46 protein-coding genes, 4 tRNA genes and 3 rRNA genes (2 of these 53 cut by a window edge) are annotated in these 57,671 nt (G+C 59.3%); 19 read left to right on the forward strand and 34 right to left on the reverse strand.

What is annotated here, in order from left to right:
- Both D1820_RS10945 and D1820_RS10950 read right to left on the reverse strand, forming a co-directional pair.
- Positions 1-450, reverse strand: partial view of a glycine betaine/L-proline ABC transporter ATP-binding protein gene (locus D1820_RS10945; protein WP_118069019.1) — the beginning only. 603 nt of this gene lie to the left of the window's left edge; only the first 450 of its 1,053 coding nucleotides appear in the window; its start codon is at positions 448-450; the stop codon falls past the left edge of the window.
- A 114-nt stretch (positions 451-564) separates the two neighbouring features.
- A complete protein-coding gene (locus D1820_RS10950) occupies positions 565-1,506 on the reverse strand; it encodes a glycine betaine ABC transporter substrate-binding protein (RefSeq protein ID WP_096873223.1) in 942 nt (313 codons plus the stop codon).
- Positions 1,507-1,700: 194 nt separating this feature from the next.
- Here D1820_RS10950 and D1820_RS10955 point away from each other — a divergent pair, with 194 nt between their 5' ends.
- Entirely contained in the window at positions 1,701-2,621 is a 921-nt protein-coding gene (locus D1820_RS10955; protein ID WP_118069020.1) for a LysR family transcriptional regulator, read from the forward strand.
- A 159-nt stretch (positions 2,622-2,780) separates the two neighbouring features.
- On the opposite strand, the gene D1820_RS10960 is transcribed toward D1820_RS10955, so the two are convergent.
- The 9 genes from D1820_RS10960 to D1820_RS11000 all read right to left on the reverse strand — a co-directional run bounded on the left by D1820_RS10960 (position 2,781) and on the right by D1820_RS11000 (position 12,179).
- Positions 2,781-2,857: transfer RNA gene (locus tag D1820_RS10960), tRNA-Met, on the reverse strand.
- A 146-nt stretch (positions 2,858-3,003) separates the two neighbouring features.
- Positions 3,004-3,118 (reverse strand): 5S ribosomal RNA (gene rrf / locus D1820_RS10965).
- A gap of 118 nt (positions 3,119-3,236) precedes the next feature.
- A 23S ribosomal RNA gene (locus D1820_RS10970) occupies positions 3,237-6,064 on the reverse strand.
- Between the two features lie 421 nt (positions 6,065-6,485).
- Positions 6,486-6,562, reverse strand: a tRNA-Ile gene (locus tag D1820_RS10975).
- 25 nt (positions 6,563-6,587) lie between these two features.
- Positions 6,588-6,663 (reverse strand) — tRNA-Ala (locus D1820_RS10980).
- Positions 6,664-6,813: 150 nt separating this feature from the next.
- Positions 6,814-8,277, reverse strand: a 16S ribosomal RNA gene (locus D1820_RS10985).
- The 16S, 23S and 5S rRNA genes sit together here with 3 tRNA genes alongside, the layout of an rRNA operon.
- Positions 8,278-9,098: 821 nt before the next feature.
- A complete protein-coding gene (gene msrQ / locus D1820_RS10990; RefSeq protein ID WP_102897904.1) occupies positions 9,099-9,695 on the reverse strand; it encodes a protein-methionine-sulfoxide reductase heme-binding subunit MsrQ in 597 nt (198 codons plus the stop codon).
- Positions 9,696-10,616: a protein-methionine-sulfoxide reductase catalytic subunit MsrP gene (gene msrP, locus D1820_RS10995; RefSeq protein ID WP_118069022.1), complete on the reverse strand. Its 921-nt coding sequence runs from the start codon at positions 10,614-10,616 to the stop codon at positions 9,696-9,698. It lies immediately after the preceding gene.
- A gap of 69 nt (positions 10,617-10,685) precedes the next feature.
- Complete coding sequence (locus D1820_RS11000) at positions 10,686-12,179, reverse strand: FMN-binding glutamate synthase family protein (protein WP_118069024.1); 1,494 nt, start codon at positions 12,177-12,179, stop codon at positions 10,686-10,688.
- A gap of 111 nt (positions 12,180-12,290) precedes the next feature.
- Here D1820_RS11000 and D1820_RS11005 point away from each other — a divergent pair, with 111 nt between their 5' ends.
- Entirely contained in the window at positions 12,291-12,797 is a 507-nt protein-coding gene (locus D1820_RS11005; RefSeq protein ID WP_118069025.1) for a DUF302 domain-containing protein, read from the forward strand.
- Between the two features lie 87 nt (positions 12,798-12,884).
- On the forward strand, positions 12,885-13,442 hold the full coding sequence (locus D1820_RS11010; protein ID WP_118069027.1) for a hypothetical protein: 558 nt from the start codon (positions 12,885-12,887) through the stop codon (positions 13,440-13,442).
- An 82-nt stretch (positions 13,443-13,524) separates the two neighbouring features.
- Here the strand turns inward: D1820_RS11010 and clpB are convergent, their stop codons facing one another.
- Entirely contained in the window at positions 13,525-16,143 is a 2,619-nt protein-coding gene (gene clpB / locus D1820_RS11015) for an ATP-dependent chaperone ClpB (protein ID WP_118069028.1), read from the reverse strand.
- A 326-nt stretch (positions 16,144-16,469) separates the two neighbouring features.
- Between clpB and pyrF the strand changes: the two genes are divergently transcribed.
- Positions 16,470-17,201, forward strand: coding sequence for an orotidine-5'-phosphate decarboxylase (gene pyrF, locus D1820_RS11020; RefSeq protein WP_118069030.1), 732 nt, complete (start codon positions 16,470-16,472; stop codon positions 17,199-17,201).
- A gap of 495 nt (positions 17,202-17,696) precedes the next feature.
- Here the strand turns inward: pyrF and D1820_RS11025 are convergent, their stop codons facing one another.
- Positions 17,697-18,113, reverse strand: coding sequence for an NUDIX hydrolase (locus tag D1820_RS11025; RefSeq protein WP_118069031.1), 417 nt, complete (start codon positions 18,111-18,113; stop codon positions 17,697-17,699).
- A 183-nt stretch (positions 18,114-18,296) separates the two neighbouring features.
- Here D1820_RS11025 and D1820_RS11030 point away from each other — a divergent pair, with 183 nt between their 5' ends.
- The gene (locus D1820_RS11030) at positions 18,297-19,577 is read left to right on the forward strand and encodes a DNA polymerase IV (protein WP_371311715.1); all 1,281 of its coding nucleotides are present in this window, start codon (positions 18,297-18,299) and stop codon (positions 19,575-19,577) included.
- A gap of 12 nt (positions 19,578-19,589) precedes the next feature.
- Here D1820_RS11030 and D1820_RS11035 read toward each other — a convergent pair whose 3' ends face one another.
- A complete protein-coding gene (locus tag D1820_RS11035; RefSeq protein ID WP_118069033.1) occupies positions 19,590-20,450 on the reverse strand; it encodes an N-formylglutamate amidohydrolase in 861 nt (286 codons plus the stop codon).
- 160 nt (positions 20,451-20,610) lie between these two features.
- Between D1820_RS11035 and D1820_RS11040 the strand changes: the two genes are divergently transcribed.
- From D1820_RS11040 to D1820_RS11050, 3 genes are all read left to right on the forward strand, one after another.
- A tRNA-Val gene (locus D1820_RS11040) sits at positions 20,611-20,685 on the forward strand.
- Between the two features lie 78 nt (positions 20,686-20,763).
- Positions 20,764-20,889: a type B 50S ribosomal protein L36 gene (gene ykgO / locus D1820_RS11045; RefSeq protein WP_008562923.1), complete on the forward strand. Its 126-nt coding sequence runs from the start codon at positions 20,764-20,766 to the stop codon at positions 20,887-20,889.
- A gap of 230 nt (positions 20,890-21,119) precedes the next feature.
- A complete protein-coding gene (locus tag D1820_RS11050; RefSeq protein ID WP_040170233.1) occupies positions 21,120-22,136 on the forward strand; it encodes a Fe(3+) ABC transporter substrate-binding protein in 1,017 nt (338 codons plus the stop codon).
- A 104-nt stretch (positions 22,137-22,240) separates the two neighbouring features.
- On the opposite strand, the gene D1820_RS11055 is transcribed toward D1820_RS11050, so the two are convergent.
- The gene (locus tag D1820_RS11055) at positions 22,241-22,783 is read right to left on the reverse strand and encodes a DUF2938 domain-containing protein (RefSeq protein WP_118070150.1); all 543 of its coding nucleotides are present in this window, start codon (positions 22,781-22,783) and stop codon (positions 22,241-22,243) included.
- Positions 22,784-23,079: 296 nt separating this feature from the next.
- On the opposite strand from D1820_RS11055, the gene D1820_RS11060 reads away from it, so the two are divergent.
- A complete protein-coding gene (locus D1820_RS11060) occupies positions 23,080-23,946 on the forward strand; it encodes a GTP-binding protein (protein ID WP_118069035.1) in 867 nt (288 codons plus the stop codon).
- 20 nt (positions 23,947-23,966) lie between these two features.
- On the opposite strand, the gene D1820_RS11065 is transcribed toward D1820_RS11060, so the two are convergent.
- The 6 genes from D1820_RS11065 to D1820_RS11090 all read right to left on the reverse strand — a co-directional run bounded on the left by D1820_RS11065 (position 23,967) and on the right by D1820_RS11090 (position 30,835).
- Complete coding sequence (locus D1820_RS11065) at positions 23,967-25,700, reverse strand: iron ABC transporter permease (protein ID WP_118069036.1); 1,734 nt, start codon at positions 25,698-25,700, stop codon at positions 23,967-23,969.
- A gap of 197 nt (positions 25,701-25,897) precedes the next feature.
- A complete protein-coding gene (locus D1820_RS11070) occupies positions 25,898-27,115 on the reverse strand; it encodes a phenylacetate--CoA ligase family protein (RefSeq protein WP_118069038.1) in 1,218 nt (405 codons plus the stop codon).
- A 14-nt stretch (positions 27,116-27,129) separates the two neighbouring features.
- Complete coding sequence (locus D1820_RS11075) at positions 27,130-27,966, reverse strand: ABC transporter ATP-binding protein (protein WP_014876149.1); 837 nt, start codon at positions 27,964-27,966, stop codon at positions 27,130-27,132.
- A 157-nt stretch (positions 27,967-28,123) separates the two neighbouring features.
- Complete coding sequence (locus D1820_RS11080; protein WP_040170225.1) at positions 28,124-29,407, reverse strand: ABC transporter substrate-binding protein; 1,284 nt, start codon at positions 29,405-29,407, stop codon at positions 28,124-28,126.
- Positions 29,408-29,497: 90 nt separating this feature from the next.
- Positions 29,498-30,574: a branched-chain amino acid ABC transporter permease gene (locus D1820_RS11085; protein WP_014876151.1), complete on the reverse strand. Its 1,077-nt coding sequence runs from the start codon at positions 30,572-30,574 to the stop codon at positions 29,498-29,500.
- Between the two features lie 3 nt (positions 30,575-30,577).
- Positions 30,578-30,835, reverse strand: coding sequence for a hypothetical protein (locus D1820_RS11090; RefSeq protein WP_014876152.1), 258 nt, complete (start codon positions 30,833-30,835; stop codon positions 30,578-30,580).
- A 102-nt stretch (positions 30,836-30,937) separates the two neighbouring features.
- On the opposite strand from D1820_RS11090, the gene D1820_RS11095 reads away from it, so the two are divergent.
- The gene (locus D1820_RS11095) at positions 30,938-31,282 is read left to right on the forward strand and encodes an SHOCT domain-containing protein (protein WP_118069040.1); all 345 of its coding nucleotides are present in this window, start codon (positions 30,938-30,940) and stop codon (positions 31,280-31,282) included.
- Between the two features lie 57 nt (positions 31,283-31,339).
- On the opposite strand, the gene D1820_RS11100 is transcribed toward D1820_RS11095, so the two are convergent.
- From D1820_RS11100 to D1820_RS11110, 3 genes are all read right to left on the reverse strand, one after another.
- A complete protein-coding gene (locus D1820_RS11100; RefSeq protein WP_102897915.1) occupies positions 31,340-32,326 on the reverse strand; it encodes a branched-chain amino acid ABC transporter permease in 987 nt (328 codons plus the stop codon).
- Between the two features lie 74 nt (positions 32,327-32,400).
- A complete protein-coding gene (locus tag D1820_RS11105; RefSeq protein ID WP_096790007.1) occupies positions 32,401-33,210 on the reverse strand; it encodes an ABC transporter ATP-binding protein in 810 nt (269 codons plus the stop codon).
- Positions 33,211-33,307: 97 nt separating this feature from the next.
- On the reverse strand, positions 33,308-35,251 hold the full coding sequence (locus D1820_RS11110) for an AMP-binding protein (protein ID WP_096873226.1): 1,944 nt from the start codon (positions 35,249-35,251) through the stop codon (positions 33,308-33,310).
- A gap of 271 nt (positions 35,252-35,522) precedes the next feature.
- Between D1820_RS11110 and D1820_RS11115 the strand changes: the two genes are divergently transcribed.
- From D1820_RS11115 to D1820_RS11145, 7 genes are all read left to right on the forward strand, one after another.
- Positions 35,523-37,424 (forward strand): PAS-domain containing protein, encoded by a 1,902-nt coding sequence (locus tag D1820_RS11115; RefSeq protein WP_040170214.1) that lies wholly within the window; start codon positions 35,523-35,525, stop codon positions 37,422-37,424.
- Complete coding sequence (locus D1820_RS11120) at positions 37,421-38,125, forward strand: response regulator transcription factor (RefSeq protein WP_014876158.1); 705 nt, start codon at positions 37,421-37,423, stop codon at positions 38,123-38,125. The genes D1820_RS11115 and D1820_RS11120 overlap by 4 nt, the downstream gene beginning before the upstream one ends.
- 80 nt (positions 38,126-38,205) lie before the next feature.
- Positions 38,206-38,433, forward strand: a complete 228-nt coding sequence (locus D1820_RS11125) for a WGR domain-containing protein (protein WP_096872784.1) — start codon at positions 38,206-38,208, stop codon at positions 38,431-38,433.
- A 312-nt stretch (positions 38,434-38,745) separates the two neighbouring features.
- Positions 38,746-39,396, forward strand: coding sequence for a histidine phosphatase family protein (locus D1820_RS11130; protein WP_118069042.1), 651 nt, complete (start codon positions 38,746-38,748; stop codon positions 39,394-39,396).
- A gap of 48 nt (positions 39,397-39,444) precedes the next feature.
- Complete coding sequence (locus D1820_RS11135; RefSeq protein ID WP_118069043.1) at positions 39,445-40,059, forward strand: glutathione S-transferase family protein; 615 nt, start codon at positions 39,445-39,447, stop codon at positions 40,057-40,059.
- Between the two features lie 10 nt (positions 40,060-40,069).
- Positions 40,070-41,122: a saccharopine dehydrogenase gene (locus D1820_RS11140; protein ID WP_118069044.1), complete on the forward strand. Its 1,053-nt coding sequence runs from the start codon at positions 40,070-40,072 to the stop codon at positions 41,120-41,122.
- 33 nt (positions 41,123-41,155) lie between these two features.
- A complete protein-coding gene (locus D1820_RS11145; RefSeq protein WP_118069046.1) occupies positions 41,156-42,298 on the forward strand; it encodes a saccharopine dehydrogenase family protein in 1,143 nt (380 codons plus the stop codon).
- A gap of 122 nt (positions 42,299-42,420) precedes the next feature.
- On the opposite strand, the gene D1820_RS11150 is transcribed toward D1820_RS11145, so the two are convergent.
- The 8 genes from D1820_RS11150 to D1820_RS11185 form a co-directional block, all read right to left on the reverse strand.
- A complete protein-coding gene (locus tag D1820_RS11150) occupies positions 42,421-42,744 on the reverse strand; it encodes a DUF3775 domain-containing protein (protein ID WP_096872789.1) in 324 nt (107 codons plus the stop codon).
- 99 nt (positions 42,745-42,843) lie between these two features.
- A complete protein-coding gene (locus D1820_RS11155; protein ID WP_118069047.1) occupies positions 42,844-44,145 on the reverse strand; it encodes an adenylate/guanylate cyclase domain-containing protein in 1,302 nt (433 codons plus the stop codon).
- The gene (locus D1820_RS11160; protein ID WP_118069049.1) at positions 44,145-45,374 is read right to left on the reverse strand and encodes a DNA recombination protein RmuC; all 1,230 of its coding nucleotides are present in this window, start codon (positions 45,372-45,374) and stop codon (positions 44,145-44,147) included. Before D1820_RS11160 ends, D1820_RS11155 begins: the two co-directional genes overlap by 1 nt.
- Complete coding sequence (mutL, locus tag D1820_RS11165; protein WP_118069051.1) at positions 45,374-47,326, reverse strand: DNA mismatch repair endonuclease MutL; 1,953 nt, start codon at positions 47,324-47,326, stop codon at positions 45,374-45,376. Before mutL ends, D1820_RS11160 begins: the two co-directional genes overlap by 1 nt.
- A gap of 79 nt (positions 47,327-47,405) precedes the next feature.
- Positions 47,406-48,335 (reverse strand): metal ABC transporter permease, encoded by a 930-nt coding sequence (locus D1820_RS11170; protein ID WP_040170191.1) that lies wholly within the window; start codon positions 48,333-48,335, stop codon positions 47,406-47,408.
- Entirely contained in the window at positions 48,332-49,537 is a 1,206-nt protein-coding gene (locus D1820_RS11175; protein WP_118069052.1) for a metal ABC transporter permease, read from the reverse strand. Before D1820_RS11175 ends, D1820_RS11170 begins: the two co-directional genes overlap by 4 nt.
- A complete protein-coding gene (locus D1820_RS11180; RefSeq protein WP_096869584.1) occupies positions 49,537-50,385 on the reverse strand; it encodes a metal ABC transporter ATP-binding protein in 849 nt (282 codons plus the stop codon). The genes D1820_RS11175 and D1820_RS11180 overlap by 1 nt, the downstream gene beginning before the upstream one ends.
- A gap of 14 nt (positions 50,386-50,399) precedes the next feature.
- Positions 50,400-51,410: a metal ABC transporter solute-binding protein, Zn/Mn family gene (locus D1820_RS11185; protein ID WP_118069054.1), complete on the reverse strand. Its 1,011-nt coding sequence runs from the start codon at positions 51,408-51,410 to the stop codon at positions 50,400-50,402.
- A 220-nt stretch (positions 51,411-51,630) separates the two neighbouring features.
- On the opposite strand from D1820_RS11185, the gene deoC reads away from it, so the two are divergent.
- Positions 51,631-52,620, forward strand: coding sequence for a deoxyribose-phosphate aldolase (gene deoC / locus D1820_RS11190; protein ID WP_040170182.1), 990 nt, complete (start codon positions 51,631-51,633; stop codon positions 52,618-52,620).
- Between the two features lie 86 nt (positions 52,621-52,706).
- A complete protein-coding gene (locus tag D1820_RS11195) occupies positions 52,707-55,043 on the forward strand; it encodes an aldehyde dehydrogenase family protein (RefSeq protein ID WP_118069056.1) in 2,337 nt (778 codons plus the stop codon).
- A 100-nt stretch (positions 55,044-55,143) separates the two neighbouring features.
- On the opposite strand, the gene D1820_RS11200 is transcribed toward D1820_RS11195, so the two are convergent.
- Together D1820_RS11200 and D1820_RS11205 are read right to left on the reverse strand one after the other, a co-directional pair.
- Positions 55,144-56,463, reverse strand: coding sequence for a pitrilysin family protein (locus tag D1820_RS11200; protein WP_118069057.1), 1,320 nt, complete (start codon positions 56,461-56,463; stop codon positions 55,144-55,146).
- Positions 56,460-57,671 carry the 3' portion of a pitrilysin family protein gene (locus D1820_RS11205; RefSeq protein WP_118069059.1) on the reverse strand. It continues 213 nt past the right edge of the window, so only the last 1,212 of its 1,425 coding nucleotides appear in the window; its start codon lies beyond the right edge, outside the window; the stop codon is at positions 56,460-56,462. Before D1820_RS11205 ends, D1820_RS11200 begins: the two co-directional genes overlap by 4 nt.

The following is a 57,671-nucleotide window of genomic DNA, read 5'->3' on the forward strand; positions in this document are numbered from 1 at the left end:
GCGCTGTGATACCTCCCAGCGACGAGATTTGGATTCTCCTCGGATCTGCAAGGGGAAGGCCACATTGTCACGCACCGTGCGATGCGGCAGCAGCGCCATATGCTGAAAAACCATCCCCAAATTGACCGCGCGCATCTCGCGCAGTTCTTCGGCGTTGAGTGCCAGTACATCCCGGCCCAGAACCTGAATATCGCCCGTAGTGGGTTCAATCAGCCGATTGATGTGTCGCACCATGGTTGACTTGCCAGAACCTGACAGCCCCATGACACAGAAAATCTCGCCCTTCTGCACCTCAAAGGAGCAATCTGCGATGCCGATCACGCACCCAAATTCACCCAGCACTTCGGCCTTGCTCAGATTTCGGTGTTGGATCGCCTCCATTGCTTCCTCGGCGCGCTCGCCAAAAACTTTCCATACTCCGTCCAGACGTATGACTGCGTCATCGTTCATAGATATCAACCTGTTGGATATATTGAACTATGCAGAGCATGATGAGCACCGCACAGAGAAACACCCCCACCCGTCAAAGATCCGCGCGGGGGCGCAAGCGACAAAGAACAGAAATCAGTTCAGCCAGCTGTCCACTTGGTCCGCGTTCTCTTCAACCCATTTGCGGGCAAACACCTCCGCATCCATTTCGTCAACGATCAAGGCATAGACCATCGCTGACACTTGATCGGAGGTCAGGTTAACTTTGGACAGAACTGCCGCCGCGCTTTCGTCCATGGCAGCCTGATAGTGGATATGCAGGTAAGCCTTGTCCCAGGCCATCGCCGCTGAGGAATTCTCCAGCCAATTCGGATCATCAGTGGGCTGCGCGACATTCCACTGTGCAGGATCATGCGGCGGTTCTTCCAACTGGACCAGATCATACAGCTGGAACATGTGATGCGGCGTATAGCAGAAGAACACCACATTGGTATTTTGGTCGGTCGCGGCATCAACCTCAGCGAGTGCTAAGGTCTCATCCATTTCCTTAAGCGTCATTGTCTGATCGTACCCGTAGGATTTGGCACGGATTTTCTCGACATTGGTTGACGCCCAACCTGCGGCACCAATCCAGATTTCTCCCATACCATCGCCATCGCTGTCGAAATTGGCCGCCATATCGGGATCACTCAGCTCAGACAGCGCCTTGATGCCGGTGCGTTCAGCTGTGCCTTTGGTGACACACATGGCCTGATCTGCCGGTATGCCATTCGGGTTCATGGCAACAGTGCCCTTTTCCTTCACGAATGTGTTGTGAAGATTAGCCTGGTTGGGCAACCAGACTTCTGGATGGACCTGCATGGCCCCGGAGTCCATAGCTTCAAAGACGATCGGATTGCTGCCGTTTTGCAGTTCAACATCAAGGCCAAGATTATCCTCAAGCACGATCTTGAGGACATTTGCCGTTACACGAACCGATGGCCAGTTTGGCACACCAATGACCACATCGGCGGCTAAAGCACCTGTTCCAAGCGTAGCCAACACCGCGCTCGTCGTCCAAGTCGCTAGTCTCTTCATTTCACTCTCCAAGTTGTCGTTGTTCTTATTGTTGATACCTTCCATCAGAGTTGATCCGCCTTGTCTTCACAGGCAGGACCTCTCCAAAGGTTAATGTGCCTGCTTTCCAAATGCATTAAATTACAATAATCGGGATTGAACTTGCACAATATTACAAACAAGATGGCCTCAATGACGCAGTCATTGGAGTAGCTATGGTTGCAAGGCAGGTTTCAAAGGTCGATATTCATCTGTTACGGGTGTTCTGCGTCGTTGTAGATGCCGAAGGTTTTTCCAATGCCCAAGTCGTACTCAACGTGGCAACCTCTACGATCTCCAGGCAGATATCGGAGTTGGAAACCAGGCTTGGGATGCGCCTGTGCGACCGGGGCAGAACCGGTTTTCGCGTTACCGAAAAGGGAGACACGGTCTACCAAGCAGCGCAGAAATTGTTCGGCGCACTCGGGGAATTTCAGGAGACCGTTGACGGATCGCGCGGACGTCTTTTCGGTCATCTCGCATTGGGTGTCATCGAAAACTGGGCTTCAAATAACTCGGCTCCAATCGTGCGCTCGCTGTCAAAGTTCACGGCGATGGCACCGGATGTAAAGATTGAACTACACTCTCTCGCCCCAAATGACATTGAATTCGCGGTGCTTGACGGCAAAGTTCCAATCGGAATCGGCCCTTTCCATTCCCCGAAACCTGGATTGGTCTACAACGATATCTGCAAAGAGACCGTTTGCCTCTATTGCGGTTCCGGGCACCCGCTGTTTGCCATAGACTGCCCGGAAGAGCAGGAAAAACAGCTACGCCAGTCACTGTTTGCCAAGCGGGCCTATCTGAATGAGGATACCGTCGCTCCTAAAACCCGCCATCTACCCTCAAACGCAATCGGCCATCAAATGGAAGCGATCGCGCTGCTGATACTGACAGACCGATACGTCGGCTATCTACCATCATACTTCGCCAAGGACTGGGTTGCCGGTGGACGAATGAAGAATATTGCAAATGGTGGGTTTGACCGCCCCGTAACAGTTCAAACCGCTGTTCGCAGGGGCGCCAAGCTGAACCGCGTCGGACGAACTTTTCTCGAGATACTTTCAGAAGAAGCAGGTGCAGAGCAACCTAGATGATCATAACTGCCGGTTTTCTGGACGCGCTGCGGGTTGGTGTTGGTGCAGCATAGGACCTCTCTTGGCTCTGTTTACATCCTTGTGCTTTCAGCGGGCTTGTCCCAAACGCAGGAAGCCGCCCGGAGGCGGCTGTAAGTATGTGTTATGTTTTGGTAATATTGGTTGCGGGAGTAGGATTTGAACCTACGACCTTCAGGTTATGAGCCTGACGAGCTACCGGGCTGCTCCATCCCGCGACAGTATAGTTTTGCCTCATTGCGTTTTGTTGCCTGAGGCTGCCGCTGCTTGATCACGCGTGTTGTGACTGAGCGTTTTTGTCTTCAGATGTTTGTGTCTGAAGGTATATTTTATTGGTATCGTTTGTGTTTATGGATTTTTCTAGGTTTGGCGGTGACCTACTCTCCCACGCCTTAAGACGCAGTACCATCGGCGCAACAGTGCTTAACTTCCGGGTTCGGGATGGGACCGGGTGTTTCACTTGCGCTATGACCACCAAACCGAGGAAAATCCATATTCGCGACGTTTCGGTTTTGAGACGTCGCGGAGATACAATCGACATGAAGTCCAAGTTTTGTGTTTTGCTTTTGGTTCTTGTGTCACTGACTGTTACTGGAACAGATCAAGCCTATCGGGCGATTAGTACCGGTCAACTGAATGCATTGCTGCACTTACATCTCCGGCCTATTGACGAGGTGGTCTACCTCGGCCCTCAGGGATACCTTGTTTTGAGGGGGGCTTCCCGCTTAGATGCCTTCAGCGGTTATCCTGTCCGATCATAGCTACCCTGCACTGCTGCTGGCGCAACAACAGGTCCACCAGTGGATCGTTCACCCCGGTCCTCTCGTACTAGGGGCAACTCCTCTCAAGTATCCTACACCCACGGCAGATAGGGACCGAACTGTCTCACGACGTTCTAAACCCAGCTCACGTACCTCTTTAAACGGCGAACAGCCGTACCCTTGGGACCTGCTCCAGCCCCAGGATGAGATGAGCCGACATCGAGGTGCCAAACACTGCCGTCGATATGGACTCTTGGGCAGTATCAGCCTGTTATCCCCGGCGTACCTTTTATCCGTTGAGCGATGGCCCTCCCACTTGGGACCACCGGATCACTATGGCCGACTTTCGTCTCTGCTCGACTTGTCAGTCTCGCAGTCAGGCTGGCTTCTGCCATTGCACTCAACGAGCGATTTCCGACCGCTCTGAGCCAACCTTCGCGCGCCTCCGTTACGCTTTAGGAGGCGACCGCCCCAGTCAAACTACCCGCCACGCAGGGTCCCGGATCCGGATAACGGACCGCGGTTAGACATCAAGAGTGCGAAGGGTGGTATCTCAAGGGAGGCTCCACCGGAACTAGCGTTCCGGTTTCGATGCCTACCACCTATCCTGCACATCACAATCCTGATGCCAGTGCGAAGCTGTAGTAAAGGTGCACGGGGTCTTTCCGTCTAACCGCGGGAAGCCTGCATCTTGACAGGCAATTCAATTTCGCTGAGTCGATGTTGGAGACAGCGGGGAAGTCGTTACGCCATTCGTGCAGGTCGGAACTTACCCGACAAGGAATTTCGCTACCTTAGGACCGTTATAGTTACGGCCGCCGTTTACCTGGGCTTCAATTCGGAGCTCTCACCCCTCCTTTTAACCTTCAGGCACCGGGCAGGCGTCAGACCCTATACGTCGTCTTGCGACTTCGCAGAGCCCTGTGTTTTTAATAAACAGTCGCCACCCCCTGGTTTGTGCCCCCAGCTCCAAGTTGCCTTGGAACCGGGCCTCCTTCTCGCGAACTTACGGAGGTATTTTGCCGAGTTCCTTCAACATCGTTCTCTCAAGCGCCTTGGTATTCTCTACCAGTCCACCTGTGTCGGTTTAGGGTACGGTCTCATGGAGGGCTATTTCCAGGGACTGATCAGCAGCCCATTCAATCCGATAAGGATGAACTACCTTCACAATCCGTCACATCCTCCTGGCCTAGGAATATTAACCTAGTTCCCATCGGCTACGCCTTTCGGCCTCGCCTTAGGGGCCGGCTTACCCTGCTCAGATTAGCTTTAAGCAGGAACCCTTGGACTTTCGGCGAGAGTGTCTCTCACACTCTTTGTCGCTACTCATGTCATCATTCTCGCTAGTGATCTCTCCACGGGATCGCTCACGCGCCCGCTTCATCGAAAGCTTCGTGTCTCCGATGTGTCCGAGGACACTAAGGAGACATGAAGCTATGTCACACTACGCTCTGCTACCATGCACTATGTGCATCCTAAGCTTCGGCTCATGGCTTGAGCCCCGTTACATCTTCGCCGCAGGACGTCTTAATTAGACCAGTGAGCTGTTACGCTATCTTTAAAGGATGGCTGCTTCTAAGCCAACCTCCTGGTTGTTTTGGACATCCCACCTGCTTTCCCACTTAGCCATGAATTAGGGGCCTTAGCTGTAGGTCAGGGTTGTTTCCCTCTCCACTACGGACGTTAGCATCCGCAGTGTGTCTGCCATCTAGTACTCCCGGGTATTCGGAGTTTGGTTAGGATCAGTAAGCCTGTGGGGCCCCATTACCCATCCAGTGCTCTACCCCCCGGGGTATTCGGATGACGCTCTACCTAAATAGATTTCGCAGAGAACCAGCTATCTCCGAGTTTGATTGGCCTTTCACCCCTAGGCACAGCTCATCCCGATCTTTTTCAACAGATGTGGGTTCGGTCCTCCAGTGCATGTTACTGCACCTTCAACCTGGCCATGCCTAGATCACTCGGTTTCGGGTCTGATCCCACGAACTCATGCGCCCTATTAAGACTCGCTTTCGCTGCGCCTACACCTAACGGCTTAAGCTTGCTCGTGAGACCAAGTCGATGACCCATTATACAAAAGGTACGCTGTCAGCCCTCAAGGGGCCTCCAACTGATTGTAGGCGTTCGGTTTCAGGTACTGTTTCACTCCCCTCGTCGGGGTGCTTTTCACCTTTCCCTCACGGTACTGGTTCGCTATCGGTCAGTAAGGAGTACTTAGCCTTCGAAGGTGGTCCTCCGATCTTCAGACAGGATTTCACGTGTCCCGCCCTACTTAATACGTCCTATCATGCTTCATATACGGGGCTATCACCCACTCTGGCTGTGCTTCCCAACACATTCTATTCACACTCAAGGCTCGGCTGGTCCCCGTTCGCTCGCCGCTACTAGGGGAGTATCATATTGATGTCCTTTCCTCCGGGTACTTAGATGTTTCAGTTCCCCGGGTTTGCTCTTAAAACCCTATGTATTCAGGTCTTAAGTACCTGATTAAGCTCATTATTGATAGCAAAGCTAACAATAACAAACTGTCAGGTGGGTTCCCCCATTCGGAAATTCATGGATCAAAGCCTATTCTCAGCTCCCCATGACTTATCGCAGAGTATCACGTCCTTCATCGCCTCTTACTGCCAAGGCATCCACCAAACGCCCTTCTCGCGCTTGATCTGGTCCAGAAAAAGACAGTGAACTGTCACGCCACAGAAGCTGGTAAGAAACTGTGGCCTTATTCTGAACCAAAAGCATACTTTCCCGCTCACTTCATAAGAAGTGAACATTGGTTCATAAACCTTGCGGAATATGAACCGGGTTAGTGTACTTGACTTGGACAACACTGTGGTTTCAATCCGGCAGACCCTCGCGCGCCCGAGGAAAAGGGCGGATGCAAAGGCTCGCATCAGACCACCGAAGCGGTCCTCAGCACCAAACTGAGGTCGATCCCTTACGCGGGTGACCAACAGTGTTGTTGATTGTATCTCTCTAAACGATGTCAATGTGATCAACCTTCCCGAAGGAACATCGATCCGGTCCGATTGGACGATCAAACACTCAAAGCAAGTGCTTGATGATCAAATCATAGTCTGAAGAATGGTGGGTCGAGGAGGACTTGAACCTCCGACCTCACGCTTATCAGGCGTGCGCTCTAACCACCTGAGCTACCGACCCATTCTATGTGGGCCGTTCGCATGAGTGGTGGAGCCTAGGAGGATCGAACTCCTGACCTCCTGAATGCAAATCAGGCGCTCTCCCAGCTGAGCTAAGGCCCCTTGCTAGATCCTGCCCCAGGGCAAGATCATGACAGTTCTGAAGAGATATGAGGACGGCCTGGTCCGGATGTGATCAGTTTTGATTACTGATCTTATGCTAAGTGTATCACGAGACAGAGCAAGCTCTGATCTAGCTAGATACATCCTTAGAAAGGAGGTGATCCAGCCGCAGGTTCCCCTACGGCTACCTTGTTACGACTTCACCCCAGTCGCTGAGCTCACCGTGGTCCGCTGCCCCCTCGAAAGGTTGGCGCACGGCCTTCGGGTAAACCCAACTCCCATGGTGTGACGGGCGGTGTGTACAAGGCCCGGGAACGTATTCACCGCGTCATGCTGTTACGCGATTACTAGCGATTCCGACTTCATGGGGTCGAGTTGCAGACCCCAATCCGAACTGAGACAGTTTTTTGGGATTAACCCATTGTCACTGCCATTGTAGCACGTGTGTAGCCCAACCCGTAAGGGCCATGAGGACTTGACGTCATCCACACCTTCCTCCCGCTTATCACGGGCAGTTTCCCTAGAGTGCCCAGCCGAACTGCTGGCAACTAAGGATGTGGGTTGCGCTCGTTGCCGGACTTAACCGAACATCTCACGACACGAGCTGACGACAGCCATGCAGCACCTGTCACTAGGTCACCGAAGTGAAAGCCAAATCTCTCTGGCGGTCCTAGGATGTCAAGGGTTGGTAAGGTTCTGCGCGTTGCTTCGAATTAAACCACATGCTCCACCGCTTGTGCGGGCCCCCGTCAATTCCTTTGAGTTTTAATCTTGCGACCGTACTCCCCAGGCGGAATGCTTAATCCGTTAGGTGTGTCACCAACAAGCATGCTTGCTGACGACTGGCATTCATCGTTTACGGTGTGGACTACCAGGGTATCTAATCCTGTTTGCTCCCCACACTTTCGCACCTCAGCGTCAGTATCGAGCCAGTGAGCCGCCTTCGCCACTGGTGTTCCTCCGAATATCTACGAATTTCACCTCTACACTCGGAATTCCACTCACCTCTCTCGAACTCAAGACCAGGAGTTTTGGAGGCAGTTCCGGGGTTGAGCCCCGGGATTTCACCCCCAACTTTCTGATCCGCCTACGTGCGCTTTACGCCCAGTAATTCCGAACAACGCTAACCCCCTCCGTATTACCGCGGCTGCTGGCACGGAGTTAGCCGGGGTTTCTTTACCAGATACTGTCATTATCATCTCTGGCGAAAGAGCTTTACGACCCTAAGGCCTTCATCACTCACGCGGCATGGCTGGATCAGGCTTGCGCCCATTGTCCAAGATTCCCCACTGCTGCCTCCCGTAGGAGTCTGGGCCGTGTCTCAGTCCCAGTGTTGCTGATCATCCTCTAAAACCAGCTATAGATCGTAGACTTGGTAGGCCGTTACCCCACCAACTATCTAATCTAACGCGGGCCGATCCTTCTCCGATAAATCTTTCCCCCGAAGGGCGTATAAGGTATTACTCACCGTTTCCAGTGGCTATTCCTTAGAGAAGGGCACGTTCCCACGCGTTACTAACCCGTCCGCCGCTCACTCCGAAGAGTGCGCTCGACTTGCATGTGTTAGGCCTGCCGCCAGCGTTCGTTCTGAGCCAGGATCAAACTCTCAAGTTGAAAAGCACTTACATGCTTATCCTTGACGTTCGAACCTCTGCACATCTTTGAATGTCCTACCGCTAACGCTACTTGAGGACGGGCCTCAAACAGCACGGCTTCGAACCCGGCTAGGAACTCGAAACGAACATCCAACATTCTCTGTTTCTCGTGCTTCAGTACCAAAGGTACAGAAAGCCGACAAACAGTGAAGCTGACACTAGATCATCGGACAAAAGCCCTACTAGCGTTGATATGAAGAGGTTGATCCATCGAATGAACCAAACCGCCCACATATCTCTTCAGATATCATCAATGTCAAAGAGCATACATCCAGAGAAAACAACCAACAGATGCGCCAAATTCCTGACGCGCCCGCCGATCAAAACCCCACAAATGCCACCGTCTTTCCGATGCGTCCGACCGCCTCTCCAGCCCGTCCCAGCGTCTCTCCGCCGCGTTTCCCGTCCATCCCAGCGTCGCCGCCGTCCCGTCCGGTGTGTCTCAGTAGCGCCTCAGCGCCGCCGGTGAAGGGGGTTCTAAGGTGAGTTACACAAAGCCGCAACACCAAAATCAAAGAAAATCAAAGTTTCTGGCGCTTTTCTTATTATACTATATCTTTCAGTAACTTACGATGTACTATTTCCGTACATCTGCGTCTGACCCCGCCGGATCACCGGATATTTCCCGGCCAGATCAAAGCTGCAACCGGTTTCAGACCCGAGTCAGCAGTGTTTGCGCTCACCCTAATCCGAGTCGGGATCCATCAAAGCCCCTCTGGCGAGTCGAATGGAGGGCCTTTGACGCCGACAGGAGCCGCTGCATCAGCTGCTGGCGCGGTTTCACGCCAGCTTCAGCCGCGCGGCCGATGGCAGGCGGAGTGCCAACAGAAGCAGGATCACCCCCATGTAGATCAGCGGTTCCAACTGAAACCCCTTTGCCAGCATCACATAGTGCAGCGCTCCGAGAACGGCAGCCGGATAGGTCAGCCGATGCAGGAGACGCCAGCGCGGGCCCAACCGGCGCACCGAGATCCCATTAGAGGTCAGCGCCAAGGGGAGCATCAGCACGAAACCAGCCATACCGATGGTGATATAAGGCCGCTTCAGGATGTCCGCCAGGATCTGGCCCAGAAGCTGCACATCAAGCAACAGCCACACCAGCAGGTGGCAGCTTACATAGAAAAAGCACAATAGACCGATGGCCCGGCGAAATCGCATAAGGTTCAATCCGAGCAACCGGCGCAGCGGCGTGATCGCCAGGGTTGCCACCAGCAACTGCAGAGCCAATTCGCCATATTCATGTTCCAGTGCCTTGATCGGTTCCGCACCAAGCGCACCAGAGAGACCCTGATAGAACAGGACAGCTGCGGGCAGCACCCCGGCCACATAGACCAGCCAGACCGGAACCGCGCGCAATAGGGTGTTGATCCGCTGCATTTAGAAGTTCTCAGCCAGATCCATACCCTGATAGAGCGCGGCCACATCTGCCTCATAGCCGTTGAACATCAAAGTCGGTTCGCGGCGGGCAAAGAGACCGCCGCCGATGCGCCGCTCACTGGCCTGGCTCCACCGGGGATGGTCTACCTTGGGGTTCACATTACTGTAGAACCCATATTCGCGCGCGTTGGCCATGTTCCAGCTGGTTTGCGGTTGCTGATCCGTGAGCGTGATGCGGACAATCGACTTGATCGATTTGAACCCGTATTTCCATGGCACCACCAAGCGCAGGGGCGCGCCGTTCTGATTGGGGAGCGGTTTGCCGAAAATCCCGGTGGCCATAATTGTCAGCGGGTGTTGCGCCTCATCCAGACGCAGACCCTCCCGGTAGGGCCAGTCCAGCACCTTATAGGCGGTGCCAGGCATTTCCGATGGACGATAGAGGGTTTCAAACGCCACGTATTTGGCGCCGTCCTGCACGCCGGCCAGATTAAGGAGGTCGGCCAGCTCAAACCCCTGCCAGGGCACGACCATTGACCAGGCCTCGACACAGCGGAAGCGATAGATCCGCTCCTCCAGCGTCATCGCCTCCAGAATTTGCGCCATGGAATAACTGCCCGGCCGCTCTACCAGACCGTCAATCTCAACACTCCAGGGCTCCGTCGTCATCTGGCCCGCATAAGCGGCGGGATCCCCCTTACCCGTGCCGAATTCGTAGAAGTTGCAATAGGTGGTGACATCCTCCCAGCTGTTGGGCTCCAGCGCCGCCTCCGTAGCGGCCTGCGCCGCAGTGCCACCCAGCCCCGCCAGACCCAGCCCCGCAGCACCGCCAAGGCCTGCCATGATCTGACGGCGGTTCAGAAATGCCGAATAGGGCGTGACATCAGCGTCGTTCAGATCGTTCGTCCAGCGGTGGGCCATGCGGGGTCTCCTTTATATCCGTTGATAAGGACCTAAGGCAGCTGGCGGCGCAGTCCAAAACATATCCTCTCACGTCTCCGCGATGGCACTGTAACCTGGCATCAACTCATGCATCGGCCGACTGCGCCCATCCTCCTGCATGATCCGAACATGGCGACGACGAAGCTGGCGTGGCTCGCTCACCCCGACGGAATGGGCAATGGTTTCCACCTCGTGGATGATCTCCTTGGCGTAACGGGCAACGCGGGTGGATTTCTCCTCGACCACCAGCCCCTTTTGCAGGCGCTTGTCGTGGGTGGTGATCCCGGTGGGGCAGCTGTTGCGATTGCATTTCAGGGCCTGGATGCAGCCCAGCGAGAACATGAACCCCCGCGCCGAGGTGACAAAGTCAGCTCCCGCCGCCAGCGCCCAGGCGATATCGCCCGGATTGACCAGCTTGCCCGAGGCGATCAGGCGGATACGATCCTTCAACCCGCACTCGTCGCGTAGATTGCAGATAAGGGGCAACGCCTCGCGCACCGACATCCCAACCAGATCAATCAGTGGCATCGGGGCGGCGCCGGTCCCACCCTCGCCGCCATCGACTGTGATGAAATCCGGCGCGCTGTCATCCTTGCGCGCCGCAATATGCAGAAACATCTCGCGCAGGGCGGACTCGGCCCCAACCACCAGCTTGATCCCCACCGGCTTGCCGGTCACCTCCCGGATGTGGGCAATCATATCCAACAGCTGGTCATAGTTGGCGATCTCAGGGTGTCTGTTCGGCGATATGCTGTCCTGACCTTCCGGGATCCCACGGATCTCGGCAATCTGTTGGGTGACCTTGGCCCCCGGCAGAATACCGCCCTTTCCCGGCTTTGCCCCCTGCGCCAGCTTCAGCTCGAACATCCGTACGGCATCATATGAGGCCACCTTGCGCAGGTGATCATCGCTCAGCCCGCCATCGTCATCGCGCACGCCGTATTTTGCTGTGCCGATCTGAAACACGACATCACAGCCGCCTTCCAGATGATAGGGGCTCAACCCGCCTTCACCGGTGTTCATCCAGATACCCGCCTCTTTGGCCCCGTGGCTGAGAGCGCGCACCGCAGGCGCCGACAGTGCCCCATAGCTCATACCGGAGATATTGAAGAAGGACGGCGCCATATAGGGCTGGCGGGCAGTCGGCCCGATCAGGCGCGGCTCACAGCAGGCCTTGTCATCATCCAGCGCCGGAAAGGCGGCATTCACAAAAATAGGCGTGCCGGGCACGTTTAGATTGCGGGTAGAGCCAAAGGCAACCGTGTTGCCCTTCCCCTCCGCTGCACGTCCAACCCATTCCCGTTGCGCACGGTTGAAGGGCATCTCCTCACGGTCCATGGCAAAGAAGTACTGGCGAAAAAACTCACCCAATGTGCTGAACAAACCGCGAAACCTGCCGATCACCGGATAGTTGCGCCGCACCGCGTCCTCGGTCTGGATCCGATCCACCACGAACAGCCCCGCCGCGACCAGTGCCAGCGCGCCCAGCGCAAAGACAAAGACATAGGCGAGGAATTCTATGGCATTTGCCGCGAAACCCATGCAAAAACTCCTATATGATAATGGAACGCGCTGCCCATCGGCCCGCCCCATACCAACTTGGCGTATTCCACAGGGCGGGCAAGTCACCTTTGATCACATTGGGAGAGGACCATGACAAAAATCACCGCAATTCGCACCACAGCTCGCCATATCGGCAGGTATATCTTCACCCTGTCAGGCGCAGCTGCCGTCGTTACAATGACCGGCCTGTCCGCCCTGGCAGAGCAATCAGCAGATACACATATGGTCAGCTACCAGACAAATTTGACCTTTGAGGATGTGACCTTCGGACTGGAGAGCGCCATCACTGACCGTGGTCTGGTGGTCGATCATGTCAGTCACGTCGGAGAGATGCTGGAACGCACCCGCGCAGATGTTGGCTCTGACGTGGTGCTGTTTGAACAAGCCGAGGTTTATTCCTTCTGCTCGGCCAGCCTGTCCCGTGACGTGATGGAAGCCAATCCGATGAACATCACCTTCTGCCCCTATGATATATTCGTCGCGCAACGGCCGGACAGTAACATCACAACAATCGGCTTTCGCGCCTTTCCCGAGGGCGAGATGCAACTGATCCAGACGTTGCTGAATGACATCGTTCTTGAGGCGATTGAGGAATAGAGCCGCCCAAGTCGGATTTCCCCACTGTCTGACGTCATTGCCTTTGATAAGCTAGGGATACCGAAACACTGAGCGAGCAGCCCCTGCATGAAGTCCATCGTTGTTTCCCTGCTGCTGATTGCCACGGCGCTGGTTACAGGCTGCACACCCCACGCCGGTGGCAAAGCAGATGAGGTCAGTCAGCTCCGTCACGCAATCGAAACCCTGACCCCCGATGTAGATCCTGCCGAGGCTGCGCGCGCGGCGCAAATCGCCTATAGCCATGCGACGGCCTTGGCAAAAGAGTATCAGGTCACAACCTCACCCATCCTGCACAACACCCTCGTCAACAGCGGCGTCCGGCAACGGGGCCTATGCTACCACTACGCTGAGGACATGCAGGCCAGGCTGCAACGTGAAGACTTCCAGAGTCTGACAATCCTGCGGGCCATCGCGGAACCACGAAACAGCTTTCGTATTGAACACAGCAGCGCCGTTATCGCCCCTAAAGGCGCAGATATCTACGGTGGCATTGTGTTGGACCCCTGGCGCTATGGCGGCAATCTCTACTGGTCCGCCACATCCAAAGACCCCCGTTATGACTGGGAACCGCGTTTGACAGTTTTACGCCGCAGGGGCGCAACACGCGTGGTCGCCAATAACTGAGAGCGATGCCTTAGCCAGACCGCAGACGAAAAGGCCCGCCAGATCTGGCGGGCCTTTCCTGTTCAATCGTGTCTGCACATGTTTAGTGGACAACGGCGTCGTCAGGGCGCGGGCGATCGCTGGTGCCAATACGATCCCCGATGATCAGGCCCTCAGCGCCAGCACTGACAGGCACCGTGTCCCCGTCGCGTATTTCTCCCGCCAGCAGCATCTCCGCCAATGGGTTCTGCAACACCCTCTGGATAACTCGCTTCAGCGGACGAGCACCGAACACCGGATCATACCCCTCATCTGCGAGCCATGTCTTCGCGCCATCATCCAACTCAAGCGTGATCTTGCGGCCCACAAGGCGTTTCTCCAGCCGCGCCAACTGCAACGTGACGATTCCATCCATATCCTTGCGACCCAGCCGATCAAAAATGATCGTCTCATCCAGCCGGTTCAGGAACTCGGGGCGGAAATGGGCACGCACCGCGTCCATCACGTCCCGCTTGGCGTCGGCGGCATCGGCCCCATCCGGCAGCTGGCTCAGCGCCTGCGCGCCAAGGTTCGACGTCAGGATAATCAGCGTCTGCTTGAAATCCACGGTCCGACCCTGCCCATCGGTGAGCATCCCGTCATCCAAGACCTGCAACAACACGTTGAAGACATCCGGATGCGCCTTTTCCACCTCATCAAAGAGAACCACCTGATAAGGTTTACGCCGCACCGCTTCGGTCAGCACGCCGCCCTCATCATAGCCGACATAGCCCGGAGGTGCGCCGATCAGACGAGCAACCGCGTGTTTCTCCATGAACTCCGACATGTCGACACGCACCATGGCGCTGTCATCGTCAAACAGGAAATCGGCGACGGCTTTGGTCAGCTCAGTCTTACCAACACCGGTTGGGCCGAGGAACAGGAACGACCCAAGGGGGCGGTTTTCATCATTCAGGCCTGCGCGGGCACGGCGCACGGCGTTGGACACCGCGGTCACAGCCGCATCCTGACCAATCACCCGACCGTGCAGGTCGGCCTCCATCCGCAGCAGTTTCTCGCGCTCCCCTTCCAGCATCTTGGAGGTGGGAATACCGGTCCAGCGTTCGACCACGCCCGCGATCTGCTCGGGACGTACGGCCTCTTCGACCATCAGCCCATTACTTTCAGAGGCTTCCGCCTCACTCAGCTGTTTTTCCAACCCGGGGATGACGCCATAGGACAACTCCCCCGCACGGGCAAGGTTGCCCTCCCGCTTGGCTGCATCCAGATCGGCGCGGGCGCGGTCCAGCTGTTCCTTCAACCCACGGGCAGAGGCCAGCTTGTCCCGTTCGGACTGCCACTGCGCGGTCATTTCCGCCGATTTTTCCTGCAACTCCGCCAGTTCTTTCTGCAGCGTCTCCAACCGGTCCTTGGAGGCCGCGTCATCCTCAAGCTTCAGCGCCTCTTCCTCGATCTGCATCTGGAGGATCTGCCGATCGAGCGCATCCAGTTCTTCGGGTTTGCTGTCAACCTGCATCCGAAGGCGTGCAGCGGCCTCGTCCACGAGGTCAATCGCCTTGTCCGGCAGGAACCGATCAGTGATGTAGCGATGGGAAAGCGTCGCCGCAGACACCAGTGCCGCATCCGCGATCCGGACACCGTGGTGCAATTCATACTTTTCCTTGATGCCGCGCAGGATCGAAATGGTGTCTTCAACAGTCGGTTCGGTCACCATCACAGGCTGGAACCGGCGCGCCAAAGCAGCGTCTCTTTCAACATATTTGCGGTATTCGTCCAGCGTCGTGGCGCCAATGCAATGCAGCTCCCCCCGTGCAAGCGCAGGCTTGATCAGGTTCGCCGCATCCATCGCGCCATCCGATTTCCCTGCGCCAACCAGCGTGTGCATCTCATCAATGAACAGGATGATTTCGCCGGCAGCCTCTGTCACCTCGGTCAGAACCGCTTTCAGACGTTCCTCGAACTCACCGCGATATTTGGCGCCGGCAATCAGCGCGCCCATATCGAGCGAGAGCAGCTGCTTGTCACGCAAGGATTCAGGCACATCGCCATTGACGATACGCAGCGCCATACCCTCGGCGATTGCAGTTTTACCAACCCCAGGCTCACCAATAAGAACCGGATTGTTCTTGGTCCGGCGGCTCAGAACCTGCATCGCGCGGCGAATTTCCTCGTCCCGGCCGATGATCGGATCAATCTTACCGTCCCGGACCGCCTCCGTCAGATCGCGGGCGTATTTCTTCAGCGCGTCATAACCGTCCTCAGCGCTCGCACTATCCGCCTTGCGCCCTTTGCGGATATCGTTCACCGCCTCGTTCAGCGCCTGCGCGGTGACATTCCCAGCCGCCAGCGCATCCTTGGCCTTGGATTTGACCATACATAGCGCCATCAGCAGCCGCTCTACCGGCACAAAACTATCACCGGCCTTCTCAGCAATCTTCGCTGCCTCGTCCAGCACCTTGGCGGTCTGACCATCCAGATAGATATCTGCAGAATTGCCCTGAACCTTGGGCAGTTTGGACACTGCCAGCTCCAGCGCCTGAACCACCTGTTCCGGGGTTCCACCCGCGCGGGTGATCAGATTGCTGGCCAGTCCTTGGTCGTCATCCATCAGCGCCTTCAGCAGATGCTCAGGCATCAGCCGTTGGTGATCTTCCCGACGCGCAATCGTCTGGGCCGCCTGCACAAAACCGCGTGCCCGTTCGGTGAACTTGTTCAAGTCCATCTTGCTCTCCTTATATAAGCGCCCCGTTTTGATGGTGACGCCCGCTTTGCGGCACGTCCCGGTCAGGGCCTTCACGTTCAATGTGGGAGATCTTACTGTCTCTTCAAGGTCAGTCTGCGGCAAATATGTCACCAAATCCCTGACCCAGATCAAGAGTTTGCCCCGTCAGCACTCCTGCCCGAACACATATGGATCATGGCCACCCCGCCAGCCCGGCTGTTTTTCCCTTTCCCAACGGCAGCCCCGCCACTAAAAGCAGCGCAATTCCTAGACTGCCTGCACGTCCACACCGCCCGCAAAGGCGCCCCCAAAGACGAGGAACCTCCATGTCCGCATCTTCCACCGCCAAGCCCAGCCCAAAATCCACTGCCGACGACCGCCTGATCGTTGCCATGGACGTTCCCAACGCAATCGCTGGCCTGCAGCTGGCCGACACGCTTGGCGATGCGGTGTCGTTCTACAAGATCGGCCTGGGCATGCTGACCGGAGGCGGGCTGGCCCTTGCCAATGAATTGAAGCAGGAACGCGGCAAGCGCATCTTCCTTGACATGAAACTCTTCGACATCAGCGCAACGGTTGAGGCGGCTGTCCGCGGCCTGGCCCAGTTTGACCTCGATTTCCTGACCGTCCACGGCGACCCCCATGTCGTGCGCGCCGCCAAGGAAGGGGCCGCTGGCACCAACCTCAAGATCCTTGGCGTGACCATCCTCACCTCTCTGGACCGCGCTGATCTGGATGAGGCGCTGATCAAATCCGGTGAAATCTCTGATCTGGTACAGGAGCGCGCAGGCCTTGCGCTCACCGCAGGAGCCGATGGCGTGATTGCCAGCCCGCAGGAGGCCGCCCTGATCCGCGCCCTGCCCGAAGCGTCAGGCAAACTCATCGTCACCCCAGGCGTGCGCCCCGCCGGAGCCGCGTTGGGAGACCAGAAACGCGTGGCCACCCCCGCCAGCGCGCTGGAGTCAGGTGCCGACCATATCGTGGTGGGCCGTCCAATCTGGGCTGCAGAGGCACCACGCAGCGCAGCCGAAGACATTCTGAGCAGCCTGCCACGCTGACGTTCAATCAGGCAGCCAGCCGACCACGATCCAGTTGCACTTATTCAACACCCCAAACCCGCCAGCGCAGATCGCCTAGGCGGGTTTTTCTTTCGCGATGGTCAAATTGACCGATCCCGCATGGTCGCTGTCGTGAAGCGCCTAAACATTAGGCAGAAATAAAACATTTGACTGCACCTTGCATAGGCAGGCCACAACCCGCTTTCGCGCGACATTTACCTTAGGTCAAGTATGGGGATTATAACAGATTTTCACACCACCGCGCCGCCCAATGCGCCTTTTTGTCCTGTGCCCACAAAAGCACACAGGCAGAGGTGGAGTTACATAATCCTGCGCAACAGGCTATGCCGAGAGGCCAAAATGACCGACCCTGTGGAAGAGACACTCCCCTGACGGCCTTGCTCTTCCTGAGGTTCGTCACCTCCCCCGCTACAGCAGCGGGGGTTCTTTCTTTCAGGCTATCGACTGTGAACCGAGCAGCAAACGTGCCCAGGCTCACGCGCTGATGGTACCACGCTGCGATAGATAGGCCTGCAGATAACCGGCGAAATGTGGTACCGCCAGATCATGCGCAATGTACCATTCGGGCGGGACCAAGGCCCAGCTCTGCCCTTCATCCCCCAGTCTGATATCTCGCTCTCTCACGGCAGGGAGATGTGCCGCAAAAAACCAGACCACACCGTTGGGCCGCGTATAGCTTTGCCGCCAGACCAGATCCGCCTCCTGTACGAGCAGCCCGACCTCTTCCTCGGTTTCGCGCAGGGCACAGGTTTCCGGTGTTTCCGCATCTTCACGACCGCCCCCTGGAAAGTCCCAGTGGCCGGGATAGGGGATGTGCGGATAGGCGTCACGCTCAATGACCAACAGCCTGTCACCGATGAAAAGCGCCAGCTTGGCTCCGTTGAATGTCATTCCTGCTCTCACCATGTCAGATCGTCTAAAGACAATTTCCGTGGCAGAGGCTACTCTAAGCCCCCCTGCCGCACCATGAGATTCCCTCATCCAACCTTTCCCGGTTTTTGCCCCATGTCCGACCAGCACCCCACAACGTCTGATCTGACCATATCCGAGGGTCCGGCCGGCGGCGGCCAAAACCTGCAGGTGCTTTGCCGGGAATGCCTGTCCCATGGCGTGCTGAAACCCAAAAATGGCAGAACCCCAAACCCGAAGCGCTGCCCAAGCTGCCAAAGTCCGCGTATCAAAGCGCATTCTGAGCTGTTCTCGCTCTCGATTGCACATATGGATTGTGATGCGTTCTATGCCAGCGTTGAAAAACGCGACAATCCAGATCTCGCCGACAAACCGGTGGTGATCGGTGGTGGGCGGCGGGGTGTGGTCTCCACCGCCTGCTATGTTGCGCGCATTCGGGGTGTCCGCTCCGCGATGCCCATGTTTCAGGCGCTGAAGCTCTGCCCGGATGCGGTGGTGATCAAGCCGCGTATGAACGTCTATGTCGATGTCAGCCGCCAGATCCGTGCCATGATGGATGAGCTGACCCCGGATGTTGAACCCTTGTCGCTGGATGAGGCGTTCATGGATCTGTCGGGCACCCAACGTCTGCATGGCGCGCCGCCTGCGGTGATGCTCGCACGGCTGGTCAAACGCATGAAGGATGAGCTGGGTGTGACCGGATCCATTGGGCTGTCGCACAATAAATTCCTGGCCAAGGTGGCCTCCGATCTGGACAAACCGCGCGGATTTTCGGTGATTGGCGCGGCTGAAACCTCTGAATTTCTGAAGGATAAACCGGTGCGCCTGATCTGGGGCATTGGTCCCGCCGCGCAGGCCTCACTCGACAAGGCCGGGATTCGCAGCTTTTCCGACCTTCTCAGGTGGGAGCGGACCGATTTAAATGCCCGCTTCGGTTCGATGGGAGAGCGGCTATGGCATCTCGCACGTGGTCAGGACCGGCGCCGCGTCTCCTCCAATGCGCCCATCAAATCCATCTCGAATGAGACCACCTTCTTTGAAGATACGGCCAGTCTTGAGGTGCTGGACGGCCATTTGTGGCGGTTGGCAGAGAAGGTTTCCGACCGTGCCAAGGCGCGGCAACTGGCCGGACGCGTGGTGACGCTGAAGCTGAAACGCGCAAATCACAGCAGCCTCACCCGGCGGCAATCCCTGCGCGACGCCACGCAGATCGCCGACACCATTTATCGCACTGCCCGTGCCCTGCTGGATCAGGTTGGCAACGAAGGTCCCTACCGGCTGCTTGGCTGCGGTATTTCCGATCTGGTCCCGGAAACCCAGGCCGATATCACCGGTGATCTGCTCGACCCTCAGGCGGGTCAGCGCGCCAAGGCCGAGCGCGCGACAGATGCCATTCGCGAACGCTTTGGCAAATCCGCCATCCAGAAAGGTCGTGCCCTTCGCTAACAGCGGCCGAACTTACTCCGCGGCGAGAGGCACCGGATCACAATTCAGTCGCGACAGTTCCGCAATCACATCGGTCAGCACCATCTGCAGCGCGGCAAAATCAGCGGTTTTTTCCACGCGCGCCTCATTCATGTAGAGGCTCCGATCAATTTCGACCTGCACTGCATGTTGCGCACGCGATGGGCGACCATAGGTTTGCGTAATATAGGCCCCCGCAAAGGGGGTGTTGCGCGCCACGCGCAGCCCGGCGCCGACAAACGCCGCTTCGACCCGGTCCATAACCTCGGAGGAGGCGGCAGCGCCAAACCTGTCCCCCAGCACAACATCAGGCAACCCAGCCCCCCGTCGCCCGGCAGCAGATATCGCCTCATGCGGCATCGAATGGCAGTCAATCAACACCGCCTGTCCAAACCCGATCCGCGCCTGATCCAGAAGCTGCTGCAACGCAGCGTGATATGGCCGCCAATAGGAGGCGATCCGCTGGCTCGCCTCACTCTGGCTCAGCTTGCCACGGTAGATCGCCCGACCATGGGCCACCACACGCGGTATAACTCCCAGCCCCGAAGCCACCCGCGGGTTCTGCCCGCGTTTGATGACCCCCTCAATCAGCGCCGGGTCCAGCTCTTCTGTGGATCGGTTGAGATCGACATAGGCGCGGGGCGCCCGTGCCATCAGCAGGGGCATTCCGAATCGCGGCGCGGCTGCGAACAGCTGATCAACAAAGGCGTCTTCCGAACTGCGCAGCTGCAAAGGATCAAGAATCGTCTGCGCCAGAAACGCCGCGCTGTAGTCCGATCCGCTGTGCGGCGAGGCAAAAACAACCCCAGACCGCAATTCCTGTGGCATTTCCACCAAATATACTGTGTCAGACATGCAGGCTCCGGCCGATCAGATACAAGAAACAGCATAGACCGGAAATTTCTGCGGTCAAAAGCTCTTGCACCCCTCTCCGACTCATTTTATAGACCCCCTCACCGGCGCGGTCATCCGCGCCCCTTTCAATTTGGGGCCGGCCGAAAGCGTAGGTATTCATGGGCGATTAGCTCAGTGGTAGAGCACTTCGTTGACATCGAAGGGGTCACAAGTTCGAACCTTGTATCGCCCACCATGAATTCATTGCTCTGGTCCAACGATCGGAGCCCCGCAACCCAGGCGCTGGTTCGCGCCGCAGAACAGGAGATAGGCCATGAAGGTCAAGAACTCGCTCCGCTCGCTCAAGAACCGGCACCGTGATTGCCGCGTTGTGCGTCGCAAGGGCCGTGTCTATGTGATCAACAAGACCCAGCGCCGCTTTAAAGCACGCCAGGGCTGATTGCCAGACGCAGCTTAGCTGATTTGAAAACCGCATCTTCGGATGCGGTTTTTTTTATTTTACCCCCTCACATCGCCACAAATAACCCGGTCGCAGAGGCCTGCGTCTTTTTCCGATTCTTTTTGTCGGTTTTTCTTTGCATTTTTGCTGAAACTCTTTATCTGAGCAAATCAGTCGGGTTCGACGCCACTGGCAAGACCCCCGAGTGTTTTGAATAGATGGGATGTACCATGCTGAAATCGACCACCATTCTTGCAGGCGCCTTGGTCGCCGCCGTCGCAACATCTGCCGCTGCCGAGGGTGAGCTGAACCTCTACTCCTCGCGCCATTATGATACCGACGAGCGTCTCTACTCCGATTTTGAAGAGGCCACCGGCATCACCATCAACCGCATCGAAGGCAAAGCCGACGAGCTGATCGCCCGGATGAGCGCAGAGGGTGCGAACTCTCCCGCCGACATTCTGCTGACAGTCGACACCTCTCGCCTTGCCCGCGCCAAGAACGAAGGTCTGCTGCAAGCCATCGACAGCGACACGCTGGAAGCCCGCGTTCCGGGCTACCTGCAGGATGCAGACAACCAATGGTTCGGCTTCTCGCAGCGCGCGCGCATCATCTTCTTTGACAAAGCAGACGTCGCCAACCCGCCAAAAACCTATCTCGATCTCGCCGATCCCGCCTACAAAGGTCAGGTCTGCATCCGGTCGTCGACCAACACCTACAACCAGACCCTGCTGGCCTCGATCGTTACCCATCACGGTGAAGAGGCCGCAACCGACTGGGCAAAAGGCGTCGTTGCCAACATGGCCCGCGCACCTCAGGGTGGTGACACCGACCAGCTGCGCGGCATCGTCTCTGGCGAATGCGAAATCGCAGTCGGCAACAGCTACTACTTCGCCCGCTCCATCCGTAAAGACGTGAAAGGTCTCTCAGCAGATCGCGACATGATCGGTTGGGTCTTCCCCGCGCAGGACGCAGAAGGCGCGCATATGAACCTGTCCGGCGGTGGTGTGGCGGTAAACGCCCCCAACAAAGACAACGCGGTGAAGTTCCTGGAATACCTCGCCTCTGATCAGGCACAGCAGTATTTCTCCGCTGGCAATGACGAATACCCTGCGGTCCCCGGCGTTGCCTTGGCCCCCAGCATCGCGGCACTCGGTCACTTCAAGCCGGATGATGTTCAGCTGTCCGACGTGGCCAAGAACATCCCCACCGCCCAGAAAATCTTCAATCAGGTGGGCTGGGAATAATCCCCCAGTGGCACGACCGGCGCAAATGCGTCATTGATCTAAAGATAAAGGCGCAGGAAATCCTCCTGCGCCTTTGTTGTTCTGGAGGGCGCACCGCAACCGACCTACTCTGCCGGTGAGACCTGATCCCCAGATCCAGACTGACCCTTGGGCACCAGACGGGACAGACCATACGCCACCACATACAGCCCCAAACCGAATGAGAAATGCGACATCAGGCTCTTCAGCCGCGCGGCATCCGGGTTGGGTTTATTTGCCGCCATGATACCCGCGCCCAGTGCCGGCTGCAGGATGAAGAACGGGGCCACCACCGTCACCAGACCAAAGAGAATCGGTGCAACCGGCCCCGGCTGCAGCAGTTGACGCTGCCCACCGACCGCCACGAAGACCGCCGCGAAGATCACGCCAACACTGTAGTGTGCAGTCCAGCCCAGTGCGGCCTCATTCGCCACCGGCGCCGCCTTGCGGATACTGTCGTGGGTGAACACCCCCTCAGGCATATGGCCAAGCCAGCGCCCGACCACCGCAAAATTGCTCTGCGGAACACCAAACAACGCATCGGCGGCAATCGCCCAGAGATCCATGAAGGCCGTCGCCCCCAGCCCCAACAGGACAATGCGAATAATCAATTCATTGCGGTTCAACACGGCTTCCATCCCTTTTTCATGGTTTTGCTGCCCGGCGGACAAAGCCCCTCTCGGGTCCCCGTGATTTTAGGGCGGCCCCGCTGCCTATCGCCAATCGCATTGTCTGAGGTGCCCCCCCAACAAAGCGGATACGCCATAACTCAAACGCGCAAATTGCTGCCAATGCTGGCTTGACCTGACGTCGCGCTGAGGGTGGACGGGCCAGCAAAGACCACCTATAGCTGCAGCCCGAATTCAGTGATGCAGAGCGGGGGACGAGCCATGCGTGACCATATCATTCCATTGGGGCGCACCCGATGAACCGAATCCCCGTCACCATCATCAGCGGCTATCTCGGCGCAGGCAAAACCACCCTGATCAACCGTCTCCTGAGCGAGGATCACGGGCTGCGCCTAACGGTATTGGTCAATGATTTCGGCCGCATCAACATTGATGAAAGCCTTCTTCAGGATGCCAATTCACAGACCATCGCGCTCAGCAACGGCTGCGTCTGCTGCACATTAGGGGAAGATCTGACCGCCGCGTTGCACCGCGTTCTGGCAGAGGAGAGCCACCCGGATCACATCGTGATCGAGGCCAGCGGCCTCTCCGATCCGGTGGCCATCGCCAATACCGTGGTAAACGAAGCTCAATTGTCCTACGGCGGGATCATAACCGTTGTCGACGGTGAAAACCTCTCGGGTCTCCTTGGCGATGATCTCTTGCGTGATCAGGCAAGCCAGCAGATCCGGGCCGCAGATCTGGTGCTGATCAGCAAATGTGACACCCCGTCGAGCGCGGTTATGGAGCAGCTGAGCGCGCTTGGCGCCCGCACGCCAACACTTTTGGCAGACGCGCCTGTTGCCGACCTCCTGTTTGACGTGTTGCCTTTGCCAGTGGGCAGGACTGGTGCGAAATCCGCCCATCATGCCTATGCCACCTGGCATCATCGCAGCACCGACCCCATGGACCGCTGCCGCTTGGGTGACAAACTGGCGAACCGGCCCGATGGCCTTTACCGGATGAAGGGCTTTGTGCTGACCAACGGCGGCGGGTATGAGCTGCATGTGGTTGGCCGACAGGTCTCTGCCAAACGCTGCGAGGCGGAAGAAACCGTGCTTGTTGCCCTTGGCCCCGCGGCCCGGATCTCCCGCGAAGACATTGAGGATTGGTGGCACAGCTGAGCCACCAAAGGAGGCCGCGCTTAGCTGCGCCGCCCCACCTGCCGACAGATTAGGATCACCGGCAACAGGCCAACCAGCATGATCACGAGCGAGGGTACCGCCGCGCCTTCAAGCCGCTCATCCGATGCCAGACGATAGGCCTGAACCGCCAGCGTATCATAGTTGAAAGGACGCATGATCAGCGTCGCAGGCAGTTCCTTCATCACATCGACAAAGACAATCAACAAAGCGGTCATCAGGCTGGGGGTCAGGATCGGCAGATGCACCCGGCGCAGCATGCCCAGCGGGCTTTGCCCCAGCGAACGCGCGGCGGCATCCATATTGGCGTGCACTGTGGATTGTCCCCCCTCATAGGCGCCCAAGGCCGCCGCCAGAAAGCGCACCATATAGGCGGCCACCAGCAGCCAGATCGACCCGGTGATCAGCAGGCCGGTCCGGATCTCGAAGTTCGCCCGCATCCAAGCATCCAATGCGTTGTCAAAGGCTGCAAACGGCACCATGAGCCCAACCGCGATCACCCCGCCCGGCACCGCATAACCCAACCGCGAGACATGCCCTGCCAACGCTGAGGGCCGACCCGGCCGCAGGCGCTGGTAAAACCCAAGGCAAACTGCTGCGACCACCGTCAGGAGGGCCGCCGTCATCGCCAATGTAATCGAGTTCTGCAGGAACCCGAGATAGCGTTTGCTCAGCAGGGTCTGCTCCGACTCCATCCCCATCTGCGCCAGAATCACAACCGGCAACAGGAACCCCAACAGCACCGGCAGGACACAGAGACCAAACGCCAGAACCGCCTTGAAACCGTGCAGATCCACCGGCGGCATCTTGGCCTGCTGCTTGCCTGCGTGGTGATAGCGCGCCCGTCCGCGTGTGGCCCGCTCCGCAACCGCAAGCGTCAAGGCAAAGCCCAGCAGGCACAGCGCCAGCTGCGCCGCACCAGCCCGGTCAGCCAGAGAAAACCAGCTGGTATAAATCCCGGTGGCAAAGGTCTGCACGCCGAAATAACTCACGGTACCGAAATCAGCGATGGTCTCCATGACGGCCAGCAGAACACCGGACGCGATCGCGGGGCGCGCCATGGGCAGGCTGACCCGCCAGAATGCCTGCAGAGAGGTATTGCCAAGCGCACGCGCCGCCAGAAAGGCCCCCGCGCTTTGCTGCAGAAACGCAGCCCGCGCCAGCAGGTAAACATAGGGGTAGAGCACCAGCACCAGCATCACCGCCACCCCTCCGACAGAACGGATCTCAGGGAACCAATAGTCGCGCGGCCCCCAGCCGGTCACCTGTCGCAATGTGGTCTGCACAACGCCGGGGTGATCCAGAACGAAGGTATAGGCATAGGCCAACACATAGGCCGGGAAGGCCAGCGGCAAGATCAGCACGACCTCCATTATTCGTACACCTGGGAAGCGGGTCATCGTCACCAGCCAAGCGGCACCCACACCGACCATTCCGGTTCCTAGCGCCACCAGCAGGACCAGAACCAATGTGGTTCCGGCATACCCCGGCAACACCGTGTCCATCAGGTGCCGGATCGTCTCTGTCCCGCCTGTCAGAGCCGCAAGGCTCACCGCCAGCATTGGCAATAGGCACGCCAGGGCCACCACCCAACCGACAGTGGCGAACAGCGCACCACCGGGTTTCTTTCGCCGTGCCCGACGGCCGCTTGGGCCTTCAACGGATGGCACAGCGCCTGCGGCGGCGGCACGCTCAGCCTCTGCTGTTACGGGTGAAATAGGTGTGATCTTTGGCATGAATGCAGGACTACCTCAGTGCAGCCCTCTATTTCGATCATTTTCGTCGGAAATGCCAGCAACAATGGCAAAGCGCAGCCATTCGCCGCGCCCGCATACGTCACTGTGTTTGGCGAACCCAAAACTGGCGCAACCGGAGGGAGGAACCCGGTTGCGCCAGATATACCCGGATAGGGTGGTCCCCACAGGACAGGGGATCAGTCGTAGCTGCGCTGGTCCTCAATGACCAAACCGTCTTTAGGCAGGGCTCCGGGGGCGACCACTTCCACGCGCCCCTTCAGCTTCAGAACTTCCACAACCGAGCGGGAAAAGGCGATCTCATCCCCGTTCTGTGCTTCGATCTGGACGGTCATCGCATCCATTTCACCATCCCGGCTGGCAATAACCCGCGCCTTCACGATTTCATCGTGTTTGTCGACCAGTGCCGCAACCTGTTCGGGGCGCACAAACATGCCCTTGATCTTGGTGGTCTGATCGGCGCGGCCCATCCAGCCTTTGATCCGCATGTTGGTGCGGCCACAGGGGGATTCACCCGGCAACACAGCGCTGAGATCCCCGGTAGCAAACCGGATGAGCGGATAGTCCGGGTTCAGCGTGGTCACCACAACCTCGCCCACTTCACCCACCGCAACTGGCGTACCAGTGCCAGGGGTGACAATCTCGACTATGACCTGTTCATCGACGATCATCCCCTCCATCGCTGCGCTTTCATAGGCGATATTGCCCAGATCCGCCGTCGCATAGGATTGCAGACAGGTGATTCCACGATCTGCATATTCCTGACGCAGGGATGGGAACAAGGCCCCGCCTCCGACCGCGGCCTTGGTAAAGCCCAGCTGCACACCCATGGCGTCGGCCTTGTCCAGAATCACCTTCAGATAGTCTGGCGTCCCGGCATAGGCCGTGGCCCCGACGTCACGCGCCGCAGTCACCTGAAGCTCGGTCTGGCCAGTGCCCGCGGGCAGCACCGCGGCGCCAACGGCACGCGCCCCATTCTCAAAAATCATGCCTGCCGGCGTCAGATGGTAGCCAAAGCAGTTCTGCACCACGTCACCGGGACCAATACCCGCCGCATGCAGGAACCGCCCCATCCGCCACCAGTCATGATCCACCCCGCCCGGTTCGTAGATCGGGCCTGGCGACTGGAAGATATGGGCAAAACCACTGGCAGGTTTCACGGTGAACCCACCAAACGGTGGATGCGCGGCCTGTGCCTTGCCCAAGTCGGATTTGCGCAGAACCGGCAGAGCCGCCAGATCGGCAACAGAGGTGATGGATGCGGCATCAACATTCCGCAGGCTGTCGCCATAACCGGGCGCGGTCATGGCACGGGCAATCTGCTGTGGCAATTGTTCCGCCAAATCAGAGGCACGGGCCTCTGCACTGCGGGTCTCAAGGCTGTCAAAATTTGTCATGTCAGCACCCCGCCTCAGCTCAACCACCGCTTCCGGCGGCGATAGGATCGCACATCCCGGAAACTCTTGCGTCCGTCGTCGGACATACCGAGGTAGAATTCCTTCACATCCGGGTTCTCGCGCAGTTCAGCGGCGGGGCCATCCATCACCACACGACCGGATTCCAGAATGTAGCCATAATGCGAGTAGCGTAGCGCCACATTGGTGTTCTGTTCGGCCAGAAGGAAAGTCACACCTTCATTTTCATTGATCGACTTCACGATCTCAAAGATCTGTTCCACCAACTGCGGCGCCAGCCCCATTGATGGCTCGTCCAGCAGGATCGTTTCCGGGCGGCTCATCAAAGCGCGGCCCATGGCAACCATCTGCTGCTCACCACCCGAGGTGTAGCCCGCCTGGCTGCGGCGGCGCTCCTTCAGACGTGGAAAGTAGCTATAGACCATCTCCAGATCGCGCTGGATGTTCGCATTGCCATCGCTGCGCGTATAGGCGCCAGTCAGCAGGTTTTCCTCAACGGTCAGATGTTCGAAACAGTGACGGCCTTCCATCACCTGAATAACACCTTTTTTGACCAGTTCGGCAGGATCCCGATCCTGAATGCGCTCCCCGCGATAGCTGATCGACCCTTTGGTGACCTCGCCCCGCTCCGAGTGCAGCAGGTTTGAAACCGCCTTGAGTGTTGTCGTCTTGCCCGCGCCATTGCCGCCCAGCAGCGCGGTGATCCCGCCCTTCGGGACCTTCAGGCTGACGCCCTTCAAAACGAGGATCACGTGGTTGTAGATCACTTCGATGTTGTTGACCTCAAGCAGGGTCTCTGCCTGAACATCGGTGGTTTTGGCTGTATCCAGCATCTTTTGTTGTCCTCACGCGGTCCTGACCCGATCGCCCTGTTCCGGGTCTGTCAGTGGGTGCGGCCCTCGCGCGCCGCACCGGATGATATGCGCGCCAGCTGCGACGCGGTTCGGCAGATCCGCCCCCGACCGAAAGCCGGGGACAGACCAGACTGCGTTACTTGCAGCCCGCCTCGATGTTGTTTTCCTTGGCATAGGCCATGGAATCTTCCTCGATCAGCGGCTGGATCACATCGCGGTCGCTGGGTGCGAAATCGCTGATCAGGTTCCAGGTTTTGGCCGAGGCATCCCACTGGGTCATCCCAACCAGACCGGGGCCACCGTGGTTTTCACAGGAAACGTTGAAGGAGGGACCGAAATACGGCATCCCCAGCGCAGACATGCGCGCTTCGGGCATCTCCAAGGCTTCCATGCCATCGCGCATCATCGCCGGGGTGATGTCGTTGGTGCCATGGATCTCCTGTGCGGTCTTGGCCGCTTCAACAGCCAGCATCGCCGCATACATGCCACGGTTATAGAGCACGTTGCCGATCTGATCGCCGGCACCAGCCGCAAGCCCCTTGTCCACAACATGCGTCTGGATATCCCCGAACACAGGGAAGTCACGACCCACACCGTGGAAGGTCACAGCCTTGTAGCCATTGGCCTTTTCGCCTGCCGCCATCACATCGTGTTCAGCACCGGACCACCAGACGCCGATGAAATTCTCCATCGGATAGCGAATATTGGCGGCTTCCTGAATGGCAACCTGGTTCATCACGCCCCAACCCCACATGATCACGAAATCCGGACGGTCGCGACGGATCTGCAACCACTGGGATTTCTGCTCCTGACCGGGGTGGTCGACGGGCAGTGTCGACAGGGTGAAGCCGTGTTTCTTCGACAGCTCCTCCAGCGTCCGGATCGGCTCCTTGCCATAGGCGGAGTTGTGGAACAGCAGCGAGATTTTCTTACCGTTCAGATCACCGCCGTTTTCTTCCAGCAGATAGTTGATGATCCCCGACGCACCATCCCAGTAGTTGGCAGGATAGTTGAAGACATTGCTGAACACTTCGCCATTTGCCGCCGATGTCCGGCCATAGCCCATGGTGTGCAGCGGAATGCCATCTGCGGTTACTTTCGGGATCAGCTGATAGGTGATGCCGGTGGACAGCGGTTGATAGACCAGCGCGCCTTCGCCCTTGGTCGACTCATAGCATTCCACACCTTTCTCAGTGTTGTAGCCAGTCTCGCATTCGATGACCTTTGCCTTCACGCCATTGATGCCGCCGTCGCGCTCATTGACCAGCGTAAAGTAATCCGCATAGCCATCCGCAAAGGGGATACCGCCAGCCGCATAGGGGCCGGTGCGATAACTCAGCGACGGAAACACCAGGTCCGCCATGGCAGGGCCAGCGGCCATCACGGCGCCCAGCGCCAGAGTTGTCAGTTTCATTTTCATCGGGTCTCATCCTCCCTTGAATTGTCCGATGTGGGTCACAGCGGGGGTTGATCTTGTTATTGCCCCGCGGTCTTGCTTGGCCGGTCCCGCTTAGTGCGGGAAAGGCCAGAGTCTCAGTTTTTCCTTGGCCACGCGCCACAGCTGGGCGATGCCATGCGGCTCCGCGATCAGGAAGATCACGATCAGCGCACCAACAATTACCAGCTGGATATGGGCCACGATATCCGTGGGCCAGCCCAGCACATCCACGCCCACGACCTTCAGCACGACCGGCAGCAGCACCAGGAACGCCGCCCCTGCAAAGGAACCAAAGATCGAACCCAGACCGCCGATGATCACCATGAACAGCACCAGAAATGATTTGTTGATGCCAAAGGCTTCACCAACTTCGACGGCGCCAAGATAGACCGAAAAGAACAGCGCGCCGGAAACCCCGATGAAGAAGCCCGACACCCCAAAGGCCGAGAGCTTGGCCTTTAGCGGGTTCACCCCGATGATCTCCGCCGCAATGTCCATGTCACGGATCGCCATCCAGCTGCGGCCTACGGTCCCGCGGGTCAGGTTGCGGGCAACCAATGCGCAGAAGGCCAGAAAAATCAGGCTGAACATATAGGTGGCCCAGGCCGGTGCATTGGGGCCAGTGATGATGATGCCGAACACATCCCGTTCAGGCGCACTGATCTGACCCGAGGCGGAGTAGTTGTAGAACCACGGCACCCGGTTGAAGAGCCAGACCAGAAAAAACTGCGCCGCCAGCGTCGCCACGGCAAGGTAGAACCCCTTGATCCTCAGCGATGGCAGACCAAACCCGATGCACACCAGCGCTGTGATACCACCGGCAAGCAACACATGAATGAACATGCTCATTTCCGGGAACGCCGTCATCAGCTTGTAGCAGGCATAGGCGCCCACAGCCATGAAACCACCAGTCCCGAGGGACACCTGACCGCAGTATCCGACCAGAATATTCAGGCCAATTGCGGCGATTGAGTAGATCAGGAACGGCAGCAGGATCGCATTGGCCCAGTAGTCATTTACTACAAAAGGCACCACCAGGAACGCCAGTGCCAGCACCACGTAGTAGCGGATCCGGTCAAACTTGATCGGGAAGGTCTGACTGTCATCTTGGTAGGAGGTTTTGAAATCTCCGGCTTCACGATAGAACATGACTCAGATGCTCCCTTCTTGCTGCGCGCGGTTTCTCTGACCCGCGTCGAGTTGATTTGTCTTGCTTGCGTAGCCACTTAGCTCGGCCACACGGGCCAGTCGCAAATAGGCAAGGATACCGGTGATCAGCCCCGCCGCCGCCAGCAGCGATGCCGTGACCATCTGCGCCTCCGAAAACCCCTCGGCAGTCAGCGCCAGGTAGCCAAAGGCCCAGAACCCGGCCCATGCAATCACATTGACGATGGCAATCAGCTTGGTCATCTGACCCCTCCGGCGTTAACCATTTCTTCGGATTTCCGGCTTTCGCCACATTTCGCCCAATTCTCTGTGCCATCTTCTGCGTGGGAAAAGTGAGTGGGAACGATGAGTGCAATTTTGCAGGAAATCCGGCAGCTAGAGGCTGCCCGGGACAGGGGAGACATATCCCCCGAGGACTTTACAAAGGCGAAGAACCGGCTGTTGAGCACAGTCGAAGACGCGAAAGTGTTACCGCAGGCCAATCGCCAGCCGCCCCCGCGCGCCACAGCGCGGCAATCGGGGACCGCGGCCTCTACGGCCTGGGGCATGTTGCTTCTGGCGCTATGCGCCGCTGCTGTCATAACGGTGCTTGTCGGCCAATTGGTCGGCGACATCACCATCGCCTTCACACTGGTGGTCACCGTCTTTGCCGCCATCGTCGTCGCCGCCTTCCGTCGCCTGGAAGGCTGAGGAGACCGGCATGGCGCGGCCATATTTCGGTGGCGCCATGCAGACATGATAACGGCCTCAGACCCGTTCAATGATCTTCTCCCCGAACAGACCCTGCGGGCGGAACACCAGGAACAGCAGGGCCAGCACATAGGCAAACCAGTTCTCCGTCGCGCCGCCAACCATCGGGCCGACCAGGAATTCGAACAGTTTTTCACCGACACCGATGATCAGCCCGCCGACAATCGCGCCGGGGATCGAGGTGAAGCCGCCAAGCATCAGCACCGGCAGAGCTTTCAGTGCGATCAGCGACAGGGAGAACTGCACGCCGGATTTGGTGCCCCACATGATGCCGGCAACCAGCGCAACAAACCCCGCAACAGACCAGACCAGCACCCAGATGAAGTTCAGCGAAATGCCAACGGACAAGGCCGCCTGATGATCATCGGCAACAGCCCGCATCGCGCGGCCCTGTTTGGTGTACTGCGCAAAGGCGACCAGCCCCATCACCAGCAGCGCGGCAATAACCGTCGCCACGATATCGAGGTTGTCGATGAAGAACCCGTAGTCGAAGATCTGATAGGTGGTCTCGTCAATCCACAGGTTGATCCCCTGCGGCAGGCCGACATCCAGCGCTTTGATCTCGGACCCCCACATCAGATCCGCCACCCCTTCAAGGAAATAGGCAAGTCCAATGGTGGCCATGAACAGAATGATCGGCTCCTGCCCGACCAGATGACGCATCACAAAATGCTGCACCATCCAGGCCAGCAGCACCATCACGCCCACTGTCATGAGAATTGCGACAAAGGACGGGACGGTCCAACCGAAATGGGTGATATGCCCCCCGAAGATCGCATTGATCACATGGGAGAACGGCACCTGACCGTTCATAATTCCCACCAGTGTCATGGCCGCAAACAGCGCCATCACACCCTGTGCATAGTTGAAGATGCCCGAAGCCTTGTAAATCAGGACAAAACCCAGCGCGACCAGCGCATAAAGCACGCCCGCCATCAGGCCGTTCAGCGTGACTTCCATCGCAAAGACGAGTTGTTCAGGCATCCCGCTCTCCTCCCGCAAGGGTCTTCAGAGACGCTTGCCAAAAAATTTCATAATTTTTCCCGCCGAGCTGCTGATCAGTCATGGCTAACCCCCAGATAGGCATCAATCACATCCTGATTGTTGCGCACTTCGTCGGGTGTGCCGTCACCAATCTTCTTGCCATAATCCATCACGACAACACGATCGGACAGGTCCATGACGACACCCATGTCATGTTCAATCAGCGCAATGGTGGTGCCGAATTCATCGTTCACATCAAGGATGAAGCGGGACATGTCCTCTTTCTCCTCGACGTTCATGCCCGCCATCGGCTCGTCCAGCAGCAAAAGCTTGGGTTCCGCGGCCAGCGCGCGCGCCAGCTCAACCCTTTTTTTCAGGCCATAAGGCAGACGTGCCACTGGTGTCTTGCGGATATGCTGGATCTCGAGAAAATCGATGATCCGTTCCACCGCCTCGCGGTTTTCGGTCTCTTCCGCCTCCGCCTTGCCGCGCCAGATCGCCTGCTGAAAAATATTGGTTTTCATGAAGTTGAGGCGCCCGGTCATCACATTGTCCAGCACGCTCATGCCATCAAACAACGCGATATTCTGGAACGTGCGTGCGATGCCCTGACGGGCCACCTCATAGGGGCGCATCTGCGGGCGGGGTTTGCCGCGAAACAGCACCTCGCCTTCCTGCGGCACATAAAACCCCGAGATCACATTCAACATCGAGGATTTGCCCGCGCCGTTGGGGCCGATGATGGCCCGGATCTCACCCTCGCGAATGTCAAAGGAGATATCCTTGATCGCAACCACGCCGCCAAAGCGCAGGGTGATGTTTTTCATCTCCATCACCACGCCGCCGATCTTGCGCCCGTCCTCGGTGATATAGCCGTCTTCCATATCCTTCACGACACCGCGCCTTTCGCATTGTTGTTTTGTTGTCTATGGCTTCGCGCCGCTGCCGACCGCATCGCTGCAGGTCTTGTCATCAACTGTCTCATTCCGCAGCCACCGCTTGTGGGGTAACCGGCACGACCTTGGCATCAATGATATCCAGCGTGGCGCTGATCTCACCCTTGCGGCCATCCTCATAGGTCACTTCCGTACGTGTCGAAATCTGCGAGGATCCATCGTAAAGCGCTGTGATAATGTCGGAATACTTGTCCTCGACCACCACACGGCGCACCTTGCGGGTCCGGGTCATCTCGCCATCGTCAGCGTCCAGCTCTTTGTGGAGCACGACAAAGCGGTGCACCTGACACCCCGAGAGCATGACATCCTGTGCCACCGACTCGTTGACGGTTTCGACATGTTCCCTGATCGATTGCAGCACCTTGGGATGCCCCGCCAGCTCCTGATAGGAGGCATAGGCGATGTTGTTCCGCTCCGCCCAGTTGCCAACTGCCGTCAGGTCGATGTTGATAAAGGCGACACAGCGGTCTCGGTCATTGCCGAACAGCACAACTTCCAGAATGTCCGGATAGAACTTCAGCTTGTTCTCGACGTATTTGGGCGCAAACATCGCGCCGTCCGCCATTTTGCCAACATCCTTGGCACGGTCGATGATCCGAAGGTGGCCGCTGCCCTCTTCAAAGAATCCGGCATCCCCCGTGGCGACCCAGCCCTCGGGATCCTTGGTCGAAGCCGTGGATTCCGGGTTTTTGTAATATTCGACAAAGGTTCCGGGAGAGCGATAGAAAATCTCGCCATTGTCCGCGATCTTGATTTCCACATCAGGGGCCGGAACCCCCACAGTATCAGCGCGCACCTCGCCATCGGGTTGCACGGTGATGAACACCGTCGCTTCGGTCTGGCCGTAGAGCTGTTTCAGGTTGATGCCCAAGCTGCGGTAAAAATCGAAGATTTCCGGCCCGATCGCCTCACCGGCGGTGTAGCCAACGCGAATACGGCCATAGCCCAGCGTATCCTTCAGCGGACCATAGACCAGAAGATCCCCCAGCTTGTACTTCAGCCGGTCCATCAGCCCAACCGGGCGACCATCCAGAATGTCACCGCCGACCTTCTTGGCATGCGCAAGGAAGTGGTGGAACATCTTGCGCTTCAGCGTGCTGGCGTCCTCCATACGGATCATGACGCTGGTCAGCTGACCTTCGAAAACACGCGGCGGCGCGAAGAAATAGGTTGGCCCGATTTCGCGCAGATCCGTCATCATGGTGTCGGCGCTCTCCGGGCAGTTCACACAGAAGCCGCACCAATAGGCCTGCCCGACCGAGAAGATGAAATCGCCAACCCAGGCCATCGGCAGATATGACAGGATATTCTCGCCTGCCGTCAGCTTGTCAAACTCCGCAGAGTTCTTGGCGCTTTCGATCACATTGCGATTGGACAGAACAACCCCCTTGGGCTTGCCTGTGGTGCCGGACGTATAGAGCATCACGCAGGTGCTGTCGTAGGTCAGCTTGGCCTTGCGGGCTTCCAGATCAGGCGTCCATTCGTCGCGCGCGGCCCGGCCCTGCTCCTGCACATGGGCATATTCATGCAGCGTATGGTGGTCATATTTGCGCATGCCGCGCGGATCCAGATAGATGATCTGCTCCAGATTGCTCAGCTGCTCCTGAACCTCGAGCACCTTGTCCACCTGCTCCTGATCACCGGCGATGACGAACCGTGCGCCACAGTGATCAAGGACATAGGACATCTCTTCAGCGACCGCGTCCTGATAGAGAGGCACCGGAACCGCGCCCACCGATTGCGCCGCAACCATCGCCCAGTACAGCGATGGACGGTTGCGTCCGATGATGGCGATGAAATCTCCCTCGTTAACCCCGAGGTTGATCAACCCAAGCGCAAGCGCCTCGATTTCCTTCTGGGTCTCGGACCAGGTCCAGCATTGCCAAATGCCGAATTCCTTTTCCCGATAGGCTTGGCGGTCACCAATCTGTGCCGCATTGCGTTCAAGCAGCGCCGGCAGGGACATCATCCCTGCGGCACCCGACTGCGTCTGAGCCACGTTCTTTCTCCTCCCCTTTCCGACCCATGCGGCCGGACTGATCGCTACCCGCGATTCTGATCCCGATTAGGGACGGCCTCATGCTATGGCGTCAACTTTTTCCTGATGTTTTCCCAAATCTTACGAATTGTAACAGCCGTTCACCTGGCGTACGCAGGCCCTCTTGAGCGGTCCCCCTGTGACAGGCTTGCCCCTTTGCGCAGGCCGATCAGGATGCTAGCCATACGCCGTGGGAGACAGCATGAACCGATCCGAAAAACACCGCGCCACGATGACCACCGCCGGGCTCAACCTGATTGCCCAGGCGATGTCGATCTACGACAGCGATTTGCGTCTGGTGGTTTGCAACCAGCGCTTTCAGGAGATGTTCGATCTGCCCGATGCGCTGATCACTCCGGGCGCACGGTTTGAGGAAACCATCCGCCATATCGCCACCAGCGGTGAATACGGGCCCGTTGATGATATTGAGGGGTTCGTGCAGCAGCGGGTTGATCAGGCGCTCGACTTTGTGCCCCATTATCTGGAACGCGAACGCGCCAACGGGCAGGTGATTTCGATCGAAGGGGCGCCGCTGCCGCAGGGGGGCTGGGTCACGGTCTACACCGACATCACCCGCACCAAGCGGATCGAACAGCTGTTGCGCGCCCGTTCTGAGGAAATGTCCGATCAGTTGATCGTCCATACCGAGGAACTCTCGGCCACCAACCGGAAACTGGCCGCCACGATCACCGCGCTTGAGGAGGCCAAACGCCAGCTCACCGAGATGGAGGCCCGCACCCGCCTCACAACCGAGATGATGCCCGCCCATATCGCCCATGTGGATGCAGAGGGCTACTATACCTATACCAACCGGCGCCTCAGCTCTGTCTTTCCCAGCCGTCCTTCTGAAATTCTCGGCATGCATATTGCGGAGGCACTCGGAGCTGCCGCCTATGACAAGATCGCCCCACATCTGATGGCCGCCTATCAGGGCGACAGCCCGGTGTTCGAATTCACCGAAAATCACGACAGCCGCCGGATCCGGGTCGCCTTCACCCCCGATGCCACTGGCGGCGTGTTCATCCTGTCCATGGATGTGACCGAGGAAACCCAGACCCGCGTCGCCCTGCAACAGGCGCGCCGCCGCGAGATGGCGGCTCAGATGACCAGCGGGCTGGCGCATGATTTCTCCAACCTGTTGACCATCATTCTCGGAATGCAGGGCAAGCTGGCGAAATCCGACCTGAACCCGGAGGCCGCCGATCTGGTCCAAGCCACGTTGTCAGCCGCACGGCGCGGCGGACGGCTGCTGAACCGCATCGCGGAGATGACAGGCCATCGCAGCCTGCGCCCGCGCGCCACCGATCTGCATGCCCTGTTGCAAGAACTGAAGGTGCTGGCAACGCCCTCGCTGCCCCAGGGCATGGGCCTCAGCATCGTGGACCATACCCCAGATGTGCGGCTGCTGCTCGACCCCGGAAAACTGCAGGATGCCCTGCTGAACCTTATCCTGAATGCGCGTGATGCATGCGGCACCCAAGGCCAGATCACCGTCAGCGCCCATGTCGTTGGTCAGACATGGTTGGAGGTCAGCGTGACCGACACCGGACCCGGATTTTCAAAAACCGCATTGGACAAGGCGCTCAATCCGTTTTTCACCACCAAAGGCGGCGAAGGCTCCGGCTTGGGACTGCCGATGGTCTATGACATGGCCAAATCCACCGGCGGCGACATGCGTATCGGCAATACTGTCTCCGGCGCCAGCGTGACCCTGCGCATCCCCTATCGTCTTGCGCCAGATGCTGCGGGCGGGCTGGCGCTTCTGGTGGAGGACAGCGAGGAGCTGCGCGCCACCTTCCGTGACATGCTGATCGATCTTGGCTATGCCGTGGTCGAGGCCACCAGCGTGGATGAAGCCTGCGCGCTGACCGCCGACATTGAGGGCATTTCGCTGGTTCTGTCAGATATCAAACTTCAGGGCAGCGCCACAGGCATTGATCTGGCCGACCGCTTGCAGAGCGCCCGGCTGCCCTGCATTCTGATGACATCCCTGCCAACCAGCGACCCTCTGTTTCGCACCGCGCTGAAACGCTGCCCGGTGTTGCAGAAACCTTTTACCACTCATCAGCTCTCAGCGCTGATCAAATCGGACTCCGCCGCATGAGCAGACCCCTTATTACCATTCTGGATGACGAACCTGAAATCCGGCGCATTCTGACCGACACGCTTGAGGAGGCCGGGTTTCGCACCCAGAGCTTTGCCCGTGCCCGCGAGTTCGAGGCCTCACTCAACCGGGTGACCCCCGATGTCTGTCTCGTGGATCTGTCACTGCCAGATACCGACGGGCTGGCGCTGGTCCACCGGCTGGCACTGGAACAGGGGGCCGCCGTGATCATCATTTCTGGCCGCGCACAGGTGCAGGATCGGGTCACCGGGCTGGAGCTTGGGGCGGATGACTACATCACCAAGCCCTTTGACCCGGCAGAGGTCGTGGCCCGCATTCGCGCCCGCCTGCGTGGCGGCCCGCGCAGCGCCGCAACCACGGGAAACAGCGCAGAGTTTTCCGGCTGGACCGCGCATTTTGACCGCTACATCCTGGAAGATGACAGCGGCGCAGAGACACCATTCTCCCATGCAGAGGGCGAGGTGCTGCGGCTGTTCCTCGAAAGCCCGAAACGCCTGATCTCCCGCGCGCAAATGCAGGAGAGCCTGGGCGGTGGCGCAGGAGAGAGTTTCGACAGGGCAATGGATGTTCGCATTTCCCGCCTGCGCACGAAACTGCGGGAGGACCCGAAAAACCCCCGGTTGATCAAAACGATTTACGGTGCCGGCTACATCTTTCTCGGCGATGTGACTTGGCTCTGAGTGGCAGGCCGCACCGCAGAATATCGTGACAGCTGCAGCGCAGACTGGACGCAGCGAATCGGGGACGATATGATTCGTACATGGCTACCTGTCTGCTCTATCGCCAAGCCCCCGCGCGGGTTCCGCGCTTCTATCGGATCGAACTTGCGATGAACCTGTTCGCCGAGGTCTCCGTTCTGCGGGAATGGGGGGTTGCTGGCGGCAGCGGGCAAAGCACGATCAACATTTACGGCAACCTGCGAGAGGCGTCGATCGCCGCGGACCAGCACCGCAAACGGATGCTGAAACGCGGTTATGACCGCGCCTGATCTTCGCTGCTGCCACCGCTCCAACCGGGGTAAGATCTGCTCGCCGCCTGTCCCAAGCGCGGCACAGTCTAAGGTTCTCATCACCGAAACCTGCCGCACGCCCACTGCGCAACAGCTGCAAAACCAGTGTATTTTAGCGATCTGGCGTTAAGCCTTTGTTCGGTTGTTTCGCACGCGAAACATTTGGTCCGGTCCGGACCTAAAAACCAGATCATGCGCCTGCCATACACGATTGGATCCGAAATCGCGAACTGACCCTTTCCACCGTTGCAAAGCTTGCATAAGACTTGCGCGGACGCAAAGGAACACGCCATGACCCATATCACGCTGATCCGCCACGGACAGGCCAACACCGGCGCCCGCGACGAGGCGAGCTATGACCGGCTAAGCGATCTGGGCCATCAGCAGGCACGCTGGCTGGGCGCGCATTTGCGCGACACCCGCGCGCATTACACCCGCGTCTATTGCGGCACTCTGACCCGCCACATCGAAACGGCTGCCGGCATGGGGCTGGAAGATGTGGTGCAGGATCCCCGCCTGAACGAGATGGAGTATTTCAACCTCGCTGAGGCGATGCAGGACCAGCATGGTCTGGATATTCCCACCGAGCGTGAGGGGTTTGTCGATCACATGCCCAAAGTCTTTGCCGCCTGGGCCGCAGATGACATCGCAAACCCGCCCGAAAGCTGGCGCGACTTTCAGACCCGCACAAAATCTGCCCTGACAGAGATCGCGGCAGGGGACGGCCCCGCACTGGTGGTCACATCGGGCGGATTGATCGCGATGGCGATGGGGCAAGCGATGGGGCTTGATACAACCGGAACCGCGCGGATCGCACTGGCAATCATGAACAGTTCCCTGCACCGGCTGCACCCAATCGGCGGTCAGCTGAGCCCGGTTCTGTTCAACGCGGTCCCGCATCTCGAGCATCCGGAGCGCCACTACGCGCAAACGCATCTCTAGGCTCAGCATGGAGCACTGAGAACGCATGATCTGAGGGAGGACAGACTGATGCAGCTATATTATGCACCCAAGACGATTTCGGTGGCCGTCGCGATTGCGCTGGAAGAGGCCGGACTGGACTATGAACCCATCCGCATCGACTTTGCTGCCAAGGAACAACTTGGCGACGCCTACGCCCAGATCAACCCCAAGGGCCGCGTGCCGGCATTGGCCGTCGATGGCGGCATTCTGACCGAGACCGGCGCGCTGCTGGAATATGTCGCCGATCTGGCTCCGGACGCTGGCCTGCGCCCCAAGGATCCCGTGCTGCTGGCACGCATGCGCGAGGTGATGTTCTATCTTGCGTCAACCATGCATGTGAACCACGCCCATAAGCTGCGCGGCAGCCGCTGGGCCAATGAGCGCAGCAGCTGGAAAGACATGCAAAAGATGGTGCCCCAGACCATGGCGGCTTCCTGCGACTATATCTGCCAGTCGGGCCTGCGCGGCCCCTTGGTGCTGGGTGACAGGCTCAGTCTCGCCGATTGCTACCTCTATGTGGTGTGCAGCTGGCTGGAAGGCGACGGGGTCAATGTCGCAGACTACCCCAAAATTCAGAAATTCATGGCGGCCATGGATCAGCGCGAGTCCATTCGCGCCGTGACCGCCAAGGGCATGCTGTAAAGGACAAGACATGACGCATCTATGGGTACGGGCCGAGCAGCGCCCCAATGAAGAACGGGTCGGCCTGACCCCCGAAGGCGCCAAGGCGCTCCTGGACGCAGGCATCAAGGTCACGGTCGAGGAAAGCTCGGTCCGGGCGATCCCCTTGCAGGGCTATATCGATGCAGGCTGCGAGATCGCAGCGGAGAACGCTTGGCCGGACGCCCCAAAGGATGCCTTCATTTTTGGCCTGAAGGAGCTGCCGGAGGACGGTACCCCGCTGCCGCATCGCCACATCATGTTCGGCCATGCCTTCAAGGGCCAGCATTCCGGCAAGGCACTGCTGGAGCGGTTCAAGGCCGGTGGCGGCACGCTCTATGATCTGGAATATCTGGTGGATGACACCGGCCGCCGGGTTGCGGCCTTTGGCTATTGGGCCGGGTATGCAGGTGCCGCCGTCACCCTGAAAACCTGGGCCGCACAACAGCGGGGCGAGATCTGCGGACCGGTGGGTGTCTACTCCGGCAAGGACGCGCTTTTGGCCGAACTCGGCGCCGAGCTGGACGCGCTCGCAACAACTCGCCCCAGCGCCATGGTCATCGGCGCGTTGGGACGTGTCGGAACCGGTGCGGCGGATCTCTGCGAGGCGATGGGGGTCACGGTTACCAAATGGGACATGGCCGAAACCGCCAGCGGTGGCCCCTTCCCCCAGATCCTGGCCCATGATCTGTTTCTCAACTGCATCTTTGCCCGTCCCGGCACCCCGGTGTTCGTCCCGCGTGAGGCATTGGAGCAGGATCGCCAGCTGTCCGCCATCGGGGATGTCGCCTGCGACCCCGACAGCGACTACAATCCCGTGCCGGTCTATGCCGAAGCCACCACTTGGGAGGCCCCAGCCCTGCGCGTGGCCGAGACCCCAGTGCTCGACGTGATGGCCATCGACAATCTGCCATCCATGCTGCCCATCGAAAGCTCGGAAGACTACGCAGCACAGCTCCTGTCCTCTCTGCTGACCCTTACCGATCTGCAAAGCGGAGTCTGGGGGCGGGCGGAAACCACCTTCAAGGATCATCTTCCGGGCTGACAGCCGACGGAACCAACAACGGAGACTGAGAAAATGACAATCCATTGGTGCGGCACCGGCCTGTCCGCAATTCCCGGCCTGCGTCGCCTGCTTGAGGCCGGTCATGATGTCGCGGTCTGGAACCGCACACCCGACAAGGCGCGCGAGGCGATTGGCGATCTGACCAACAACATCCACAGCTTCAGCTTGGCCAACCTTGGCCAGATGCTGAGCCCCAAGGACGTGATCGTGTCGATGCTGCCCGGCGACTGGCATGTGCCTCTGGCGGAGCTGGCGATTGAGCATGGCGCGCATTTCGTGTCCTCCTCCTACATTGCGCCGGAGATGCGTGCCCTGGACCAAAAGGCCAAGGATGCAGGCGTCTGCCTGATCAATGAGGTCGGTCTCGATCCCGGTATTGATCACCTGATGGCCCATGCGCTGGTGGCGGACTACAAGGCCTCGGACGCCTTCGATGCGGCAAATGAAATCAGCTTCATCTCCTACTGCGGCGGCATCCCCAAGACACCGAACCCGTTCCGCTACAAGTTCAGTTGGTCGCCGCTCGGCGTGCTGAAGGCGCTGCGCTCTCCATCCAAATCGATCCGCGATTTCAAAGCACTGGATGTCGCGCGCCCTTGGGATGCGATCTCATCTTATGCAGCACCGCTGCCCACAGCGGAGAGTTTTGAGGTCTACCCGAACCGCGACTCCCTCCCCTTCATGGCGCAGTATGAATTCGGTGACGACTGGAAGGTGAAGGACTTCGTCCGCGGCACCCTGCGTCTCAATGGCTGGGCTGAGGCCTGGGCGGATGTGTTCAAGGAGGTAGAAACCCTGGAAGGCGCCGAAGGGGACGCCCGGCTCAAGGATATGTCGGATCAATTCTGGACCGAAAACGCCTATGCCGAAGGTGAGGCAGACCGCGTCGTGCTTTGCGTCGGCCTCAAGGCTGAAAGAGACGGCTCTGAAGTCTGGCACAAAACCTACGTCATGGATGCCTGGGGGGATGAACGCGGCACCGCGATGGCGCGTCTGGTGTCTTATCCCGTGTCTTTCGCCATTGAGGCGGCCATGAACAGCAAAATCGCGCCCGGCGTCAGCGCCGCCCCCAGCGATCCTGCATTGGTGGATCAATGGATGGCCAAGATCGGTGAACTGGCGCAGCACCTTGAGGTTGTCGACAACAAGGCCTGAGGTATCCCGCTGTTAGGGGCAGCGCCCCGGCAGAGACACACATCATGCGGGCGCCGGTTTCTGGCGCCCTTCTCCATCAGGCTCCGCGCATCAGGGAAAGCTGACTAGGTCAGCCGACTGGCTTAGCGCCCGATGACATCCTCTTCGACGCCCTGCACATCAATCCCCAGCGCATCCAATCCGGCCTCCAGATTGTCCGACAGATGCGGTGTGCCGATCAGGTAATCAGCAGTTGGGGTGGTCGCCTCCTGCCGGGCCGTGGCGATGGCCTCGTCCAGATCACCGGCCTCGAAACTGTCGCGACCGATCCACATGATCGCCACCAACTCGGCCTGTTCATCTTCGCCCATCCGGTCAATGAACGCCCTGAGTTCACCTTCGGCGCGAGTCAGCTCTCGGGCCATCAGGGCCACCTGCGCCACCTTGCGGGTACTGATCTCAAGCATGGCGATTGTCCTCCGTTGTTCGCGCTTGCAACAGGGATCTAAGCCACATTCGCCGCCACCGTCCTTGATCTGAGGCAAAGACCGCAGCAAAGGCCCCGATCAGCCCTCTCTGCCGTAGATCTCAATCACCTTGCTGCGCCCGCGCAGGGTGACCGGCGGCAGGGACACCCAGCGTTGGCGGGCGGGTTCGACCCCTGCCACCGTCAGTGTAACGGCAGAGGCAATGATGACCTGTGGCACTGTCTTGCTGTGTTGCTCCAACCTTGACGCTGTGTTCACCGCATCCCCAAAGACCGAATATTCCAACCGCGCCGCATTGCCCACGACGCCGGAAAACACCTCGCCTGCGTGAACGCCGATGCCAATCTCGACCACCGGCTCCCCGGCTGCAACCCGTCGGTCCGACCAGCGGTGAACCGCCTCGCAGAGCGTCGCAGCGCAGGCCAATGCCCGGGCGGCACCATTGGGGCCACCCATCGCGACCGGTGCATCATCAAACAGCAGCATCGCGGCATCGCCCATGTATTTGTCAATCATGCCGTCATGACGCGCCGCGCTGTCTTCGACCTCGTTACGAAAAGCTGTGATGAAATCTCCGACTTCCTGCGGATCACGGGTTTCCGACCATTGGGTAAAGCCGCGAATGTCGACAAACATCACCGCCATCGGCTGCCGCTGACCTTGCTGCAGCGCCGACAGCCCACCATCTGCCAGTTGATCGGCCACCTGCGCCGGCAGGTAGCGGGTCAGATTGGCGCGCGCATCAGCTGCCTCCAACTCGCGGTAGAACAGCCGCCGCATGCGCGCCGCCGCCAGCACCATGACCAGACCGGCGAGGAGGATCATCGTCAGCTTCATCACATTGGCCGGAGTATCCAAAACGCTATGCAAAATTCCAAGCTGCCCGGCATCAAGCCGATCGTCTGGCCAGAATATCAATGCGCCCAACCCTCCGCTAAGCAGCACAGTTGTATAAAGCTGCAGGCGCGGGTCCATCCGCATCACGCCATAGGCCAGCACCAGCGGCACCAGCCAGGCCGGCGGCAACAGCAACGCCACCCCGCCGGGATAATTGCTGTTTTCAAGGCTGAACCAGACATTGAAAAGGAGAAACCCGCAATCAGCCGTCACGCTGAACCACGACATCCAGGGCCGGAACCATCCGATCGTGGTTGCGGCAAAAGTCACCACGCCCAGTATCAGATAGGCAAACATCGTCAGAACGGCGAACAACAGCTGGCGATGCAGAAATGGAGCCAGCGTGCTGAAATCCAACCCGGCTACGGTGACCGCGAACACGGTAAACAGGCCCAATGTCACCGCGATCCTGAGGACCGAAACCAACCGCTCTGCCGCGATTGAGGCATTGGTCAGCAGGGGCGCGATTGTGGTCTGCTGCATCAGCTCTCGGGCCGCCCCAGCGGAACGACATTGGCCGGATCACCGGGCTGGCCGATCCCTGCCGACGGTGCTGCGATTTCCTCAAAGTCGAAGTTGTCCAGCCGCTGCGCCCGCCGTCCGGCCTTGTCGGCACTGATCTTGATCTCTGCAATATCCTTGGCTGCCATGCCGAAATGCCGGTCCAGATTGCCAACCCGGTCGCCCAGACGCTCCACATCCTTGTGCAAATATGCCAGCTCGCTGCGGATCGCTCCGGCCTGTTCCCGCATCCGGGCATCTTTCAGGATGGCACGCATCGTATTCAGCGTTGCCATGCAGGTCGTCGGAGAGACGATCCAGACCTTTGCAGAGAAGCCCTCCCGTACAATATCAGAGAAATTGGCATGCAGCTCGGCATAGACCGCCTCAGACGGCAGGAACATCAGCGCGCCATCTGCGGTCTCGCCGTCCAAAATGTATTTCTCCGAAATGGCCCGAATGTGGGCACGCAACGCGGCCTTCAGCTGGCGCGCCGCACTGGCGCGCTGCTCCTGTGTTTCCGCGTTGCGCAGCGCCTCATAGGGTTCCAACGGGAACTTGCTATCGATTACAATTGGACCGGGTGGGTTAGGCAGGTAGATCAGGCAATCAGCGCGTTTGCCGTTGCTCAGCGTGTGTTGGAACGCATAGCTGTCAGCGGGCAGCGCCTTGGAGACGATATCATTGAGCTGGATCTCACCAAACGCGCCACGCGTCTGCTTGTTTGCCAAGATATCCTGAAGCCCCAGCACATCCCCGGACAGTTTGGTGATATTGTCCTGCGCCTTGTCGATCACCGCCAGCCGCTCTTGCAGCTGAGTGAGCGAGGTTACTGTGCGTTTGGTGGATCCATGCAGGCTCTCCTGCAGGCGTTCCTGCATATCCGCGAGGGCGCGCGCCTGTCGCAAAGCGTTATCTGACAGGCGATCATTGACCTGTTGCTGCACCGCGCTGAGCCGGGTCTCCACCGTCTGGATCATCTGAACCTGCGCATTGGCCTGAGCGTCCGAGACATGTTGCACGCCACCGCGCAGCTGCTGAACACTTTGCCCCAGATGGGCCATCTGCTGTGCAATCGGCGCAATGCTCTGGGCGGCGCGGGCATTGGCGCGCAGCATCATGAGGAGAACCAGCAGCACGAGGCCACCCAGTCCCAGCAGCGCGAGAGTCTGCGGGTCTGCGGTCTGCAGAAACAGCGCGATGGTCTCCATCAACTACGCCCAAACAGGCGTTCGATGTCGGCCAGTTTCAGCTCGACATAGGTGGGGCGGCCATGGTTGCACTGGCCCGAATGCGGCGTGGCCTCCATTTCGCGCAGCAGGGCGTTCATTTCCTCGCCCCGCATCCAGCGCCCGGAGCGGATGGATCCATGGCAGGCGACACGGCTGAGGATGGCTTCGATCTTAGCCTGAACCAGCTGGCTTTCGCCCTGATCATCCAGCTCATCCAGAATGTCGCGCACCATTGCTTCGGCATTCACGGTCCCCAGAATGGCCGGTGTTTCCCGCACCGCAATGGCGCCACCGCCAAAGGCCTCGATCCCGAGACCAAAGCGGGCGAGGTCCTCTGTAACCGCCAGAATACGGGCACAATCGCCCTCGCTCAGCTCCACAATCTCGGGGATCAGTAGAGCCTGCGCGGCCACGCCTGTTTCCGCCATCTGGCGTTTCAGTTTTTCATAGACCAGCCGCTCATGGGCGGCGTGCTGATCGACGATGACCATCCCGTCGGCAGTCTGGGCGATAATGTAGTTTTCATGCACCTGCCCGCGCGCGGCGCCAAGCGGCAGTTGCTCGGCCCCGGGTGCGGAGGTCTCGGATCTCTCCAAAGGCTGACCCGGGGCCATGTCCGGGCTCTGGCGCTCCGGCGTTTCTGTCACCCGGCCACTATAGGCCTGTGCCAATTCGGCGAATCCTGATGAGGGCCGCACCTCGCCGCCAAAGGGGCGCGTCTGGTCTGGCGCCTGCGCCGCATAAGAGAGGCTCCGCGCGCCCAATGAAGGCCGGTCCATCTGATAAATCCGAGGCGCCCCATCCGCGCCCGGCTGGCTGGCCATGGGTTCGGGACGCATTGCACCCAGTGTGGCGCCAGCCACGGTGCTGGAGGCGCGGTGACCGGCCTCAGCCAGCCCATGGCGCAGCGCGGAGACAATCAAACCGCGCGCAACACCTGGATCCCGAAACCGGACCTCGGATTTGGCGGGATGCACATTCACGTCCACCAGCGTCGGATCACAGTCCAGAAACAACGCCGCCGCCGGATGGCGATCCCGGCTGAGGAAATCGAAATAGGCCGCCCTGAGAGCGCCGGTCAGCATCTTGTCCTTGACCGGTCGCGTGTTCACAAACAGGAACTGCGCCACCGCCGCACCACGCGAATAGGTCGGCAAAGCGGCATAGCCAAAGAGCCGCACACCGTCGCGGGTGGCGTCAATTTTCAGCGCGTTCTCTGCAAATTCCCGGCCAAGAACCGTCGCCAACCGCCCGTGCAGCGCATCAAAAAGATCACCGGTCAGGGGATCGGCGCGGAAGGTCACGCGCCCCTCCCCGCCACCGGACACATCGCGCAGGGTGAACCCCACTGAGGGTTCCGCCATGGCCAGGCGCTTGATCACATCGCCGATGGCTTGCGTTTCGGCCCGGTCGCTGCGCATGAACTTCAACCGGGCTGGGGTCGCGTAGAACAGATCCCGCAGCTCCACCACTGTGCCGACGCGCAGGGCCGCGGGTTTGACCGGCTCCATCCGCCCGCCGGCGACACGGATCTGGGCGGCGTCCTGATCCTTGGCACGACTGGTGATGCTCAGCCGTCCGACCGCACCAAGGGAAGGCAACGCCTCACCACGAAAGCCAAAGGTATGGATGTTCAGTAGATCGGAGCCGTCGATCTTGGAGGTGGCATGCCGGGACAGCGCCAGCGGCAGATCCGCAGGCGACATGCCGCAGCCATCGTCGGTCACCCGGATCAGCGTCTTGCCGCCGTCAGCAATGTCGATGGTGATCCGCGCGGCGCCCGCGTCGATGGCGTTCTCCACCAGTTCCTTCACCGCCGAGGCGGGGCGCTCTACCACCTCGCCTGCCGCGATGCGATTGATGGCGCTGTCGTCGAGCTGCCGGATGACCGGTTGAGAGATGCCGCTGATTTGGGGGTCTGCTTGTGCCATGCCGCAATATTTAGCATGTCGTCGCGCGATTCTTCCAGCCGCAATCCTCGCGGCTGGACATTGTCAGTGGTTACGAAACTCAGATGCCCGCAGGCGCCCCAGCCCGGTGCCGGCACGGCCCGAACCGCGCTGCAATGGCCAGCAACAGGCCTGAAACTGTCGCGATCATACCCGCTGCGCTAACCGCATCGGTCGCGCCAAGCCACAGCGGACCATATCCCGCCAGCACATAGCCGAGCACAGCCGACACAACAGCAAAGGCAACGCTCCAACCCAGTTGCCCTTCGAGGCGGTTCGACATCATCCGCGCCGCCGCAGGCGGACAGATGAACATTGCAATCACGATGATCGATCCCACCGCATCAAAGGCGGCGACGGCAGCAATAGCGGCGGTGATCACCAGCCCCAGCCCCAAGAGGTTGGTGCGAATGCCAAGGGTCCGGGCAAAGCCTTCGTCAAAGGTCGAGATCTTGAGCGACCGCCAAAACAGAGCAATGAAAAGAATGACACCAATCAGGGTCAGCGCCATGCGCGGCAGCTCGGCCGGCAGATAGCTGAGTGCCACCGGATCCAGCAGCGAGGCCCAGCCGGTGGCATCCAGCCAGATCAGGCTTTCGAGATTGCCATAGAGCGCATGTTCCACATCCAGATGCACCGTTGATGTGTCGGTCTGCTCCAGCAGCAGGACACCACCTGCAAACATGGTGGTAAAGACAACACCCATCGCCGCCCCCGGCTCAATCCGGCCAAGGCGCCGGATCAGCTCAATCAGAATCACCGCAGCGATGGCCGCCCCAGCCGCGCCCAGCATCATCGGCCCGGCGGCGATTACCCCGGTCAGCAGGAAGGCCACGACAATGCCCGGCAGGACCACATGGCTGATGGCATCGCCGATCAGCGCCTGGCGACGCAGCAGCAGGAAGTTGCCGGGCAGCGCGCAGGCCACGGCAGCAAAGATTCCGATCAGCAGCGGCGTCAGCGACAGGGGGACAAATTCAGCGCCATTCATGCCGGAACCTCGCGGGGGGCGCCGATGCGACGGTCAATTTCAGAAATCTGATCCTCGGTCAGGACCGTCTCAATCTCGCGCAGCCCATCATAAAGCGCGGCTGCCGCCTCATGGGTCTGATCGCTACGGACCAGTGCCCAGCGATGTTCATCCCGCAAGGCCTTGGCGGCACGGGCCCGGCCTTTTTCCGTGGGCACACCATCCGCGCGCAGCAACCCGCGCTGACGCAGCAGCCGCAGGGTCAGCGGTTCATAAATCACCTGATCCTGCGCCAGCGCCAGCAATCCCTGCCGCAGATGAACCCGGCGCTGAAACCGCAGATGACGCAACACAGCGGCAAGCACGCCACGATTGGGGGCCAGCAGAAGCGACAGCGCAAAGAGGCCAAAACTCATCAACACAATGATCGGACCGGTGGGCAGATTGGGCGCCGAGGCCGAGACCGCTGCCCCAAGATAGGCCGATAGCCCTCCGGCCACTCCGGCCAGCAGCACCACCATATCGGATCGCTCGGTCCAGAACCGAGCGGTGACAGCCGGGATGATCAGCAATGCCACGATCAGGATCAGACCGACGATCTTCAGCCCGACAACGGTGACGGCCATCACCAGTCCCATTATCATCATATCGATCCGCGACACGGAAATGCCCCGCGCCGCTGCGTATTCAGGGTCAAATGCAACCAGCGTCATCGGACGCCTGAGCAGCAGGATCAACAGCAATGTGGCCGCACCACCGCCAGCGATCACCAGCGCATCATTCCACAGCATGCCCGCAGTGGAACCGAGCAGAAACCCCTCCAATCCGGCCTGACGGCCCACGCCAAGCGTCTGAATCACGGTCAGGATCACGATGCCGAACCCGAAGAACACCGACAGCACCGCGCCAATCGCGGCATCCTCGGCCAGGCGGGTGCGCCGCGTGAGCCAGTTGAGGCACCAGAGCCCCGCCATCGCCGAGAGAGCCGATCCGGCCAGCAGACCAGCCAGATTGCGCCCATCCCCACCAAGCGCGACCATGACAAGAAAGGCCAGACCAACACCGGGCAGTGTGGCATGGCTGATGGCGTCGCTGACCAGCGCCCGTTTGCGCAGGAACAGGAAGGTCCCGGTGATCCCGGATGAAATGCCAAGCAGCGTCGCGCCAATGGCCACAAGCGTGGCGTTATAGCCCATCTGCAACAGCAGAGCGTCCCACAGCATCAGAGCGCCCCACCGGTCTGCGGGCGCCGCGACGCCGGTGCCGTGGCCAGTTGATCGACCTGCGCCGTAGCAAGCCGTCCGCCATAAGCGCTTTGCAGTGTTTCCGGGGTAAAGGCCTGCGCCACCGGACCTTCCGCCACTTTGCGGGTGTTGATCAGGAACACATTGTCAAAATACTCCGCCACTGTGGCGAGGTCGTGATGGACCACAACCACGGTCTTGCCATCTGCACGCAGCTGTTTCAGCACGGCGATGATGGCCTTTTCGGTCGCTGCATCCACGCCGGCAAACGGTTCATCCAGCAGGTAGAGATCCGCACCTTGCGCCAGGGCCCTCGCCAGAAAGACCCGCTGCTGCTGACCACCAGAGAGCTGGCCGATCTGGCGGGTGGCAAAATCGCCCATTCCGACCCGGTCCAGACAGGCCTGTGCGGCCGTCCGGTGGCGGCCGGTGATCCGTCCCAGAAGACCCAGCTCGCGGTAGAGGCCCATCATGACCACATCAATCACTCGCGTCGGGAAATCCCAGTCCACGCTGGCGCGTTGTGGCACATAAGCGATACGGCCACGCTGACTGTCCAGCGGTTTGCCAAAGACCTGCACCCGCCCCGAGACGGGCGGCACAATGCCAAGTGCCGCCTTCAGTAGCGTTGATTTGCCGGCTCCATTGGGGCCGATGATGGCGGTCATCCGACCCGGCTCCACCGTCATATCAACTGAGAAGACAGCGGGTTTCTCACCGTAGGTGACAGTCAGGCCGCGAATGGCCAGCGGCGATTGTTCAAGATGTTCACGGCTCTCAGCTGCGCCAGCAGGTGCGCCATTTTCACGGGCCAATTCCACAGTCATCTCACTCGGTCCTATCAAAGCCCGGCACCGGAGAGACGGCCTGACATGCCCTTGGGCGGCACCTCAGCGCCAAGTGCTGCGGCGATGGTGGTCATATTGTGATCCAGCATCCCGACATAAGTGCCCTCATAGCTGCCATCCGCGCCCATGGCGTCGGAGAACAATTCTCCGCCGATCCGGACCTCATGCCCCTGTGCAGCAGCGCCTTCGATCAGGGCACGCACGGAACGATCCGAGACCGAGCTTTCGACGAAGACTGCGGAGACACCGCGCTCCACCAGCAGATCGACCAATTCGCCGATGCGGTTGAGGCCCGCCTCCGACTGGGTGGAGATGCCCTGAATGCCCAGAACCTCAAACCCGAAGTCACGCCCGAAGTAGCCAAAGGCATCATGTGCCGTGACCAATACGCGGTTTTCCTCAGGGACCTGGGCAAGAATTTCAGTTCCGTAGGTGATCAACTGATCCAGTTCCGCCAGATGCGCCGTAGCGTTGGCCGCAAACAGATCGGCCTGTTCCGGGCGCGCCTCGGTCAGCGCCGCCTGCACCTCTGCCACCATGTCCTTCCACAGGGCGGGCGTCATCCAGACGTGCGGGTCGAATTTATCGGCATAGGTATCGTGACCACGCAGTTTGCCCCTGTCCAGCCCATCGGCAACCGCCACCACCGTCCGCTTGCGCGCCAGATCGTGGAAGAACTCCTCCATCTGCGCCTCAAGATACAGACCGTGCCAGAGCACCAGATCCGCCCGGGTCATCGCAACGATGTCGGACCGCGTCTGGCGATAGGCATGCGGGTCCACCCCCGGCCCCATCAACGCGCGGACCTCAACGGCATCACCGCCAACCTGACGGGCGGCATCCGCAATCATGCCTGTCGTTGCCACCACTTTCAGGGGTGCCTCTGCCCGCGCCGGGCCAGCACCAAGCCCCCCAATAGGTAGCGCGATAAGCCCGGTGAGAGCCATCATAGCCGCCAGCATCATTCTGCGGGCCATCATTGGTGAGTTCAGTTGCAAACGCATTGGGCCGATCCTTTGGATACCATCTGCCCCAATAAGAGCACGGCGCGGCGCCCTGTCAATGCTAATGCGAATTATTCGCAATAATAAATGCGAATCGTTCTCAATATGAGTGAATTTTTGTCCAAGCAGTCAAAAATTTACTCCCAAGACGGCCCCGCTTGCTTGCCAAGACAGGGTGGTCGTGCGATTTTCGCACCGAACTCGAACGAGGATTCCCGGCATGGAAAGCCAAATTGCAGAGCACACCGCGCAGCTGCCGCAGGTGGGCGAACCGCGTAACCCCGGCATGGAGCTGGATCTGGACTGGGCATTAGGGGTTGAGGCAAATACCTCCGCCATCGAACGCCGTTGCGCCACCCTGCCCGGTCGGCGCAGTGTGAAGAAAGACCATCAGGCAGCCTGGCTGCTGAAGGCGATCACCCTGATCGACCTGACCACGCTCTCCGGTGATGATACCGTCGGTCGGGTGCAGCGTCTATGCGCCAAGGCCCGTCAACCGGTACGTGCCGATCTGATGCAGGCGCTTGATATGGAGCCGATCACCACCGGGGCTGTCTGTGTTTATCACGACATGATCGAGACAGCCGTGGACGCGTTGGATGGCAGCGGTATTCCGGTTGCTGCCGTATCCACCGGCTTTCCCGGCGGGTTGTCACCGTTTCACCTACGGCTGGCCGAAATCGAGGAAAGCGTGAAGGCAGGTGCCAAAGAGATCGACATTGTGATCTCCCGTCGGCACGTGCTGTCAGGCAACTGGCAGGCGCTCTATGATGAGATGAAAGCCTTCCGTGAGGCCTGTGGCGAGGCCCACGTCAAGGCCATCCTTGCCACTGGCGAGTTGGGCACATTGCGCAATGTGGCGCGTGCGTCGCTGATCTGCATGATGGCCGGTGCTGACTTCATCAAGACCTCCACCGGCAAGGAAAGCGTTAACGCCACACTGCCAGTCAGCCTGGTGATGATCCGCACCATCCGTGACTATCACGAGCGCACCGGCTACCGTGTCGGCTACAAACCCGCTGGTGGGATTTCCAAGGCCAAAGACTCGTTGGTCTACCTATCGCTGATAAAGGAAGAGCTGGGGGATCGCTGGTTGCAGCCCGATCTGTTCCGATTTGGCGCCTCGTCGCTGTTGGGTGATATCGAACGGCAGCTCGAACACCATGTCACCGGCGCCTATTCCGCCGGCTACCGCCACGCGCTGGCCTAACCTCCAGATGCCACCCCCGGACGCCCAAGGGCCTCCGGGCCGCTTCCCTCGCAAGGCAGGCGGCGACAGACCACAAGGCTCGACACATGACCATCAAAGAGATCTTCGACACCATGACTTATGGCCCCGCCCCCGAGAGTGCAGCCGAGGCGCTGGCCTGGCTGGTGGATCAGGGCGCCCGGTTCGGCCATTTCATCGACGGTGACTTCACAGCGCCCGGCGATGGGTTCGACAGCAAGAACCCCGCCACGGGTGAGGTTCTGGCCACTTTGAGCCAGGCCAGCCAATCCGATGTGGATGGCGCCGTTTCCGCTGCGCGCAAGGCGCAGGGCAAATGGGCCGCGCTTGGTGGCGCCGGGCGTGCGCGCTACCTCTATGCAATTGCACGTCTGATGCAGAAACACGCGCGCCTGTTTGCGGTTCTGGAAACGCTTGATAACGGCAAGCCGATCCGCGAGAGCCGAGACATTGACGTCCCCCTGGCACAGCGGCATTTCTACTATCACGCCGGTATGGCCCAGCTGATGGAAAGCGAACTGCCCGACCGTGAGGCATTGGGCGTTTGCGGTCAGATCATCCCCTGGAATTTCCCGCTGCTGATGCTGGCGTGGAAAGTGGCGCCCGCCATAGCCATGGGCAACACCGTGGTGCTGAAGCCTGCGGAATACACATCCCTCACCGCGTTGCTGTTTGCAGATATCTGTCGTCAGGCGGGTCTGCCCAAAGGTGTTGTAAATATCGTCACCGGCGACGGCGCCGTGGGGGAAATGATCGTTGGCGCAGACGTCGATAAAATCGCCTTTACCGGCTCTACCGCTGTGGGTCGCCGTATCCGCGAAGCCACCGCAGGCAGCGGCAAGGCGCTGACACTGGAGCTGGGCGGCAAATCGCCCTACATCGTGTTTGACGATGCAGACATTGATTCCGCGATCGAAGGTCTGGTCGATGCGATCTGGTTCAATCAGGGACAGGTCTGCTGTGCCGGCTCACGCCTGCTAGTGCAGGAAGGCATCGCCGAGCGTTTCCACCGGAAACTGCGCACACGCATGGACAAGCTGCGCATCGGCAATCCGCTGGACAAGAGCATTGATGTAGGAGCCATCGTGGATCCGGTTCAGCTGACCACCATCAGCGAGATGGTCGCGGCCAATACTGCGGGCCGCATGCATCAGGCGCAGGTCGCTGTGCCGGAACGCGGCTGTTTCTACCCGCCGACGCTGATTGAAGGGCTGGCTCCCTCTGATGCCCTGATGCAGGAGGAGATTTTCGGCCCGGTTCTGGTCTCCACCACGTTCCGCACCCCTTCCGAAGCCGTCGAACTGGCCAACAACACCCGCTACGGGCTGGCTGCGACCCTGTGGACCGAGAATGTCAATCTGGCGCTGGATATCGCGCCAAAACTGGTCGCGGGTGTGGTCTGGGTCAATGCAACCAACCTCTTTGATGCGGCAGCTGGTTTTGGTGGCACCCGCGAAAGCGGCTTTGGCCGCGAAGGTGGCTGGGAAGGGCTCAGCGCTTATACCGAACCCAAGGGCAAAGCAAAAACGCTTGACCAGATCAAAGGTTTCAGCGGCGAGGGTGCGCCGGTTGACGCGGTGGATCGCACCGCAAAGCTGTATGTTGGCGGCAAGCAGTCCCGTCCGGATGGCGGGTATTCCAAGGCCGTTCACGCAAAATCAGGCGCGCTGCTCGGCCACGTCGGGCTTGGCAATCGCAAGGATGTGCGCAACGCCGTCGAGGCCGCAGCGGGCGCAAAAGCGTGGTCCAAAACCACCGGCCACCTGCGGGCGCAGATCCTTTACTATATCGGGGAGAACCTGTCGGCGCGGGCCAGCGAATTTGCGGATCGTATCGACCGGATGACCGGCAAATCGCAGGGCGCGCAGGAGGTCGAGGCTTCAATCCAGCGCCTGTTCACGGCTGCTGCCTGGGCCGACAAATATGATGGTCAGGCGCATGGGGTGCCGATCCGCGGTGTCGCACTGGCAATGAAGGAGTCGGTCGGCGTGATCGGCGCGCTCTGCGCGGATGAAGCTCCCCTGCTGGGTCTGGTGTCGGTGATGGCCCCGGCGATTGCCATGGGCAACCGCATGGTTCTGGCCGCCTCCGAGGCCTATCCGCTGGCTGCCACCGATTTCTATCAGGTGCTGGACACATCCGATTTGCCCGGCGGTGTCGTCAACATTCTGACCGGTCGTCACGCCGAGCTGGCCGAGCCACTGGCCGCTCATCTCAACGTCGATGCGGTCTGGAGCTTCTCCTCTTCCGATCTCTCCTCCACGATCGAAGCGGCTTCGGCTGGCAACCTGAAGCGCACCTGGGTCAACAACGGTCGGGCGCTAGACTGGTCTGCCGATCACAGCCGCCGGTTCCTTGAGGCCGCAACAGAGGTGAAAAACATCTGGATCCCCTACGGCGAATAAACCGATTGGGGCAGCTGTGGCTGCTCCGATCACACCCAGCAAAAAGGGCGCGGCCATTTCTGGCCGCGCCCTTTTCCATTTGATCGGCTCTGCGCTGATCTCAATTGGTGGACTGCAAACCTTCCGGTCGGCCAACCACGATGAAGTGCAGCTGATCCGGCAATAGGATTTCACCGGCCACCTTGTTGATCTCTTCCAATGTGACAGCGTTCACCTTGTCATTGCGGGTGGCCACGTAATCAATGGGCAGATCATCCATCTGCATCCCCGCGAGGATCGACGCGATGCGGCTATTGCCATCGAAACGCAACGGATACGCGCCAGTCAGATAGGTTTTGGCGTCTTCCAGCTCTTTCTCCGTCACGCCTTCAGTTGCCAGTTTCGCCCATTCCGTCTGGATGACCTCAACCGTTTCGGCAATCTTGCCGTTGGCCGACGCGACCGAGCCCATGTAGACGGCCCCCAGATCACGCGGCACCAGATAGCTGTAGACGCCATAGGTCAGCCCGCGTTTTTCGCGCACTTCCGACATCAGGCGACTGTCAAAAGACCCGCCGCCAAGGATCTGGTTCAACAGGTAGGCTGCGAAATACCGCGGGTCGTCGCGCTCGATACCGGCATGCCCAAACAGAGCCACGGATTGCGGTGTGTCATAGTCAACAACAGTCACACCACCCTCAATGGTGACCTCCGCCGGTCCCGGGATTGGCGCCCCTGCGTCTGGCAAATCGCCCAGCAAGGTATCCAGCAGCGCCCCCAGTTCAGCCTCAGTGATATCCCCAACCGCCCCAACATAGAGTCGATCACGGGCAAACACCGCATCATGGGCATCGAACATATCCTGACGGGTCAGCGCGGTAACGCTTTCGATGGTGCCGTTGCCTTCGGTGCCATAGGGGTGATCGCCAAAGGCCATCTGCGAAAACACCCGCCCTGCGATATCGTTGGGATCCTTGGCATCAGCGCGCAGACCGGCCAGAACCTGAGCGCGCACCCGGTCCAGCGCATCCTGATCAAAGCGTGGCTCATGGATGGTCTGGCGCAGCAGATCAACGGCCTGATCACGGTTCTCGCTCAGAAACTGCGCTGAGATCGAGACCGTGTCCTTGTCCGCATCGTAGGAAAACCCGGCAGCCAGGCTTTCAACTGTGCGGGCGTAGTCCTGCGCAGCCAGCGGCCCGGCACCCTCCTCCAGCAGACCCGCCATCAGATAGGTCGCGCCACGTTTGCCCGGCTTGTCGAGCGACGTGCCACCACGAAAGCGCAGCTCCAGCGCTGTGAAGGGAATGCTGTGATCTTCGACCAGCCATGCGGTTATGCCGCCGGGAGAGGTCACCTCTTTGATCTTCACCTCTGCCCAGACCGGCAGGGCGAGGAAACAGGCGGCCAATGCGGCCGTGACAAGCTTTAGCGCCTTCATTGGCTTACCTCTTCGTCTCGCATCATCCAGCCGGTGACCGATACCTCCGGCCGCAACACCTCGCGGGCGACGGCGATGATTTCATCTGCGGTGATCGATTGCAGGATACGCGGCCAAGCCTGCACATCCTCAACTGTCAGACCCGACGCCAGCGCCCGCCCATAGCGGTTGGCAATTCCGTCGACATTGTCGCGGGCGTAGATTTCTGCGGCCCGCAGTTGCAGTTTGATCCGCTCCAGCTGCGCCTCATCAACGCCTTCTTCCAGAAACCGGGCAAAGGTGGCATCCAGCGCGGCTTCGGCCTCCTCAAGGCTGACATCAGCCCCGGGCACGACCAGAAAGTCAAAGGTGGTATCGTCCAGAGACACGTCGGAATAAAACACCCCGGTGTAGACCGCCACCTGCTGATCAAACTGCAGCGCGTTGGTCAGGTAAGAGGTGCTGCCACCGCCCAAGAGTTCAGCCAGAAGATAGAGCGCCGCTGCGCGTTCTTGCGCACCGTTGTCACGTTCCGGCGCCAGATAGGAGCGCTGAACAAACGGCTGCGCCACGCGCGGATCTTTGAAGATAATGCGCCGGGCAGCGGTCTGCGGCGGCTCCTTGCTGCGAACCCGCTCCGGCAGATCCGGGTTGGCCGGGATCTGTCCATAGGTCTCCTCGGCAAGGCGACGCACCTCCTCCGGATCGACGTCACCGGAGACAACCAAAATGGCATTATTCGGCGCGTAATAGGTTCCGTAGAATGAGAGCGCATCCGCCATGTCCAGCTCTTCCATCTCATGACGCCAGCCAATAATGGGCTGGCCATACCGATGGTTGAGATATTGCGCGGCGTTCAACTGTTCACGAAACAGCGCCCGCGGTTCGCTGTCGGTACGCTGGTTGCGCTCCTCCAGAATGACCTCCCGCTCGGTCTCGATATCCTGCTCGGTGAGGCGGATGTTGACCATCCGGTCGCTTTCCATCTGCATCATCAACCTCAGGCGGTCCGCCGCGACACGCTGGAAATACGCCGTGTAGTCATAGCTGGTGAAGGCGTTGTCCCGGCCGCCGTTTGCAGCAACGGTGGCCGAAAGTTCCCCTGCCTCCAGCTTATCAGTGGCCTTGAACAGCAAATGTTCCAGAAAATGTGCAACACCGGACTGGCCGACAGGTTCATCGGCGGAGCCTGCACGATACCAGACCATATGCTGCACAACAGGCGCGCG

It is taken from the genome of Phaeobacter sp. LSS9, from assembly GCF_003443595.1.
Taxonomy (GTDB): Bacteria; Pseudomonadota; Alphaproteobacteria; order Rhodobacterales; family Rhodobacteraceae; genus Phaeobacter; species Phaeobacter piscinae.

Coding starts and splice junctions, on each gene's coding strand:
- D1820_RS11195 (WP_118069056.1), top strand. CDS start 52,707: ATGACCATCAAAGAGATCTTCGACACCATGACTTATGGCCCCGCCCCC.
- pyrF (WP_118069030.1), top strand. CDS start 16,470: ATGTCCGCATCTTCCACCGCCAAGCCCAGCCCAAAATCCACTGCCGAC.
- D1820_RS11135 (WP_118069043.1), top strand. CDS start 39,445: ATGCAGCTATATTATGCACCCAAGACGATTTCGGTGGCCGTCGCGATT.
- msrQ (WP_102897904.1), bottom strand. CDS start 9,695: ATGCAGCGGATCAACACCCTATTGCGCGCGGTTCCGGTCTGGCTGGTC.
- D1820_RS11185 (WP_118069054.1), bottom strand. CDS start 51,410: ATGCGTTTGCAACTGAACTCACCAATGATGGCCCGCAGAATGATGCTG.
- D1820_RS11115 (WP_040170214.1), top strand. CDS start 35,523: ATGAACCGATCCGAAAAACACCGCGCCACGATGACCACCGCCGGGCTC.
- D1820_RS11070 (WP_118069038.1), bottom strand. CDS start 27,115: ATGACAAATTTTGACAGCCTTGAGACCCGCAGTGCAGAGGCCCGTGCC.
- D1820_RS11175 (WP_118069052.1), bottom strand. CDS start 49,537: ATGCTGTGGGACGCTCTGCTGTTGCAGATGGGCTATAACGCCACGCTT.
- D1820_RS11170 (WP_040170191.1), bottom strand. CDS start 48,335: ATGAATGGCGCTGAATTTGTCCCCCTGTCGCTGACGCCGCTGCTGATC.
- D1820_RS11010 (WP_118069027.1), top strand. CDS start 12,885: ATGAAGTCCATCGTTGTTTCCCTGCTGCTGATTGCCACGGCGCTGGTT.
- D1820_RS11110 (WP_096873226.1), bottom strand. CDS start 35,251: ATGATGTCCCTGCCGGCGCTGCTTGAACGCAATGCGGCACAGATTGGT.
- D1820_RS11065 (WP_118069036.1), bottom strand. CDS start 25,700: ATGCCAAAGATCACACCTATTTCACCCGTAACAGCAGAGGCTGAGCGT.
- D1820_RS11005 (WP_118069025.1), top strand. CDS start 12,291: ATGACAAAAATCACCGCAATTCGCACCACAGCTCGCCATATCGGCAGG.
- D1820_RS11140 (WP_118069044.1), top strand. CDS start 40,070: ATGACGCATCTATGGGTACGGGCCGAGCAGCGCCCCAATGAAGAACGG.
- D1820_RS11160 (WP_118069049.1), bottom strand. CDS start 45,374: ATGGAGACCATCGCGCTGTTTCTGCAGACCGCAGACCCGCAGACTCTC.
- D1820_RS10955 (WP_118069020.1), top strand. CDS start 1,701: ATGGTTGCAAGGCAGGTTTCAAAGGTCGATATTCATCTGTTACGGGTG.
- D1820_RS11120 (WP_014876158.1), top strand. CDS start 37,421: ATGAGCAGACCCCTTATTACCATTCTGGATGACGAACCTGAAATCCGG.
- D1820_RS11125 (WP_096872784.1), top strand. CDS start 38,206: ATGGCTACCTGTCTGCTCTATCGCCAAGCCCCCGCGCGGGTTCCGCGC.
- D1820_RS11080 (WP_040170225.1), bottom strand. CDS start 29,407: ATGAAAATGAAACTGACAACTCTGGCGCTGGGCGCCGTGATGGCCGCT.
- D1820_RS11090 (WP_014876152.1), bottom strand. CDS start 30,835: ATGACCAAGCTGATTGCCATCGTCAATGTGATTGCATGGGCCGGGTTC.
- D1820_RS11095 (WP_118069040.1), top strand. CDS start 30,938: ATGAGTGCAATTTTGCAGGAAATCCGGCAGCTAGAGGCTGCCCGGGAC.
- D1820_RS11085 (WP_014876151.1), bottom strand. CDS start 30,574: ATGTTCTATCGTGAAGCCGGAGATTTCAAAACCTCCTACCAAGATGAC.
- D1820_RS11180 (WP_096869584.1), bottom strand. CDS start 50,385: ATGACTGTGGAATTGGCCCGTGAAAATGGCGCACCTGCTGGCGCAGCT.
- D1820_RS11200 (WP_118069057.1), bottom strand. CDS start 56,463: ATGAAGGCGCTAAAGCTTGTCACGGCCGCATTGGCCGCCTGTTTCCTC.
- D1820_RS11025 (WP_118069031.1), bottom strand. CDS start 18,113: ATGACATTCAACGGAGCCAAGCTGGCGCTTTTCATCGGTGACAGGCTG.
- ykgO (WP_008562923.1), top strand. CDS start 20,764: ATGAAGGTCAAGAACTCGCTCCGCTCGCTCAAGAACCGGCACCGTGAT.
- D1820_RS11035 (WP_118069033.1), bottom strand. CDS start 20,450: ATGTCTGACACAGTATATTTGGTGGAAATGCCACAGGAATTGCGGTCT.
- D1820_RS11145 (WP_118069046.1), top strand. CDS start 41,156: ATGACAATCCATTGGTGCGGCACCGGCCTGTCCGCAATTCCCGGCCTG.
- D1820_RS11050 (WP_040170233.1), top strand. CDS start 21,120: ATGCTGAAATCGACCACCATTCTTGCAGGCGCCTTGGTCGCCGCCGTC.
- D1820_RS11000 (WP_118069024.1), bottom strand. CDS start 12,179: ATGGGTTTCGCGGCAAATGCCATAGAATTCCTCGCCTATGTCTTTGTC.
- D1820_RS11075 (WP_014876149.1), bottom strand. CDS start 27,966: ATGCTGGATACAGCCAAAACCACCGATGTTCAGGCAGAGACCCTGCTT.
- deoC (WP_040170182.1), top strand. CDS start 51,631: ATGGAAAGCCAAATTGCAGAGCACACCGCGCAGCTGCCGCAGGTGGGC.
- D1820_RS11100 (WP_102897915.1), bottom strand. CDS start 32,326: ATGCCTGAACAACTCGTCTTTGCGATGGAAGTCACGCTGAACGGCCTG.
- msrP (WP_118069022.1), bottom strand. CDS start 10,616: ATGGCCCACCGCTGGACGAACGATCTGAACGACGCTGATGTCACGCCC.
- clpB (WP_118069028.1), bottom strand. CDS start 16,143: ATGGACTTGAACAAGTTCACCGAACGGGCACGCGGTTTTGTGCAGGCG.
- D1820_RS11060 (WP_118069035.1), top strand. CDS start 23,080: ATGAACCGAATCCCCGTCACCATCATCAGCGGCTATCTCGGCGCAGGC.
- D1820_RS11105 (WP_096790007.1), bottom strand. CDS start 33,210: ATGGAAGACGGCTATATCACCGAGGACGGGCGCAAGATCGGCGGCGTG.
- D1820_RS11155 (WP_118069047.1), bottom strand. CDS start 44,145: ATGCAGCAGACCACAATCGCGCCCCTGCTGACCAATGCCTCAATCGCG.
- mutL (WP_118069051.1), bottom strand. CDS start 47,326: ATGGCACAAGCAGACCCCCAAATCAGCGGCATCTCTCAACCGGTCATC.
- D1820_RS10950 (WP_096873223.1), bottom strand. CDS start 1,506: ATGAAGAGACTAGCGACTTGGACGACGAGCGCGGTGTTGGCTACGCTT.
- D1820_RS11150 (WP_096872789.1), bottom strand. CDS start 42,744: ATGCTTGAGATCAGTACCCGCAAGGTGGCGCAGGTGGCCCTGATGGCC.
- D1820_RS11130 (WP_118069042.1), top strand. CDS start 38,746: ATGACCCATATCACGCTGATCCGCCACGGACAGGCCAACACCGGCGCC.